Origin of the sequence: Dolichospermum sp. UHCC 0406, from assembly GCF_009712025.1 — a bacterium.
Taxonomy (GTDB): Bacteria; Cyanobacteriota; Cyanobacteriia; order Cyanobacteriales; family Nostocaceae; genus Dolichospermum; species Dolichospermum lemmermannii.
In genome coordinates this window covers 311,079-368,749 of the sequence record NZ_VILA01000014.1, presented here as the reverse complement: position 1 = coordinate 368,749, position 57,671 = coordinate 311,079, and the positions used below count along the sequence as shown (strand labels likewise).

The 57,671-nt window shown below is 37.2% G+C and carries 58 protein-coding genes, 4 pseudogenes and 1 riboswitch (1 of these 63 only partly in view); of the genes and pseudogenes, 21 read left to right on the top strand and 41 right to left on the bottom strand.

From position 1 onward, the window contains the following. The 3 genes from FJR09_RS12840 to FJR09_RS12830 all read right to left on the bottom strand — a co-directional run. On the bottom strand, window positions 1-1,050 hold the 5' portion of the coding sequence (locus FJR09_RS12840) for an Hsp70 family protein (protein WP_015083512.1). 549 nt of this gene lie to the left of the window's left edge; the window shows 1,050 of its 1,599 coding nt (coding positions 1-1,050); its start codon is at window positions 1,048-1,050; its stop codon lies beyond the left edge, outside the window. Between the two features lie 394 nt (window positions 1,051-1,444). Beyond that, window positions 1,445-2,050 carry an exopolysaccharide biosynthesis protein gene (locus FJR09_RS12835; RefSeq protein ID WP_148765598.1) on the bottom strand — a complete coding sequence of 202 codons (606 nt, stop codon included), beginning with the start codon at window positions 2,048-2,050 and terminating at the stop codon, window positions 1,445-1,447. A 577-nt stretch (window positions 2,051-2,627) separates the two neighbouring features. Continuing rightward, entirely contained in the window at window positions 2,628-3,497 is an 870-nt protein-coding gene (locus tag FJR09_RS12830; RefSeq protein ID WP_168633492.1) for a lipid kinase, read from the bottom strand. Between the two features lie 416 nt (window positions 3,498-3,913). Between FJR09_RS12830 and FJR09_RS12825 the strand changes: the two genes are divergently transcribed. Further along, window positions 3,914-5,047, top strand: coding sequence for a cyclopropane-fatty-acyl-phospholipid synthase family protein (locus tag FJR09_RS12825; protein WP_041458597.1), 1,134 nt, complete (start codon window positions 3,914-3,916; stop codon window positions 5,045-5,047). 107 nt (window positions 5,048-5,154) lie between these two features. On the opposite strand, the gene FJR09_RS12820 is transcribed toward FJR09_RS12825, so the two are convergent. The 12 genes from FJR09_RS12820 to FJR09_RS12760 form a co-directional block, all read right to left on the bottom strand. Then, entirely contained in the window at window positions 5,155-5,997 is an 843-nt protein-coding gene (locus FJR09_RS12820) for a nitrate ABC transporter ATP-binding protein (RefSeq protein WP_015083516.1), read from the bottom strand. Window positions 5,998-6,069: 72 nt separating this feature from the next. Next, complete coding sequence (locus tag FJR09_RS12815; RefSeq protein ID WP_015083517.1) at window positions 6,070-8,073, bottom strand: nitrate ABC transporter ATP-binding protein; 2,004 nt, start codon at window positions 8,071-8,073, stop codon at window positions 6,070-6,072. A 178-nt stretch (window positions 8,074-8,251) separates the two neighbouring features. After that, a complete protein-coding gene (ntrB, locus tag FJR09_RS12805) occupies window positions 8,252-9,091 on the bottom strand; it encodes a nitrate ABC transporter permease (RefSeq protein WP_015083518.1) in 840 nt (279 codons plus the stop codon). A 101-nt stretch (window positions 9,092-9,192) separates the two neighbouring features. Next, window positions 9,193-10,554 carry a CmpA/NrtA family ABC transporter substrate-binding protein gene (locus FJR09_RS12800; protein ID WP_015083519.1) on the bottom strand — a complete coding sequence of 454 codons (1,362 nt, stop codon included), beginning with the start codon at window positions 10,552-10,554 and terminating at the stop codon, window positions 9,193-9,195. Between the two features lie 659 nt (window positions 10,555-11,213). Next, window positions 11,214-12,050, bottom strand: coding sequence for a carbohydrate ABC transporter permease (locus FJR09_RS12795; protein WP_015083520.1), 837 nt, complete (start codon window positions 12,048-12,050; stop codon window positions 11,214-11,216). After that, the gene (locus tag FJR09_RS12790) at window positions 12,047-12,949 is read right to left on the bottom strand and encodes a carbohydrate ABC transporter permease (RefSeq protein WP_015083521.1); all 903 of its coding nucleotides are present in this window, start codon (window positions 12,947-12,949) and stop codon (window positions 12,047-12,049) included. Before FJR09_RS12790 ends, FJR09_RS12795 begins: the two co-directional genes overlap by 4 nt. A 106-nt stretch (window positions 12,950-13,055) precedes the next feature. Continuing rightward, complete coding sequence (locus FJR09_RS12785) at window positions 13,056-14,306, bottom strand: ABC transporter substrate-binding protein (RefSeq protein WP_168653049.1); 1,251 nt, start codon at window positions 14,304-14,306, stop codon at window positions 13,056-13,058. A 502-nt stretch (window positions 14,307-14,808) separates the two neighbouring features. Further along, window positions 14,809-15,831 (bottom strand): hypothetical protein, encoded by a 1,023-nt coding sequence (locus FJR09_RS12780; RefSeq protein ID WP_168653048.1) that lies wholly within the window; start codon window positions 15,829-15,831, stop codon window positions 14,809-14,811. After that, on the bottom strand, window positions 15,821-15,982 hold the full coding sequence (locus tag FJR09_RS12775; RefSeq protein WP_168633488.1) for a hypothetical protein: 162 nt from the start codon (window positions 15,980-15,982) through the stop codon (window positions 15,821-15,823). Before FJR09_RS12775 ends, FJR09_RS12780 begins: the two co-directional genes overlap by 11 nt. Before the next feature lie 382 nt (window positions 15,983-16,364). Further along, entirely contained in the window at window positions 16,365-19,232 is a 2,868-nt protein-coding gene (locus FJR09_RS12770) for a glycerol-3-phosphate acyltransferase (protein WP_168650278.1), read from the bottom strand. 133 nt (window positions 19,233-19,365) lie between these two features. Continuing rightward, complete coding sequence (locus tag FJR09_RS12765) at window positions 19,366-19,506, bottom strand: hypothetical protein (protein ID WP_015083525.1); 141 nt, start codon at window positions 19,504-19,506, stop codon at window positions 19,366-19,368. 304 nt (window positions 19,507-19,810) lie between these two features. Beyond that, window positions 19,811-20,428: a hypothetical protein gene (locus FJR09_RS12760; protein WP_168633502.1), complete on the bottom strand. Its 618-nt coding sequence runs from the start codon at window positions 20,426-20,428 to the stop codon at window positions 19,811-19,813. Window positions 20,429-20,625: 197 nt separating this feature from the next. Between FJR09_RS12760 and FJR09_RS12755 the strand changes: the two genes are divergently transcribed. Both FJR09_RS12755 and FJR09_RS12750 read left to right on the top strand, forming a co-directional pair. Next, the gene (locus tag FJR09_RS12755; protein WP_015083527.1) at window positions 20,626-21,174 is read left to right on the top strand and encodes a pentapeptide repeat-containing protein; all 549 of its coding nucleotides are present in this window, start codon (window positions 20,626-20,628) and stop codon (window positions 21,172-21,174) included. A gap of 405 nt (window positions 21,175-21,579) precedes the next feature. Then, the gene (locus FJR09_RS12750; protein ID WP_015083528.1) at window positions 21,580-21,801 is read left to right on the top strand and encodes a hypothetical protein; all 222 of its coding nucleotides are present in this window, start codon (window positions 21,580-21,582) and stop codon (window positions 21,799-21,801) included. Window positions 21,802-21,807: 6 nt separating this feature from the next. Here the strand turns inward: FJR09_RS12750 and cobJ are convergent, their stop codons facing one another. The 9 genes from cobJ to FJR09_RS12705 all read right to left on the bottom strand — a co-directional run bounded on the left by cobJ (window position 21,808) and on the right by FJR09_RS12705 (window position 29,109). Then, window positions 21,808-23,250 (bottom strand): precorrin-3B C(17)-methyltransferase, encoded by a 1,443-nt coding sequence (gene cobJ, locus FJR09_RS12745; RefSeq protein WP_168650280.1) that lies wholly within the window; start codon window positions 23,248-23,250, stop codon window positions 21,808-21,810. Between the two features lie 81 nt (window positions 23,251-23,331). After that, a complete protein-coding gene (locus FJR09_RS12740; protein WP_168653047.1) occupies window positions 23,332-24,039 on the bottom strand; it encodes a precorrin-2 C(20)-methyltransferase in 708 nt (235 codons plus the stop codon). Further along, the gene (locus FJR09_RS12735) at window positions 24,039-24,665 is read right to left on the bottom strand and encodes a precorrin-8X methylmutase (protein ID WP_015083531.1); all 627 of its coding nucleotides are present in this window, start codon (window positions 24,663-24,665) and stop codon (window positions 24,039-24,041) included. The genes FJR09_RS12740 and FJR09_RS12735 overlap by 1 nt, the downstream gene beginning before the upstream one ends. Window positions 24,666-24,828: 163 nt before the next feature. Further along, window positions 24,829-26,244, bottom strand: a complete 1,416-nt coding sequence (gene cobG / locus FJR09_RS12730) for a precorrin-3B synthase (protein WP_254433103.1) — start codon at window positions 26,242-26,244, stop codon at window positions 24,829-24,831. A gap of 211 nt (window positions 26,245-26,455) precedes the next feature. Then, entirely contained in the window at window positions 26,456-26,881 is a 426-nt protein-coding gene (locus FJR09_RS12725; RefSeq protein ID WP_168653046.1) for an HNH endonuclease, read from the bottom strand. Between the two features lie 15 nt (window positions 26,882-26,896). After that, a complete protein-coding gene (locus tag FJR09_RS12720; protein WP_168653045.1) occupies window positions 26,897-27,301 on the bottom strand; it encodes a hypothetical protein in 405 nt (134 codons plus the stop codon). A gap of 52 nt (window positions 27,302-27,353) precedes the next feature. Then, on the bottom strand, window positions 27,354-27,593 hold the full coding sequence (locus tag FJR09_RS12715) for a hypothetical protein (RefSeq protein ID WP_015083535.1): 240 nt from the start codon (window positions 27,591-27,593) through the stop codon (window positions 27,354-27,356). A 71-nt stretch (window positions 27,594-27,664) separates the two neighbouring features. Next, complete coding sequence (locus tag FJR09_RS12710; RefSeq protein WP_015083536.1) at window positions 27,665-28,072, bottom strand: DUF6575 domain-containing protein; 408 nt, start codon at window positions 28,070-28,072, stop codon at window positions 27,665-27,667. 566 nt (window positions 28,073-28,638) lie between these two features. Beyond that, the gene (locus tag FJR09_RS12705) at window positions 28,639-29,109 is read right to left on the bottom strand and encodes a hypothetical protein (RefSeq protein ID WP_168653044.1); all 471 of its coding nucleotides are present in this window, start codon (window positions 29,107-29,109) and stop codon (window positions 28,639-28,641) included. Window positions 29,110-29,410: 301 nt separating this feature from the next. Here FJR09_RS12705 and cbiE point away from each other — a divergent pair, with 301 nt between their 5' ends. The 6 genes from cbiE (at window position 29,411) to FJR09_RS12675 (ending at window position 36,306) form a co-directional block, all read left to right on the top strand. Continuing rightward, window positions 29,411-30,619, top strand: a complete 1,209-nt coding sequence (cbiE, locus tag FJR09_RS12700) for a precorrin-6y C5,15-methyltransferase (decarboxylating) subunit CbiE (RefSeq protein WP_168653043.1) — start codon at window positions 29,411-29,413, stop codon at window positions 30,617-30,619. A 532-nt stretch (window positions 30,620-31,151) separates the two neighbouring features. Then, entirely contained in the window at window positions 31,152-32,135 is a 984-nt protein-coding gene (locus FJR09_RS12695; protein WP_015083539.1) for an alpha-ketoacid dehydrogenase subunit beta, read from the top strand. A 600-nt stretch (window positions 32,136-32,735) separates the two neighbouring features. Then, window positions 32,736-34,148, top strand: a complete 1,413-nt coding sequence (gene secD, locus FJR09_RS12690; protein WP_168653050.1) for a protein translocase subunit SecD — start codon at window positions 32,736-32,738, stop codon at window positions 34,146-34,148. Then, window positions 34,145-35,113: a protein translocase subunit SecF gene (gene secF, locus FJR09_RS12685; protein ID WP_168653042.1), complete on the top strand. Its 969-nt coding sequence runs from the start codon at window positions 34,145-34,147 to the stop codon at window positions 35,111-35,113. The genes secD and secF overlap by 4 nt, the downstream gene beginning before the upstream one ends. Before the next feature lie 166 nt (window positions 35,114-35,279). Beyond that, a complete protein-coding gene (locus FJR09_RS12680; RefSeq protein ID WP_168653041.1) occupies window positions 35,280-35,690 on the top strand; it encodes a hypothetical protein in 411 nt (136 codons plus the stop codon). Between the two features lie 148 nt (window positions 35,691-35,838). Continuing rightward, a complete protein-coding gene (locus FJR09_RS12675) occupies window positions 35,839-36,306 on the top strand; it encodes a GNAT family N-acetyltransferase (RefSeq protein ID WP_015083543.1) in 468 nt (155 codons plus the stop codon). Here FJR09_RS12675 and FJR09_RS12670 read toward each other — a convergent pair. Both FJR09_RS12670 and FJR09_RS12665 read right to left on the bottom strand, forming a co-directional pair. Then, window positions 36,251-37,174 (bottom strand): sensor histidine kinase KdpD, encoded by a 924-nt coding sequence (locus tag FJR09_RS12670; RefSeq protein WP_015083544.1) that lies wholly within the window; start codon window positions 37,172-37,174, stop codon window positions 36,251-36,253. The two genes, FJR09_RS12675 and FJR09_RS12670, sit on opposite strands and share 56 nt — an antisense overlap. Next, window positions 37,164-37,748, bottom strand: coding sequence for an L-threonylcarbamoyladenylate synthase (locus tag FJR09_RS12665; protein WP_015083545.1), 585 nt, complete (start codon window positions 37,746-37,748; stop codon window positions 37,164-37,166). Before FJR09_RS12665 ends, FJR09_RS12670 begins: the two co-directional genes overlap by 11 nt. 85 nt (window positions 37,749-37,833) lie before the next feature. Here FJR09_RS12665 and FJR09_RS12660 point away from each other — a divergent pair, with 85 nt between their 5' ends. After that, window positions 37,834-38,151 carry a hypothetical protein gene (locus FJR09_RS12660; RefSeq protein ID WP_168653040.1) on the top strand — a complete coding sequence of 106 codons (318 nt, stop codon included), beginning with the start codon at window positions 37,834-37,836 and terminating at the stop codon, window positions 38,149-38,151. A gap of 72 nt (window positions 38,152-38,223) precedes the next feature. Here the strand turns inward: FJR09_RS12660 and FJR09_RS12655 are convergent. After that, a pseudogene (locus tag FJR09_RS12655) lies at window positions 38,224-38,415 on the bottom strand (B12-binding domain-containing radical SAM protein); the annotation flags it as partial. Window positions 38,416-38,736: 321 nt separating this feature from the next. Between FJR09_RS12655 and FJR09_RS12650 the strand changes: the two are divergent. From FJR09_RS12650 to FJR09_RS12635, 4 genes are all read left to right on the top strand, one after another. Then, a complete protein-coding gene (locus FJR09_RS12650) occupies window positions 38,737-39,054 on the top strand; it encodes an RNA-binding protein (protein ID WP_168653039.1) in 318 nt (105 codons plus the stop codon). A 78-nt stretch (window positions 39,055-39,132) separates the two neighbouring features. Beyond that, window positions 39,133-39,366 carry a DUF433 domain-containing protein gene (locus FJR09_RS12645; protein ID WP_148766122.1) on the top strand — a complete coding sequence of 78 codons (234 nt, stop codon included), beginning with the start codon at window positions 39,133-39,135 and terminating at the stop codon, window positions 39,364-39,366. Continuing rightward, window positions 39,363-39,737 carry a DUF5615 family PIN-like protein gene (locus FJR09_RS12640; protein ID WP_148766124.1) on the top strand — a complete coding sequence of 125 codons (375 nt, stop codon included), beginning with the start codon at window positions 39,363-39,365 and terminating at the stop codon, window positions 39,735-39,737. Before FJR09_RS12645 ends, FJR09_RS12640 begins: the two co-directional genes overlap by 4 nt. A gap of 68 nt (window positions 39,738-39,805) precedes the next feature. Further along, the gene (locus FJR09_RS12635) at window positions 39,806-40,396 is read left to right on the top strand and encodes a hypothetical protein (protein ID WP_168653038.1); all 591 of its coding nucleotides are present in this window, start codon (window positions 39,806-39,808) and stop codon (window positions 40,394-40,396) included. Between the two features lie 394 nt (window positions 40,397-40,790). Here the strand turns inward: FJR09_RS12635 and FJR09_RS12630 are convergent, their stop codons facing one another. From FJR09_RS12630 to FJR09_RS12620, 3 genes are all read right to left on the bottom strand, one after another. Beyond that, window positions 40,791-41,063, bottom strand: a complete 273-nt coding sequence (locus tag FJR09_RS12630) for a DUF2281 domain-containing protein (protein WP_168653037.1) — start codon at window positions 41,061-41,063, stop codon at window positions 40,791-40,793. A 19-nt stretch (window positions 41,064-41,082) separates the two neighbouring features. Then, complete coding sequence (locus FJR09_RS12625; protein ID WP_137908816.1) at window positions 41,083-41,328, bottom strand: toxin-antitoxin system protein; 246 nt, start codon at window positions 41,326-41,328, stop codon at window positions 41,083-41,085. A gap of 63 nt (window positions 41,329-41,391) precedes the next feature. Continuing rightward, a complete protein-coding gene (locus FJR09_RS12620; RefSeq protein WP_168653036.1) occupies window positions 41,392-42,348 on the bottom strand; it encodes an NAD(P)-dependent oxidoreductase in 957 nt (318 codons plus the stop codon). Window positions 42,349-42,589: 241 nt separating this feature from the next. Between FJR09_RS12620 and FJR09_RS12615 the strand changes: the two genes are divergently transcribed. Next, window positions 42,590-43,996 (top strand): serine/threonine-protein kinase, encoded by a 1,407-nt coding sequence (locus FJR09_RS12615; RefSeq protein ID WP_168653035.1) that lies wholly within the window; start codon window positions 42,590-42,592, stop codon window positions 43,994-43,996. 205 nt (window positions 43,997-44,201) lie between these two features. Here FJR09_RS12615 and hemE read toward each other — a convergent pair whose 3' ends face one another. Further along, window positions 44,202-45,254: a uroporphyrinogen decarboxylase gene (gene hemE, locus FJR09_RS12610; RefSeq protein ID WP_168653034.1), complete on the bottom strand. Its 1,053-nt coding sequence runs from the start codon at window positions 45,252-45,254 to the stop codon at window positions 44,202-44,204. Window positions 45,255-46,174: 920 nt separating this feature from the next. After that, a riboswitch (cyclic di-AMP (ydaO/yuaA leader) is annotated at window positions 46,175-46,288 on the top strand. A 157-nt stretch (window positions 46,289-46,445) separates the two neighbouring features. Here hemE and FJR09_RS12605 point away from each other — a divergent pair. Then, window positions 46,446-47,090, top strand: coding sequence for a universal stress protein (locus FJR09_RS12605; RefSeq protein ID WP_015083553.1), 645 nt, complete (start codon window positions 46,446-46,448; stop codon window positions 47,088-47,090). Between the two features lie 554 nt (window positions 47,091-47,644). On the opposite strand, the gene corA is transcribed toward FJR09_RS12605, so the two are convergent. Beyond that, window positions 47,645-48,796: a magnesium/cobalt transporter CorA gene (corA, locus tag FJR09_RS12600; RefSeq protein WP_015083555.1), complete on the bottom strand. Its 1,152-nt coding sequence runs from the start codon at window positions 48,794-48,796 to the stop codon at window positions 47,645-47,647. 375 nt (window positions 48,797-49,171) lie between these two features. Between corA and FJR09_RS12595 the strand changes: the two are divergent. Both FJR09_RS12595 and FJR09_RS12590 read left to right on the top strand, forming a co-directional pair. Then, a pseudogene (locus FJR09_RS12595) lies at window positions 49,172-49,627 on the top strand (NAD(P)H-binding protein); the annotation flags it as partial. A 154-nt stretch (window positions 49,628-49,781) separates the two neighbouring features. Continuing rightward, window positions 49,782-50,012 (top strand): annotated as a pseudogene (locus FJR09_RS12590) (SDR family NAD(P)-dependent oxidoreductase); the annotation flags it as partial. Between the two features lie 55 nt (window positions 50,013-50,067). Here the strand turns inward: FJR09_RS12590 and FJR09_RS25230 are convergent. The 3 genes and pseudogenes from FJR09_RS25230 to FJR09_RS12575 all read right to left on the bottom strand — a co-directional run. After that, window positions 50,068-50,193 (bottom strand): annotated as a pseudogene (locus FJR09_RS25230) (cupin domain-containing protein); the annotation flags it as partial. A gap of 165 nt (window positions 50,194-50,358) precedes the next feature. Then, entirely contained in the window at window positions 50,359-50,802 is a 444-nt protein-coding gene (locus FJR09_RS12580) for a BON domain-containing protein (RefSeq protein WP_015083556.1), read from the bottom strand. A gap of 253 nt (window positions 50,803-51,055) precedes the next feature. After that, window positions 51,056-51,241 (bottom strand): hypothetical protein, encoded by a 186-nt coding sequence (locus FJR09_RS12575; protein ID WP_168654092.1) that lies wholly within the window; start codon window positions 51,239-51,241, stop codon window positions 51,056-51,058. Window positions 51,242-51,364: 123 nt separating this feature from the next. On the opposite strand from FJR09_RS12575, the gene FJR09_RS12570 reads away from it, so the two are divergent. Further along, entirely contained in the window at window positions 51,365-52,861 is a 1,497-nt protein-coding gene (locus FJR09_RS12570) for a HAMP domain-containing sensor histidine kinase (protein ID WP_168653033.1), read from the top strand. Between the two features lie 11 nt (window positions 52,862-52,872). Here FJR09_RS12570 and FJR09_RS12565 read toward each other — a convergent pair whose 3' ends face one another. Further along, window positions 52,873-54,369, bottom strand: a complete 1,497-nt coding sequence (locus tag FJR09_RS12565; RefSeq protein WP_168653032.1) for a UDP-N-acetylmuramoyl-L-alanyl-D-glutamate--2,6-diaminopimelate ligase — start codon at window positions 54,367-54,369, stop codon at window positions 52,873-52,875. Between the two features lie 54 nt (window positions 54,370-54,423). Beyond that, window positions 54,424-54,687, bottom strand: a complete 264-nt coding sequence (locus tag FJR09_RS12560; RefSeq protein WP_015083559.1) for a glutaredoxin family protein — start codon at window positions 54,685-54,687, stop codon at window positions 54,424-54,426. 322 nt (window positions 54,688-55,009) lie between these two features. On the opposite strand from FJR09_RS12560, the gene FJR09_RS12555 reads away from it, so the two are divergent. Further along, entirely contained in the window at window positions 55,010-55,384 is a 375-nt protein-coding gene (locus tag FJR09_RS12555; RefSeq protein ID WP_168653031.1) for a hypothetical protein, read from the top strand. Next, a complete protein-coding gene (locus tag FJR09_RS12550; RefSeq protein WP_168653030.1) occupies window positions 55,381-55,803 on the top strand; it encodes a type II toxin-antitoxin system VapC family toxin in 423 nt (140 codons plus the stop codon). The genes FJR09_RS12555 and FJR09_RS12550 overlap by 4 nt, the downstream gene beginning before the upstream one ends. Before the next feature lie 110 nt (window positions 55,804-55,913). Here FJR09_RS12550 and FJR09_RS12545 read toward each other — a convergent pair whose 3' ends face one another. The 4 genes from FJR09_RS12545 to FJR09_RS12530 all read right to left on the bottom strand — a co-directional run bounded on the left by FJR09_RS12545 (window position 55,914) and on the right by FJR09_RS12530 (window position 57,656). After that, entirely contained in the window at window positions 55,914-56,333 is a 420-nt protein-coding gene (locus FJR09_RS12545) for a type II toxin-antitoxin system VapC family toxin (RefSeq protein ID WP_168651331.1), read from the bottom strand. Further along, window positions 56,323-56,616, bottom strand: a complete 294-nt coding sequence (locus tag FJR09_RS12540; protein WP_148762326.1) for a hypothetical protein — start codon at window positions 56,614-56,616, stop codon at window positions 56,323-56,325. Before FJR09_RS12540 ends, FJR09_RS12545 begins: the two co-directional genes overlap by 11 nt. A 629-nt stretch (window positions 56,617-57,245) precedes the next feature. Then, the gene (locus FJR09_RS12535; RefSeq protein ID WP_168653029.1) at window positions 57,246-57,422 is read right to left on the bottom strand and encodes a barstar family protein; all 177 of its coding nucleotides are present in this window, start codon (window positions 57,420-57,422) and stop codon (window positions 57,246-57,248) included. 111 nt (window positions 57,423-57,533) lie between these two features. Then, window positions 57,534-57,656 carry a WD40 repeat domain-containing protein gene (locus tag FJR09_RS12530; protein ID WP_256370254.1) on the bottom strand — a complete coding sequence of 41 codons (123 nt, stop codon included), beginning with the start codon at window positions 57,654-57,656 and terminating at the stop codon, window positions 57,534-57,536. Window positions 57,657-57,671 lie beyond the last annotated feature (15 nt).

Here is a 57,671-nt window from a genome sequence, read left to right as displayed (position 1 = left end):
TTGCACTACGGGCAACTGTACAGTTCCCCCAACTAATAATACTGCATTAATATCATCAATTTCTATACCGTAGCGTCGCGCTTGCTGTAATAGCGTCATCATTACATCATGCAGTTTATCAAAAAATCCGTTTTCCTGCAAAATATTTTCAAAGGTGTAACGATCAAGATCCATTTCATAACTTTCAAAAGTTTGATCATGAAAATAAACTTCACTAGCTTTATCTTGGTGAGATAGCTGAATTTTCAACTGTTCCGCTAGTCGCGCTGTAAGAGAACTAACTGGCAATCCTTGGGTTTTAGCAAAGTAATCTACTATCCAATTATCAATATCAGTTCCGCCTAGATTTTGCCCTGCTTTTGCTAATACACGGGCTGTTTTAGTCTTTTGTTGAGAATTTTCACCCAGATTTTTATCACCCCATTTGAGAAGAAATCCTAAAGGTTTAGTCTTGGCTTGTGTACCTTGATCTAAACTCACTAAAGATAAATCTAAAGTTCCACCACCAAAGTCAACGACTAAGAGAGTTCCTTGATCTGTTAAACCATACCCCAAAGCCGCAGCAGTGGGTTCATCCAACATCCGCACCTGTTCGACGGCTAATGATTGACAAACTTTCCCTAACCAGTGACGATAGGCTTCAAAACTATCTACTGGTACGGTTAAAACCAAGGAATCTATTCCCCCTTCTAAAGGTGCTAATTCTGCAATTACTTTGCTTAAAAACCATGTTCCTATTTGTTCAAAGCTAATGTTTTGTCCATCAAGTTCCGGTAAAAAACCCTGGATATCTGCACCAATTCCCCGTTTAAAGTTCCGGAAGAATCTGGTGTCAGTTTTCAGATCCAAACCGCGATCGCGTACCTGTTGTCCAGCTATAATTTTACCAAGGCTGGCATTTTCTACATAAACTAAGCTGGGAATCAGTGGAGGATTAAGAAATTGTTGCGTTGATAATCTGGGTAGATTCAGGGTTTCTGCTTGTTGGGTGACAGAATTCCAACGAGTGATAACTGTGTTACTTGTACCGAAATCAATAGCGATCGCCATATTCTTTGATTATTTAAGTCAGGTATCCAAATAAATATCTAACATACCTCTAAGATACAAGGTTGGGTTGAGGTACGTTCACGAAGTGTGGCGAGGCCATAACCCAACATGAGCGTCGGGTTGCGCTGTTGCTTAACCCGACCTACAAAAAATGGACAAGGTATTGATATTGGATATTAAGTTTTTTATAGTTTGTGACAAAACATACTTTCTCGAAAGGATGAGAATACAAAATTGAAAGTTATACAGAAATTATCCGGACATAACAGAATCAGCCGTGGATACTCAAATAGTAGATGCACCTTAATTAAACCATTACCCTTGGCTTGTGCCTAAGGGTTTTTTTCTTTGGGATTTATATCTTAACAAATTTTGATCAGGAATGCCAAAAATTTTATTTGAAAATAGCAGGCAGTAAGTTGGGGGCTAACCATAATGCATAACCAATAAAACCAAATAGCATAGTAATCAAGAGAGTAGCGACATAACTAATACACATTAATAAACCATCAGATTCAATAGTAGCAACTGCCAAAAGTAAAATCCCCACAGTCGGAATGGGATTGGTAAAGGGAATGGGGGAAATTAGTAGTATTGTTAACCAAGAGATGCACAGCCCGTTAAACCGCCAAATTAAAGGATGATTGGCGACTTTTTGTAGTCGGGGACGGGCAATTTTTTCTAATACCCTAGTCACGCGACGCAGATTTTGTAAGATGATTTTAGCGAAGGCGTTGGGAAATTTATAGTTAGCGATTTTCTTGGGTAGCCAAGGTGTTCTCCTCCCTAAAACCATTTGCAATGATAATAATAGACAAGCACCACCTAAAGGACTGGTTAAGCCTGGAGGCATGGGAAATAGAAAAGGTAATACTAGTAATGTGATTACTAAGCTAAAACCCCGTTCGGAAGTTTCCGCTAGGATATCACCTAAAGTTAGTGGCTGTTCACTTAAACGTTCTAGAAGGGATTTAATTTCTTGAGAAAAGCGCAAATTCATAACTATGATTTTAATGATTTTTCTGATTCTTATGATACAGCAAAATTCAGGAGTGAAACCCGTTGGATGCTTCCTTGTTGACAGATAGGAGTTTTGATTTTCATTTTTTACCTTGTTTAGTGACCATCTCCTGTTTAATTACATAAATAATAGTTAAGATATCATTAAATAAATCATATCAATCAGTTAAGATATCATCAAATAAATCATATCAATCAGGTAAATCATAGTTGAATTTTCATTTTTTACCTCGTTTAGTGACCATCTCCTGTTTAATTACATAAATAATAGTTAAGATATCATCAAATAAATCATATCAATCAGGTAAATCATAGTTGAATTTTCATTTTTTACCTCCTTTACTGACAATCTCCTGTTTAATTACATAAATAATAGTTAAGATATCATTAAATAAATCATATCAATCAGTTAAGATATCATCAAATAAATCATATCAATCAGGTAAATCATAGTTGAATTTTCATTTTTTACCTCGTTTAGTGACCATCTCCTGTTTAATTACATATCCCATCAAATAAATCATATCAATCAGGTAAATCATAGTTGAAGATGATAGTCATAGGGCTAAAACTGCGATCGCTTGAGGAATCACCCGAAACACAGCGGGAGTATGGGTTGTAATTTCTCCATCTGTGTTAATAGCATGGGGTTTTCTAGTATATATTGTAAATTCCTGACCTTCAAGGGCGCGGACATTCGGCCAATCAATATGTCTACCTTGACGCATAGCCGGAAGTAGGGGAAGAATTTGCCACCAATGATCGATTTCTAAACTATAAAGATCCAGTCTTTGATCGTCTATCGCTGCGTCGTGAACTACAGCCATACCACCACCATAATAGCGACCATTACCCACAGCAATTTGCACAGTTTTCACATGAATTGATTCGTTATTCACACGAATTTCTGCACTAAAAGGGCGAGATTTCCAAACTACTTGAAATGCAATTGCTGCATAGGCAAATATACCCCAACGCCGTTTAATTTCTTTAGTTAATTGTTGAGTAATTTTTACACTTAAACCCAGACTAGCAACATTAAAAAAATATTTCCCATTTACAGAACCTAAATCAATTCTTCGCAAGTTTCCAGAGGCAATAATTTGACACGCTTCCGGTAAAGAGTTGGGAATTGCTAAAGTCCTGGCTAAGTCGTTAGCAGTTCCTAATGGTAAAATACCCAAAGGTAATTGAGTCTCAATTATTGCCTCTATAGTAGCATTAAGTGTACCATCACCACCACCGACAATTACCAAATCTATTTGCTGTTGGTAACGCCGAATCACAGTCCCTAGTTGAGTTGGATGTTCTGTAGATTCTGTAATTATTTCCAAACCCAATTTATTTAAACAATTTATTGCTTCTTGGTAACGTTCTTGCCCTTGACGAGAATTACTATTTATTAACAGTAGTGCGCGAAGACTCATTGCGTCCACCTTTTGTAGTTTATATATCGAATTATCTACATCTATTTTCTGAGAATATCAGCGGCAGATGATCAGAAGGTTGAAACATAACTTGTCATAGAAGAGAATACAGTAATATGGTTTCAGCATCAATACCTTGTCCATTTTTTGCTTTGTTGGGTTAAGCGACAGCGCAACACAACCTTATATCTTAGAGGTATGTTAGAATAAGTTTTCAGCGATTTTACATTTCTTTACACAGTTTGGTTTTATTGTGTTGACTTACTTAATTATCAGCCGTAGTGAATATATATATATATACTTATTATTCCTCTTTTTTTCATTCTATCTATCCAAAGAAATATCTATTCTTTAATATTATTTTGACTTGGCTTTATTGATATAAAATAGCGGCATCTTTAAAATCCAATATAAACATGAGTTCATCAACAATTTTACAAAACATTGAGAAACATCTTCCCATCGTGGGAGATGTACATACTAAAAGTCCCATTGCTTACAAAGCAACCCGTCTTGCAGTTAGTACAGTTAACGCAGTGCAAATGGCAATAGCCGAGTCTTATATCAACGGATTAGAAGTACCGGATGCTGTGTTGCGATCGCTTTTTGATAGTTGTATGCCTGTCTTTTTTAAGTATTTTCCATCCCTGCTTGTACCCTACGAATGGGTATTAACAGAAACAGACAATACCGCCGAAGGTGCGCGGGATTTAATGAAGATTCAGTACGATTTGCCTCAAGCTATGTTGAATCTCATGTTAGGTGATGGAAAACTTATTTATCCCAAATATAGCATGGGATTGTGGGAAAAAGGAGCAGCAAATCTCGAACAATCACAAATGCAAATGATTGATGATGTAATTGACAAATTAGAAATAAAAGATGGTGATCATATTTTAGATTTTGGCTGTGGTTGGGGCTGCGTAGCAAATTATATTCTTGCCAAATTTCCCAATGTTAAATTCACAGGAATTAACTTGAGTCATAACCAATGTGAATATATGCGTCAGAAAATGCAAGATCCTGAAAGTTACCTCAGTTCCGGTCGTTTTACTCTCTATGAAGGAGATATAAACGATGCCCAATTTGAGACAAAGTTTGACAAAATTCTCTCAATTGGCGTTTTTTGTCATGTGGGTAATTTAACAAAGGCTTTTCAAAAGCTGGCATCTTTTCTCAAGGATAACGGCAAGGTTTTTATTCACATTATCACAGTCCGTACCCCTAATAATATCTCCAGTGTTTTCACTCACAAATACATTTTCCCTCATGGTCGTTACTGGAAATATGACGCGATTCCCAGTCATAATCAAGACCTGAAAACTATTGATAGATGGTATCTTAATGGCTCTAATTACTCTAAAACTCTTACTAGTTGGCTAAAAAACTTTGATGATTCTCAAGCAATAGTCAAAGATTTAGACTACGGGATGGACTATGCCAAATTTCGCCGCATCTGGAGGTTTTATTTAATTTGGTTTGTTGCTAATTTCGCCAGTTGCAATGGTGAATACAACGGTAATGGCCAATATTTAATGGTTCATGCCTAATCTTTGATTTTAGTAGGTTGGGTTGACGTATGTTACCCAACATTATTAAACCTGATGATTAAAGCTGTTGTTGGGTTGCGCTGTTGCTTAACCCAACCTACTAACTACTAACCAACATCATCATGAGCGAAACGATTAAACAAGAAATCTAACGCATAGTTCCGCAATTGATAATATTGAGGATCTTCCATAATTCTCGCTCTATCTCTAGGTCGAGAAAAAGGAATTTCCATCACTTCCCCAATTTTGGCATGAGGTCCATTGGTCATCATTACCAACTTATCAGCCAAAAATAAAGCCTCATCAATATCATGGGTAATCATCAAAACTGTACAACGGTTATCATTCCAAATTTTCAACAATTCCTCTTGTAATTCTTCCTTAGTAATTGCGTCCAACGCCCCAAAAGGTTCATCTAAAATCAACACTTTCGGACGAATAGCTAAAGCCCGCGCAATAGAAACCCGCTGTCTCATCCCCCCAGACATTTGCATGGGTTTCTTTTCCATGGCATCAGCTAAACCCACCATTGCTAAATGATCTCTCACAATAGCCCGTTTTTCGGCTTCTGGCTTAGTGGGATAAACTGCATTTACAGCTAAATAAATATTGTCAAAAGCTGTTATCCAAGGTAATAACGCATAGTTTTGAAATACTACCATGCGATCTGGACCTGGTTTTGTAATTGGTTCTCCTTCTAATAAAACTTGTCCAGTGGTGGGGAAGTTAAAACCAGAAACCATGTTTAATAAAGTTGATTTACCGCAACCAGAGTGGCCGATAACGCAAAGAAATTCACCTTTCTCCACGTTGAGGTTAACACCATCAAGAACGGTAAATGGTCCATTTTTGGTGGGATAAACTTTGCAAACGTCTTTAATTTCTAGGAAAGGCTGACGGCTGATTGTGGTTGTAGCTGTGTTGGTAGATTTCAAGTTACGGTTTTGCATTGTTTAGTAATTGGTAGGAGGTTTCGCGCAAAGGTGCAAAGGAGCAAAGACGCAAAGGAAGAAAGGGTTTTTTTAAGCTGCGGTTCTTCTGGGGGCATCTAGAATGACTTCGGCTATGGAGAAGTCGCGTTTGATTTCTAGGTCGTTAAGATAGGCAATTGGATCATCGGCGTTGAAGGGTTTACCATCAAATAATTGAATGGGTTGACGGGTGTAACTGATATCTAAGCCTAGTTCTCTGGCTGCGGTACTGAAAACGCGGACTCGACAAACTCTTTCAACGATTTCTACCCAGTTTCTGGGGAAGGGAGTGTCACCCCACCGCGCTAATTGAGTCATAATCCAAATTTGTTCGGTGCGACTGGGGCGATTAATGGCAGACTCGGAATAAAATTGGTGATGGGCATATTCCCGCATGGGATGATTTAAGTCACAGGTAGCGTTATTCGGGTTTTCCAGTTGGATATATTCAATATCTGTGCTGACATATTCCTGACTTGCTAAAATTTGGCGAATTTCTTGGGCGTTGGCAAGATCTGCACAATATTGGCAAGCTTCTAATAAGGCTTTGGTTAAGGCAATATGGGTATTTGGATAAGTTTCTGCCCAATCTTCTCGTACTCCTAGAACTTTACCAGGGTGTCCTAACCAAACTTCTAAATCTGTGGCTATGGTAAAGCCTGAACCTTCAACTGCTGCCCGATAATTCCAAGGTTCACCTACAGAATAACCGTCAATAGTTCCACCTTTTAAATCTACTACCATTTGAGCAGGAGGGATATTTTTCATAACCACATCACTGTCGGGGTCAATTCCACCTGCTGCTAACCAATAACGAAGGAGTAAATTGTGCATGGATGCGGGATGAACTACTCCCATTCTGTGTGTTTGTTCGCGGGTTTTTAGGAGATAATTTTTGAAGTCGGATAAGCTATGTACACCTTCGTCATAAAAACGTTTGGCTAAGGTGATGGCGTTACCATTGCGGGTCATTGTCAGGGCGGTGACAACTGGTAAAGGTTGGTTTTTATTTCCTCCTAAACTTAACCACATGGGCATACCTGAGGGCATTTGTGCCGCATCTAAATATCCCCCTGTCATCCCGTCTACAATTCCTCTCCAACTGCTTTCCCGGACTAAATTAACCTCATCCAGACCATGTTTGATGAAAAAGCCTTTTTCTTTGGCGATCGCCAGGGGGGCGCAAGCTGTAATGGGTAAGAAGCCAATTTCTAAATTAACTTTTTCTAAACCATGACGAACCACCGCAGCAGTTTTTCTCGCCCGAATTTTTTTGATGCGTTTTTGTTGGTTGAGGAAGTAAATCATTTCACTTCGCAAGCTGTAGTAACTGGGATGTTTTACTACTTCCATGCGTTTGCGAGGACGAGGAATATCTACTTCTAAAATGTCGCCAATTTTCGATTCTGGTCCGTTGGTTAACATGACAATTCTGTCAGATAACAAAACCGCTTCGTCTACGTCGTGTGTCACCATGACTGCGGTAACTTGATTCTCTTCACAAATTTGCATTAATTGTTCTTGCAAATTCCCGCGAGTTAGGGCATCTAAAGCACCGAAGGGTTCATCTAATAGTAATAGTTTAGGACGAATTGCCAAGGCACGAGCGATCGCAACTCGTTGTTTTTGTCCACCTGATAACATCCCTGGTTGTTTATCAGCATGGGGACGTAAACCGACCATATCTATATGTCTGTCAATAATCGCTTTGCGTTCCGCTGCGGGCATTCCATGTAATACTGAATCTACTGCTAAAGCAATATTTTCTCTCACTGTTCGCCAAGGTAAAAGCGAATAGTTTTGAAATACTACCATTCTATCAGGTCCAGGTTTTTTAATTCTTTGTCCTTCTAAAGTGACTAAACCTTCTGTTGGTAAATCCAAACCGGCAATCATGTTTAGAAGGGTAGATTTTCCACAACCTGAGTGACCAATAAGAGAAACAAATTCGCCTTTTTTAATTTGAAGATCAATACCTTTGAGGGCGATATATTGTCCACCACCGGTTAATTCAAAAATTTTATCAACTTGGTCAACGCCAACAAATATAGACATATTATTTGGTAATGGGTAATGGGTTATTTGTCAGTTGTCAGTTGTCAGTAGGGGCGAAGCATTTGGAAGATAAATTATCGGTCATTGCCAAAAATAGTTCTCCAAATGCTTCGCCCGTACAGTTATCAGTTGTTCGTTGTTATTTCTTTGCTATTAACTAATGACCAATGACTTTTGACTATTTTTGTTCTGCTGGTAAAATCCAGTTTTGTAATGCAGCCATCATTTTATCTAGGATAAGACCGACAACACCAATATAAACTAGTGCTAAAATAACTTCACTAACCTTGTTAGCTTGATAAGCATCCCAAATAAAAAAGCCGATACCCACAATACCAGACATGACGATTTCTGCCGCAATAATCGCTAACCAAGCTAAACCAATGGAAATTCTTAACCCAGTGAAAATATAAGGTAAAGCCGCAGGAATTAAGATGTTCAAGAAATACTCTTTTTGAGAAAGTTGTAAGACTTTAGCAACGTTATTATAATCATTAGGAATCTCTTTTACTCCCACAGCAGTGTTAATTAAAATTGGCCACAGAGAAGTAATGAAAATTACAAATAATGCGGCTGGTTCATTTTGTCTTAAAGCTGCTAAGGAAATAGGAACCCAAGCTAAAGGAGGTACAGTTCTTAATAGTTGAAATAAGGGATCTAAGGCTTTAGACATGGTTTGATTCACACCAATTAAAATCCCTAAACCAATACCCACAATTGCGGCTAAAGTATAACTAATAGCTACCCGTTGTAAACTAGCGAAAATTTGCCAAAATAACCCTTTATCAATTCCTCCCCGATCATAAAATGGATAAAGAATTAACTCCCAAGTTTCTTGAACTACTTGAATAGGTCCGGGTAATGTTCCAGCAATTAAAGAAAATACTTGCCAAATCACCAGGAAAACCACAATAGCAATTGTTGGTGGTATAATTTCCGGTAATTGTTTACTAATAAATACAGATATAGCACTATCAGAATTGTTACTATTACGACGTTTGGCGGTAAATGTAGTCATGATTTTCTCCTAATTTTGTTGATTTTTTGTTTTGTGATTAATCAATTAAATATTGTTGTTGATTGATTTTCTATTTTTGATTTCAGCAAATATTCTCAGTCCTAAATATTGACTTTCTTGATTTTTAAACTCTTTAAATAGGCTGTGGGATTTTCTGGATCAAAAGTTACACCATCAAAGAATGTTTCTAGTCCACGAGATGTATTATTAGGAATATCTGCCTCCATAATTCCTGCTTCTTTAGCAGCTTCGCGCCAAATATTTTCTTTGTTAACTCTGTCTATTAAATCTTTGGCTTTGTTTAAATATTCTGGTGGTAAAAATCCCCAACGAATGCTTTCAGTTAAAAACCATAAATCATGACTTTTATAGGGATAAGACACACTACCTCGTTCATCTTTCCAATACAATACTGCCATTGATTTATCATTAATCACACGACCATTACCCATATCATAATTACCTTGTAGGGAATCTTTCAGGAAGGTTGGTGTTAAATTAAAGTAGTTTCTTCGTCCTAAAATTGCCGCCGCCGCTTCACGGTTTTCAAAGTTATCTAACCATTGTTGTGCTTCCATAATAGCTTTCAAAATGGCTTTGGTTGCTTGGGGATGAGTGTCTACCCATTCCGCTTTCATGGCAAAGTATTCTTCAGGATGATTTTTCCACATTTCTGAGGTTAATACGGCTAAAAAACCAATTTTGTCTTTCACAATTCGATAAGGCCAAGGATCTCCGGTACTGAACGCATCCATTGTTCCTGTTCTCATGTTGGCTACAGTTTGGGCAGCAGATACAGGAATTAATTTCACATCTGTATCAGGATTAATTCCACCTGCTGCTAACCAATAACGTAGCCAAAATTCTTGATTAACTTTGCCAAAAGTAAAGGCGGCTGTAAAGGGATTTTTTGTACTTTTTAATTGATCAAAAACTATTTTTCCACCTTTAGCTAAATCTAGTCCAATTTCTTTACCTGCGTGTTTATTAGCGATCGCAATTCCATTACCTTGAGTATTTAATTGGGCTAATACATACATAGGAATTTTGGTATTTCCTTTAGTAATTAACCCTTCTGTCATTAAATGCGGCATGGGCATTTGATATTGTCCACCATCTACACCTCCACCAGCAGAACCAATTTCGGTATTATCTCGCATTGAACCCCAAGATGCTTGTTTAGCAAGTTGTACATTTGTCATTCCCCATCTTTTAAAAAAGCCTAATTCTTGGGCAATAATTAATGGCGCAGCTTCTACAATAGGAATATATCCTAATTTAACAGTAGTGGTTTCTGGTGTAATTTCTGGTGTTAATTTAACTGCTTCGGCTTGTTTCGCTTGGGCTATACCTCCTGGTTCTGGCGGATTTCCTAAACAACCTTTAAGTAATACTGCACTGGCTGAAACTCCAGCCGTGACGATGAACTTACGGCGAGAAATTTGGTTAAAAAATTCAGACATGAAACATCTCCCTGGTGAAAGAATTTATTTTTTAAACATGAAAATTTAGACAAAGAAATAAATTCTTGGCTTTACTATTGAAATTCCTAGTTATATCTAGGCATTCAAAATTAGCTTTTTATGTAAAAAAGTTAGTTTGTATACTTTGTGATAAACATGGTTTAGTTTCTTAACCTAGTATGAACAAGAGGCATCACTCAGCTAGTAAAATCTAGTTTACAGTGTTTCTGATCAAAGTGATCAATTCTCAACTCGAATTATTAAATAAATATTATATTGGATACATAAGTAAAAACTTATAGTTTGGGCTTAATTTTGTGGAAAGTTTCTAATATATATTGTTTAATTAATGATAATGATTATTTCTAATCTATGGTTTTCGTAATCTTGGGTTTAGTTAATTACAGAAAAAGGACATGAATAGATAATTTTGATGTTAACTATTAAATAAACTCTTCATTCATAGATGAATTTGATGATAACCATTTTTTATAAATTAGGGTTGATACAGCAGACTTCAAGAATAATTGTAGCTTGCTTCCCGCAGCTTGCGTGGCGAAGCCATAGGGTACGCAGATAAACGCAGATAAACGCAGATAGGAAGGGATGAATTAATGGAGTTCATAATTCTGTGCAGTCTCTTGAATTCTGCTGTATTTTCAGCCTTTACCACCGGTAAAGGTAACACCTTGAATTAAGTAGCGGTTAAAGAAAGCATAAATAGCTAAACCTGGCAGAGTAAACACCATTGAAGCTGCCATAATGTAGTTCCAATAGCTGATATATTGACCTTTAAATGTATTTAGTCCTAAAGGTAAAGTAAACATTTCTGGGTCAAAGAGAATCACTACAGGGAGTAAAAAATTATTCCAACTACCCATAAAGACAAAAACCGCTTGTGCGGCTAATGCTGGTTTAGCTAAAGGTAAAACTATATACCTAAAAATTCCCCAGGCATTTAAACCATCCAATTGTCCAGCTTCTTCTAGTTCTCTAGGGAAATTGACAAAAAACTGCCGCATCATAAAAATGAAAGTAGCATTGACCATACTCGGAACAATCATCCCTGGGTATGAATTTAGCCAACCGATGACTTTTAAAATTAAAAATGTGGGAATTAGGGTAATTTGCGCTGGCACTACTAACACGGTCAAAATCAGGAAAAACCAGCACTGTTTACCCCGAAAATGCAATCTTGCGAGGGCATAACCTGCCATTGAGTTAAATAGCAAGTTTAAAATTGTGACAGTAACACCAATAATCACACTATTAAATAACCACCGCCAAAATAAAGGTTCTTGCAGAAATATTTGTTTGTAATTATCGAGAGTAAAATGTTTGGGGATAAAATTAAATTCACCGCTAATAATCTCGGATAGAGGCTTAAATGATGCAGAAAATGCCCAGAGAAAAGGAATTACGGTAATAATTCCATAAACTGTGAGGAAGATATATAACAGCACTTTCAACCAGAAACTACCAAAGATTTTATTCAAATTTTATAACCTCCGAAAAATTGCCTCTGAATTAATGTGAGGATAATAATTACAAATGCTAGTAAAAAGGCAATTGCTGCACCATATCCCATTTGTAAATTCCGAAATACGGTTTGATAAATCAGCAGGACTAAGGTGAGAGTAGCGTTATTTGGTCCACCTGTCCCTCCAGAAAATATATAAGACTGATCAAATAATTGAAAAGTCCCAATTATTCCCATAGCCATGACAAAGAAAGTCACAGGTTGCAATAAAGGCAAAGTAATATAAATAAACTGTTCCCAATTATTAGCACCATCAAGTTCTGCTGCTTCATAAAGAGTTTGGGGAATATCCTGTAAAGCTGCTAAATAAATCACCATAAAAAACGGTGCTGTTGACCAAATATTCATGATCATAATCCCTTTCAAGGCAACAGATGGATCTCCCAACCAATTATAAATAGGCAGGTTGAGAAAAGCCAAAAAATTGTTTAATAGTCCATTTGTGTTATAAATCCACATAAAAATTAGTGTCAAAACTGCTGAAGATGTAACTGTCGGTAAAAAGTAAAGAATCCGCCACCAATTTTTACCATGAATGCCAGAATTGAGTGTCACAGCTAAACCTAAAGCCAAAATAGTTTGGGTGGGAACAACAATAGCCACATATTCTGCGGTATTTTTTAAAGCAATTCCCACTCTTTCATCTGTTAGCAATCTTTGGAAATTACCCAAACCAATAAAACGATAGTTAATACCTCCCAACATTTGAACTTTGTGTAAGGAAAGAAATACAGCATAGAGAATAGGCAAAATTACAAATGTGCCTAAAACTAAAATACTGGGAGTTATGAATAAATAAGCTGTAAAATTTTCTCGAATCTGTCTATTACAGTGATTTTCTCGGAAATGAAACACATTTTTATATCTCACGCAGAGGCGCAAAGTCGCAAAGGAAGAAAGGAATAGAAAAATTAGAGTATGGTCTTTGCAATTAAAGGGGTTTACTGCTGACTGCTAAACTCTACATATCTGCCTTAATTTGTTTGTTTGCTGCATCTTGTGCCTTTAACATTGCCTGTTTTAATGGTTGTTGTCCTAGTAAAACACTAATAAATTGATTATCAAAATTGTTGATAATTGCGGCAGGATTTTTACCTAATTGCCAGGGTGTCGCATAATTAACTCCTGCTACTAATGATGATCTCAGACGGTCTTGATCATAACCTAACTGTTGTGCCACTGATTTACGGGCTGGTAATGCAAATCCTTTAGCTGTCCATTTTTTCATGCCTTCTTTACCTGTTAGAAAAGAAATGAGTTCCCAAGCTTCTTTTTTATGGGGTGCTTGTTTATTCATGACATAAGCAACAGTAAAAACCATTGTGGATTTTTGATTATTAATTTCTGGTATTTCTGCTGTGGCAAATTCTAGTTTGGGAAAGGTTTCTTGTAAATAGGGAATTGCCCAATTCCCTTCAATTACCATTGCTACTTTATTTTGTCCAAACATTTCACTCCCGGAATTTGTGCCGACATCAGATTTTTGGGCGGAAGATCGATCTTTTTGATATTGGTTAATTACTAATTCCAAACCTTGTAATCCTGGATTATTTGCAAAGGTAGCATAACCATTTTTATCAATAATTTCCCCTCCAAAAGCTGTAATTTTGTATGCTTGACGGGCTAATTCAGGAATTTCACCAAAGCCATATTTATTGAGTTTGCCTGTTAATTGTTTTGAATAGCTGCGGAGTTGTTCCCAGGTAGTGGGAGGACTGGTTAAACCCACTTGATTAAATGCTTGTTTGTTATAAAATAGGGCTAAGGTGGAATAGTCTTTAGGTAAACCATAAATACGATTTTGGTAGGTAAAATTCTTGAGTAAGTTGGGTTCTATATCTGTGAGGTCAAATTTGGGTTTAATGTATTTATCAAGGGGTTCTAGGACATTCTGACCCATTAAGAAAGGGGCTTCTAGTGCGTCGAGATAAAATACATCTGGTGCAGCTTCTCCTACTAAGCGGGTTTTAATTACATCCATATATTGATCAGAAATCGCTTCATATTTGACTTTGATCTGGGGATGCTGCTTTTCAAAGTCTTCAATTACCTCTTTTAAAAGTCTTTGTTCTAGAGGATTTCCTGTCCAACCGCTGAGTTTAACGGTAATGAATGGGGGTGGTTTTGGTAATGGCCAATTGTGATAACTAATAATAGCGATCGCTATTATTATTACCAATCCTAAAAAGTTAAATAATCTCTTTTTTCTCACAATTTAATTGAGATGAATTCAGAATTGATGTCAATACTGTTCGGTTAAGAGACAACCCAACAAAAGTCCGTAAATGTTGGGTTTCCTAACTTCAAACCAACCTACCAGATTTAAATACAAAAACCCCACCTCCCCGCAAGCGACGAGGGGATTTAAGATGTATGTTATTTGAGTACATACGATTATAATTTATTTCAAATGCTGGTATGGATCATCTCTCTATGGGATGGGTTTGAGTTCTATATTTTGTTAATGAAATCACGGAAACTAAAATGATAGAAGCTGTAGTAAGTATTTTCTGATCTATTTTCTTAGACTAAAAATTCTACCCAATTTTCTAATAATTCCTCAACATCATATTCATCAGTATTTAGGAAATTGGCAATATCTGTAACTGATATGGGTTGTGTTGTCTGGGCTAAAACTCCTTCATTAAATCAAAACCTGTTGGATAAGTTTTATACTTAAGGTCGCTTATTGGCGGACTTTTGTAATAAAATTTTTATCCGACCATTTTTAACTCTCCAAAGACATCATTCATCTCTTGCTCAATTCTCTTCAGTTTTAGCTGTATTTTATTTTTAAATTCAGCATCTAGTGTTTCATTCAATTGGTTATAAACTGCTTCATAATCAATTTCTAAAATTGCGAAACGTTTTTCCAATTCCCTGACTTTAATTTCTTGTACTCGATTAAAAGAACGAGAAGAATTTATTGGTTTTTGCTGCATGGCTTGATTTGAAAAATCCCCAGTTTCCACTAACACAGTTATAGGCATCCTAAATGCCGCTTTGACTCCCTTTCGCTTTTTCTCTGCGGGTACAGCCATACCCACAACTTCCTGTAATGGTTTATCCCACACAGGAGAACCACTAAAACCAAGCTCAATCTGATATCCAGGAACTTTAATGGCTTCTATCTGGATCGAGCGAGTAGCTTGGGCATCAAGCAGTTCACTATTTAACACAGTTGTAGGCATCCCAAATGCCGCTTTGACTCCTTCTCGCTTTTTCTCTGCGGGTACAGCCATACCCACAACTCCCTGTAATGGTTTATCCCACACAGCATAACCACTAAAACCAAGCTCAATCTGATATCCAGGAACTTTAATGGCTTCTATCTGGATCGAGCGAGTAGCTTGGTCTTCAAACAGTTCACTATTTAACACAGTTGTAGTCCTCCTAAATGCCGCTTTGACTCCCTTTCGCTTTTTCTCTGCGGCTACAGCCATACCCACAACTCCATGTAATGATTTATCCCACATAGGAGAATCACTAAAACCAAGCTCAATCTGATATCTAGGAACTTTAATGGCTTCTATCTGGATCGAGTGAGTAGCTTGGGCATCAATCAGTTCATCATTAGCCCAGACACCAAGATCATATCCTTGGGGAAAGCCAAAGAGCCGGAAGGTAAGAAGATGGTACTGATTCACTAAAAAATCAGCGCCAACAACTTTACAGTTTTTATTATAAATGCGAGCAAGCGCACTTCTAAAGGTTTGAAAGTAATTTTCAGTTGACATACAATCTATAAATCCTGGTACACTGCGTTTCTCGCCCAGATGGTAAAGCGACTCTCTCCGTAGCAAGAGATGTATCTTCTGATTCCTCAATTTCCACTAGAAATTTACCGCCATTTTCTAGCTCAAATTCAACCAATTGCTTTTCTAGCATATATATAATGTTAAATAGACTATGTATTGTCAAGTATACAATATTGTCTGCTTATTGGAAAAGCAAAAACTACCACTAGCAATCAATACTGTTCGTATACTAAAAACGGGTTAAAATTGTCATTCTGAACGAAGTGAAGAATCTCCGAGATATGGCACTGCATTACGTTATCCTCCTTATAACATCAGTTCATGTTTCATCAGTTTTCCGGTATCATTTGGTGCTTTACGCTACCACTAACGCACTCTAAGTATTTGCTCTTTGAACTTATGTTGGCAGGTATAATGACAACTCTGAACTAAATTACCTGATATTCCATGACCAACCCTCGTCAAGTTGCCTTTATCGCCCTCAAAGAAGCTTATGCTGGTGTTGCTTTAGACTATTGTATTTCCACCGTCCCCTTATAGCCATCAATGCGAACTTCCTGACCATCTTGCAGCAAATACGTCGCACCACGCACATCCATAACAGCAGGAATACCGTATTCACGGGCGATAATTGCCCCGTGAGAAAGTTTACCCCCAGCTTCAGCAATTAAACCCCCAGCTTGCACGAGGATAGGGGCCCAACCGGAATCTGTGTAAGGAACTACAAGGATGGTGTTTTTATCAATATCATGGGCTTCTTGCAAAGTTCGGACTACTTTCACCCGTCCTTGAATTTGTCCTTGACTAGCAGGAATACCTAATAAAATGTTGTCAGAGGGATCAATTACCGGGGCAATGGGGTGAGGAGGATTATAACCGTAAACTACGGCGGGAATTTGCGTAATTTGGCTATCTTGGAGAAATTGCGATCGCCTTTTTTCGACTAATGCCAATAAATGATTCCTAAAAGCTACATCTGAATTAATCACTAAATCACGAATTTCATCTAACTGGAGAAAGAAAATATCTCCTAATTGTGTTAATACCCTAGACTCAAGCCAAATCTGTTCCAAAGCCAAAAATGTCCATCGTAATTCAGCTAACAAGCGAGAATAAACTTCCGTTACCCGTCCTTTCAGATCAACTCGTTTTTGCACTAAATTTGCCTGTTCGGGACGGGAATCATCTAAATTTGGCAATTCAGGTGCTTGTAACAACTGGATAAATAATTGTCTAACTATTTGGGGATTTTCTCGCCAAGTGGGAACAGAAATATCTGTACCGACTTCACTTAAATAACCATAATCCTCAATCAATTCGTCAATTTCATCTAAAATTCTTTCCCCTGCGGGCGTTTCTGCCAATTGTGCAAATACTTGTTCTGGTTTAAAATCATAGTTACCAGCTATTAAGATTTGTTTAGCATCCGCAACCAGAAGACGCATAGCTCTTAATGATGCTACCTCTGGGGTGACACTATTATCAATTTCCTCTGTCTTTGCCCCCAAAACCGCTTGGCGAATAGCTGCACTCAAAGGGGCTAAAATACTGTAGTAAGTTCCCCGATGTAATAAGTTGAGAATTAAATCTATTCTAGTTAATAATTGATCTAGTGATAATTCGGCAATGACGACATTTGATAATTGGGTTAATCCCGGAATGAAAACTTGGCGATAATCCGATTTAAAATCTTTGTCTAAATCAATTTCCCGCTTGAGTAACTTTGTTAGTCCTGGTAAATTAGCTAAAGTGGAATTTAGAGCAGGTTTACTCATACTTGCACCTCTAGTCAGAAATTCCAAACTTTCTGGAGGTAATCCCATTTCCAAAAAGATTTCTCCTAACAAGGAAGCATTAAAATAGGCTCTAGAATAATGCAATGTTGCTGTTGTGGCAAAATCTAAGCGTTTAGCACGATCACCCAAAACTATACTAAAAATTTCTCCCCACACACCACAGGTTAAAGGAGAATTAATAGACCAAGTTAAGGGGTGAATAACTCCCGGAATTACCTCAGCGGCGATTTTCCTTGTCCATAAGGGTAAAAGCGTAGTGATTGGTCTTGCCTGTAATACCCACAGATTTTGACCATCATAACTCCATTCAATGTCTTGGGGAATACCCAAATAACGTCTTTCTAAACGACGGGCTAGGTATGCAACTTGCTTAATTAATGCTTGGGGAACTTTCCCATTGCCTTCAAATTGCAGACAAGACAATTTTTCATCACCAGCAACCACGACTAGATATTGTTCTGGTGTCACTTTTCCCGATACGATTTGCGTAGGACTACCAGATACAGCTTCGATAACTACACCCTCACCCTGTTGAGAAATGGGATCTCGGCTAAAAGCTACGCCAGAGAATACGCTTTGAACTTGTTGCTGAATGAGTACCCCCATTGCTGCATCTTCTGATCTGCTGCGACGGCGATATTCGACGGCACTGGGATGATTATAGGAGGCTTGGACTTGAGCGATCGCTTGTCGCAGTTCTGCCTTACTGATCACATTTAAAATTGTTTCATACTGTCCCGCGGCTGATGCCTGTTGTGAGTCTTCCCCAATGGCAGAAGAACGCACTACTAAAGGTGAAAGTTGTGATGGTTGCAGAAAATCAATTAAAGGTGTGGGATCATCATCAGGAGATAATACCCAACCTTTCGGAACTGCATAACCCCAACGTTTAAGTTGCGATAATGTTGCAGATTTAGCTCCTACGACTTCCCCATCTAAGTCATCATCTAAAGTAATAATCTTCTCCTCATGATTTAAATATGCCATCATTGGTTGAGATTCTGGATTTGCTTCCTCAACTGGGAGATTTAAATCATCAGGAATTTGGTTATAAATCCAGTAAATTAATGCCGACAAGGCAAAAGCAGCGATAATTCTGGCTATATCCTGGGAATGGACAATCCCCACAAATAGGGGAAATATGACTAATACCCCTAATTTAATTGTTTCTTTAGAGCGAGTAATCAAAAAGCCAATAGCTGCAAGTAAGCTAACAAAGGCAGCTACCAAAGGATCATGTGCCAGCAATCCCCAAGCGACGTTTGTTGTTCCTGCCCCTTTAGTAGCCACGTATCTACCGATAACCAAGGCAATTAAAGCAATAATTTCGGAGAATGGTTGTGAAGGAAAACAATATTGGGCAATTGTGACAACAGCAACGCCCTTGACGGCTTCAGAGACGACACAGATGCTTCCTGCTAATTTACCACCGTGATAAAATGCCGCTGCAACGCTAATATTTCCTGTCCCCATATTGGCTAATTTTTTACCACTCAGGGCATAAGTAATCCAGGAAATGAGCGGTATTGCCCCTAACAGTGGACAAAAAATTAAAATAATTAAGATCCCAAAAAAATTAATCATTATTTTATAATCTAAAATTTTAGAGCGGAAATTTCTCAGTTTGTTGTTAACAAAAATAACTATTTACTATATAGGACACTAGAGAGCAATGGTAGTCTTACTTGCTAGTGTCCTGAATTGTTATTCTCGGAATCTATCCTAGTGCATAAGCACCAGTAAGCGCCCATAGAATCAGTCCAGCAATTGATCCTAAAAGTACCACAGTGGAGATGGTAATTAGTTTAGGTGAATCTGCACCTTCAAATTTCATAATTCCGCGATTTAAATCGGACATTGTTTTCTAAGCCTCCTTGATTACAGGGCTAATCTGTCCGTTCTGATTTTAATCCTTCTGTTGCCAGATGGTGTTAAATTCTCATTACGATTTTTTTTCAGCTTGGCTACAGCAGGTAATAGCGGATTTATTTTTTAATTGTTTGTGCTGTGACCATGAGAATTAGTGTTTATTTCTTTCTCTATAGAGAAATTGAGAAGTTGCATAAATTAAAATTTGATTTATCTACTTTTTACCGAATTTAATAAACTAAATCATAGCCCCCTCCTCGCAAGCGGGGAGGGGTTCTTTATTGCCGAAAAGATTAATTATCCTTAATCCAAAGTGCTAAACCACCACCACGACCACGGGCAGCAATCAAGTTTTCGGTAATTAGAAAGAAAGCAAAAAAAGGTAATTTAGCTATAGGTTGGTTATCAAAGTTCCCACTTTCAACTTTACCAGAGCGAATTTGTTTATTGACAAACATCCAATTAAATAAACTAATTTGCATTTGGGTAAAATCAAAAGCCAATAAATTCTTTTTTCCTAAATATTTTATTGGTCCTGTGAGTTTCAATAAAATCCCTCCCAATTGGACCTGATTAGCAATTTCCCCCTTTCCTAAAGTCTGTTCTTCTGTGCTACTAAAACAAAGATGAATTTTCGTAAATTTCGGGACATACCAACCCTTACCTAAAATAATTCCGCCCCGGTTTCTAACTTTTTTAGTCCCAGTAGCAAAACAAAGTCGCCATTTACCACCCAGAGATTCAAAAGGGTAATTTAACTTTTGTAGCTTTGCGGTTTTTTCCGCTTCCAGCAACGCATTTACTATTACTTCAGCCGAGGGAACTTGATTTCCTTCCCGGTACGCAGTAGCAGCACGGGATAAGGAGGTGATAAAGTCAGAAGGGGAATGAGATATTAAATTAGCTGTCATAAAAGTATTATTGATGTAAGTATTGCTATGTTTTTTTATAACCTAACTAAATTCTAACGTTTATTTAATTAGCTTCTTAATTAGAGTATAATGAATATACGATTTTTAGCTAATAATTTTAGTCGCTAGAAACTCAAGTAATTGTTTGTGGTTTGGGAAGTGTAATAACTCACCTGTAGATATAAAGAGGTGGAATAATGGACACTAGAAAACTCCTGAAGTCATATAAATCAGGAGAAAGGAATTTCTCTGGCATAAATCTGCACCAAGCTAAGTTAAATCATGTTGATTTGAGAGGAATAAATTTAGAAGCAGCAGATTTAAGCGGTGCTGATCTTAGTAGGGCAAATTTAAGCGATTGTAATCTTAGTAGAGCAAATTTAACTAATGCTGATTTAAGTAGAGCAAATTTAGAAAATGCAAACTTAAGTGAAGTCAACTTAATTGGTGCTGATTTAACCAGAGTCAGCCTCAAAAAAACTAACCTGAGTCGTGCTGATTTGCGAACTGCAAATTTAACTTCAGCAAACTTGGTAGGTGCAAACCTTAGTCAAGCAGAAATGAGTGGTGCTGACTTTACCGGTGCAAATCTCCATAAAGCCAATTTAATTGATAGTAATATCAATGAAGCCGAATTAATGGGCGTTGATTTAACAACAACTATCATAACTGAACTTGAGATAACTGGAGAAATTTTGCATATAGGTTTATCCCATAAATGGATAACTTGGGCTGGTAGTTATTGATATTTTGACAACCTGGCAAAATCAATATAACACCAATTTGAAAAAAGCATGAAATAAATAGATTAACATAGGCGGGGTTACTCGCCTTTTATGTGATCATAATTTGTATTATTTGAGATTTTTAATTTATTTAAATAACACTTCAATTTTTGTCTTACCTTCTTCCTATCTCCTTTCTGCCTCCGCGCCTCTGCGTGAGATCTAAAAATGTGATTCATTTATCTAAAAATGCCTGTAAAAAGCTGACAAGAATTTTTAATAAGTAAAATGTCCGCGAGGGCGGACATTATTAGGGCTTCTGTCACTTTTATTGGCTACAATCATGTCTGGAACATGATGTTTTTATTGTTGATGATCAGAATAAAAAAATCAAGTCTTTTTCCGATATAAACTAGACATAATTAAGTGGATTATATCTTAGAGGAGTCAGGAGTCAGGAGTCAGGAGTCAGGAGAAAGAAAGAAGAAGGAAGGAGAAGGAAGGAGAAAGAAGGAGAAAGGAAAAAGGACAAAAGAGAAAGAAAGAAGAAGGAAGGAGAAAGGAGAAAGGACAAAAGAGAAAGAAAGAAGAAGGAAGGAGAAAGGAGAAAAGAAGGAGAAAGGAAGAAGGATATTATTATTCAGATAAAAAACATCATTCTTCAGAGTTATATCTGCGGGAAGTATAAACCCAAATATGATTATCCTGCTGAATTTGTCGCGTGTGGGAAGAACCGATAATAATGACAGTTCGCATATCTGCTAATGCTGGTTCTAACTCTTCCAGGGTAATTACCTTAACTTCTTCTCCCTTCCTCCCTAGATTTCGTCCTAAGACGACTGGGGTATGAGGTTTGCGGTGTTCCATTAAAATCTTTTTCGCGGCTGCTAGTTGCCAAGTGCGTTCTTTTGATACAGGATTATAAAAAGCAATCACAAAATCACTTATAGCCGCAGCGGTAATGCGTTGAGCGATAATTTCCCAAGGTTTTAAAATGTCAGAGAGAGAAATCACACAAAAATCATGCCCCAAAGGCGCACCAATCCTGGCTGCTGCGGCTTGCATAGCAGAAATACCAGGAGCGACTTGAATATCAATTGTTTGCCATTCTGGTTGATGATATTGCTCTAAAACCTCAAAAACAGCCGCTGCCATTGCGTAAATACCGGGGTCGCCGGAAGATACAACTACTACATATTTTCCCTCTGCGGCTAACTCTAAGGCCTGATATGCCCTTTCTGCTTCTACTCGATTATCTGATTCATGAACGCGCTTACCATCGGCAAGATGTCCAATTAAATTAATATAGGTTTTATAACCAACTAAATCCGTTGCTGCTTCTAGAATTTCTTTTACTTGCGGTGACATCCATTGAGATGCACCTGGACCTGTACCAATAATAGCTAATTTTCCCTGGGGTTGTCCTGTGGTGGGGTTAATAATTTTAGTTGAGATGGCGATCGCTATCTTGGCAGGATGATACACTAAACAATTAGAGCTAGGATTGCCCAAATTTTCGGTAACTTGAATAATTAACTCACCATTTTCATCAATAGGTAAATTACTCTCACTCAACCAAGGTGCTGTTCCCTCTAACCTAACTTTTCCCCCCGCTAATAAATCAGCAATAAATTTTTTCCCATGTTCTGGGTTAGCTAAATGATATCCAGAGGGAGGAGACAACAAAGCAGTATGAAAGCGGATATCTCCTGTAGTGGTAATTGCTGGTTTTATATTAAGTGCTTCCCCGACTTGACGCGCTAAATCATTAACACCATTTAAACCACCCAAAAGTGGAACTACAGCACTACCATCTTCCGCTACAGCTAAAACTGGCGGTTCTTGTCCTTTGTCAGTCAATAAAGGTGCAATTGTTCTAATAAGAATACCAGCCGCACAAATACCAATTATGGGTGTACCAGCGGCGAATAATTCTCGCACAGTTTCGCCAAAATTGCTAAAGCTAATATCAACATCATGAGTACGATTAACTAAACCATATAGTTTCGCACCTGGTAAGACATTGGTAATTTTTCGCCCCACCATAACGCTATTCTGACTCAAAACCACAACCGCAGGGGCTACCCTTGTATTCATAGAAAATCCTAATCCTGTAAACCCTTAAACCTTTGCGCCTTTGCTTCTTTGTACCTTTGCGCGAAACATAATTTGTGACAACTACAACTTACTTTTAGTAGGAATCACAATCATAGAAAAATAAGGTACATCTTCTGGATTAACTTCATCAAGGGGCAATATCCGCTGTTGTGTGCTTGTAGCCCGTTCAATGTATCTAGCCCGTGAAGCTAGTCCTAATTCATGGAGAAGATTCCTAATTTTCGGAAAATGACGACCAAGTTTCATAATCGCCGCAGCATCAGTAGATAAAAGCTGATTAGTGAGAAATTCTACTGGTAATGGTGCAGGTAAAACCGTCAGGACATCATTGTAATAGGTGAATGGTAAACCCAAAGCCACGGGACAGGCCATAAGTGAGGAAACTCCGGGGACGACTTCCGTTTTATATTTATCAGCTAACCGAGTAAAAAGGTACATAAATGAACCGTAGAAAAACGGATCTCCTTCACAGATAACCACCACATCCCGACCTGCTGCTAAATGGTCAGCAATAGGTTGAGTTTCTTGGTCATAGATAGATTTAGCCTTTTCTGGTTCTAAGGCGCGAGGCAGATGAAATGCTACCTCAATCTGACTATTATCCAAGTATGAAGAAACGATTTTTCTGGCAATACTTTCTTTATCTGTAGCTGATTGATAAGCGATAACTGGGGCAGAACGGAGGAGACGCAAGGCTTTTAAGGTGATGAGTTCAGGGTCTCCAGGTCCCACACCAATTCCATAAAGACGACCTCCAGAGTTAGTCATTACTCTTCCTCACTTGCTAAAGCGTTAACAGCAGCCGCAGCGATCGCACTTCCGCCCCGTCTACCATGTAAAGTCATAAATGGGACATTGCGGCTATCTGCGGCCAATGCGACTTTTGACTCGACTGCACCCACGAAACCAACAGGAAAGCCCAATATTAACGCCGGTCTGGGGATACCTTCGTCCAGCATTTCCAATAGCCTAAATAGGGCTGTGGGGGCATTCCCAATCACCACAATTGCCCCTTCTATATGGAAACGCCAAAATTCTAAAGCCGCTGCTGACCTGGTATTTCTTAATCTTTTGGCTAATTGTGGCACTTCTGGATCATTGAGTGTACAGAGAACTTTATTATTCTTGGGTAATCTTTTTCTGGTAACACCTTCCGCTACCATGTAAGAATCACACAAAATCAGTGAACCGCCAATTAGGGCTTTTTTTCCGGCTTCTACCGCTGTAGATGAATATTCTAAGTCATTGACAATATCCGTCATTCCACAGGCGTGAATCATGCGGACAGCAACTTTCGCTACATCTTCAGGGAATCTTTCCAGATTGGACTCTGACCGAATAATTGCAAAGGAATTACGATATATTTCGTTACCATCACGGATGTAATCAAACATGAGATTTTTAGGTTGTAAAGGTTAAATTGGACTGTGATTTTTGTGATTTATTTGATTAAGATGATTGGATAAGTACCTGTGCAATATTAATTTCCTATTTTTTTATTCTGTATCCTTGATTGGATAAAGCATACAGACAAATGAAATGTGAAATATATTTGGCTTAATACTTAAATAATTGATTTAATTGGTGGCTGTGACGCTGAATAAATTGTCCAAAGGTTTCTTGTAAATTTAGACGTTGTTTTTGATACACTGCCAACATTTCTGGAATCAAAATCGGAATTTTCGCTATAGTCACATATTCATAAAGTAAATGACCCAAAACATAAACTTGATAGCCAGGGGTTTCTGTGGTAATACCAAGTAAAGTAATATCAGCTTGTGTGTGTTGAGCGCAAGATTTGCCACAACCACTAAAGTGGATATTGACTGAAGAATCTAGAATCATCAGACTGTCCAGGTATTTTACCAAATTTAAGGCATCATCTTTAGTTTCTGTGGCCGCAGCAGCACAACCCCGTTTCCCGGAACAAGCTACTAAAAAACTTTTGATGTCGGTTGGTGATGAGTTTAAACCTAAATTGGTAATTTCTTGCTCAACTTCGCTAATTTGGTTTTGGGGAATATCGGTTAATAGTAAGTTTTGCCAAGGTGTTAACCTGATATTACTATCACCATACCTTTTGGCAATATTTGCTAAACCTCTAATTTGCGAAGTTTCTAATCTTCCCAAGGGTAAGACTATGCCAATATAATATAATCCGGTTTGGCGTTGGGAATGAACGCCAATATGAGTTTTTTCTCGCAGAGGCGCAAAGGCACGGGGAGGAGTTTTTGTAATTTTCAGTATAGCTGGTTTGAGGTTTTCTTGGACTTGGTGAAGATATTCTTTAACTGTGATGTTATTGATTATTTCTCGTAACCGTAATTTGCGACGGTTTTTGGTGTCTATGTGTTTGAGGTAAGTTTCTGCTAATGCTGCTAAGACTTGTATTGCCTCTGCTGGTTTGCATAAAATTCCTGTGTCTTTTGCTGGTTCTCCTTTTTCTCCATGACTGAGATATAACCGTAAATATACATTGCTGTTATTTAATTCGGCTGCCAATATAATATCATTGGGTTGATATCTTACGGAAACTTTGCCTCCACTATCGAAGCAAACGCTAAATTTTGCAGATAATTCACCAAGCTGAGAATGTGCGGTAATATATTCTTCCCAAGCTTTCACTAAGAAACGAGTATCTATTAATTCTTCTATATCAATACCCGCTGTGGGATTGGTCATGATGTTGCGGATATGATCTATCTTGGCATTGGTAGAAGCTAAACCTAATGCTTGGAATTTTTTCAGAACTTCAATATTTATGCTTTGTTGAATTTCTCTAATTTGAATATTAGCGCGGTTAGTAATATCAATATAGCCACTACCATGATTATCAGCAATATCTGCAATAGTCTGAAATTGTTGATAATTGATGATTCCCCCTGGTATTCTTAGCCGATAAAGAAGACCGTCTTGGGCTGGTGTGCTGTAAAATAATCCCGGACAAGCGGTAAATGGAATTTGCAAAATCATGACTCCTTCTCTGTGTGACGCAGAGACAGAATGGAAGTGAATACTTGAGAGTTAGCATTCTGACTTACTCAATGTGAGATTTTTAATTAAACTTCAATCACCTCAAATTGCTTTACAGTTGCGGCACAGTCTCGGAATTGAACCGAAGTTTCCTAACTCTCAGATTTAGTAGTTTACCATAAGATGGTATTTTTGGCTATTGTCAATTTTTTTAATCATTAGGAGGATGCCAACCACTCATTACCCAACGTTTACGAGCAACTATAATAACAGGGTTATTCATACGTAACCTAATTATTGTAGCGCGACCTATAGCAGTAATACCCTCAACTTTTGTACCGTCAGCACTCCAGATAAAATGTTCTGACCAAATTTGTTTACGAGGATTAAAAAGTGATATTGTTTCACCACTTAAAGGATCTATAGACTCAGTTAAATTACTTTTATATTCATTACAAGAACGACAAGCTAAACACAAATTTTCAAAAGTTGTATCTCCTCTTTGTGAAACTGGTTGAATATGATCATAGGTCATAGGAATCCCGCTATTTACTTCGGATGTTAAGCAATAACAGCAACGTGATTTATCATTATCAATGATTTGTTTTCTTAAATTTTCAGAAATATAAGTAGACACAACAATTTCAATATTTTAAAGATTTGGTAAACTATATCCACGCCAACGAAGTAAAACTGCGGATTGGGCTTTACGTAACATGAAAAGATCAGCTTTATATCGCAAAGATGTTAAATTTAATCTTTCTGTTTCTGTTAGTGTACCATGAGAATTTTTCTCTAGTAAGCTATTGTATTCTTCCATATCTGTTACTGTTTTATGACTATGGAAAATTTGCCAAAGAGCATTATCATTTAACTTATCTAAAGCTGCTAGTTCGGCTTGAAATTCCTCTGGTACATCATCCCATGCTGGTGGACTACCCACTTGTAAAGCATGAAGTATAACCTCCTCTAAAGGGCGCTGGGTAGCATGGGCGGTATTAACTAACCGTTGATAGATAATTTCGGGTATTTGTAGTGTAATAGTTTCAGTAGGCATATTAAATTACTGCGTTAATTTTTACTAAGACTATTGATATTTTTATTATATCCTAAAAAATGGTTTTTAATTGAGTTTTGTAAGTGCTAGACAAATCAGGATCACTTTTTCCACAAGCAATAAAGTCACTTTGTTTAAATAAAGCAAGAGGATCATTTTCTGGCTGTTGAATTTTTTGATAATCAAGACCAATTGCGGTTTGAATAATTTGTTTGATATCTTGGCTAGTTTGTTGTTGAATGATGTTATTCTTATCAAGAATGATTTGATCTAAAGATGTATTAATGTTCATAATTTCTCCTTATAAATAGCTACAATAATTACAACAGTAATAAAATTTTTATATATACTGGTATTTTTAAATCAAATCTTGATTTTTTCCTTATTTTCTAGAGGAAAAACTGCATCAGAGAAATCAATAGTTTCACCAGCTATGGGTAAATATTCATCATTGAGATTTTCACAAAATATAATTTCTACAACATCCAAATTATCATTTTCGGAAATTATAGCTTGATAAATAAAACCATCTTCTGATTTTTTAAAAGCATCATATAAATCAAGATTACCAGAACGAATATTTTTTAATCTTCCTTTTGACATGGGAGAATAAAGCCAAGTTTTATGATCTGGTATTTCATCTATCCAAACAGCTAAAAAAATCTGTCCTGAAGCATTTTGACAACTAAATAAACAGGGAAAATCATAATATTCATAGATTTCAATAATTTCTAGGTTTACTAGCGGTGGGTATTGTGGTATTAATTTCATAGATAAACCTCATTTTTATTATGTTAATCCATTTACTAAATGATATCACCACCGCCAAGAAATTCATTTCTTGGCTAATAGCAAAATTCAGCTAAAGCTGAATGAAGATTGATATTTATGCAGTCTGTTTTAACAGACTTTTGCTATGAGACTGAGAATTCATTCTCAGGCGGTTTGGTAGGATCATGTAAGATGTATATTAACAGCAAAAAAATATCAATCAACCCAACATGGTATTCATCCCTGGGTTAAATCTCAAAAACCAGAATTTCAATTTATTAAATTTTCAATAATTAAAAGGATATTAAGTAGGTGAACGGAAAAAAACCGAAATATGTAACGAAAAGTAAAATCGCCCAAACCCTCTTCACTCTTGCCTCTTGCCTCTTGCCTAGTGCCATAACGACGATTTTCAATGCTAACCTAAGTAAAACGGCTTGAATAATTCAAAGTTTGTAGTGAGGAATTTATTCCTCATTTGAGGGCTGAAGCCCTTACTACGAAATCATCTCCAGATTTTTTACATTACTTAATCTACTTTGATTTATTTTCGTCTACTTACTTACTTATTTAGATTCAAGATATGAAATATCTTCCATATTAACAATAGTAAATAACCCAGAATTTTGATTTTTCCCTAAAATTACACCCATTCTTTTTTCTGTCCCAAAACCTTGGGAAAATAAATTTATTATTCCTAATAAATGAACATTTAAAATAGGTCTAATAACTAAAAAAACTTGCTTTTGACTTCTAAATTCTGGAATTTTACAAATTTCTACCTCTAAAGAAGGACTAGTCAAAAATGGTAAAGATTTGAAAACAGATTCAAAATAGAATATTAGTTGATTCTTATTAGTCTGAGGGTAAGATTCACTATAATATTTATCAGATATTAATTCATTTAGTTTATCTAAATTCTTTGTATCTATTGATTTTTTTAAATCTCTAAAAAATAGTAAAATATTTCCTTCTAAACCAGTAGGATTTAACTTAGATTTATGTGCTTCTTGAAATAAGTATATTCCTTCTTTCAATAGGATAAATATGGGGTACATAAAACTCCAATAATATAAATAGACATCTATTCTAAATATTTAACATATTTTTTACCATCTACCTCTGTAAATTTATCAAATAAGTAAATTTAATTATGACAAATTGTATTAATGAGGTTTATAAATATGTTGTAAAAACAATACATTACGCGCTCTTCTTTGCGCCTCTGCGTCTCTGCGAGAAAAAATACTCTTATTCAACTCAAAGCACCAACTTTACATCCCCTCACGGTAAGGTAATAAAAGCGATATTCCAGCAAAACAAACAACCTCACGAATTATGCAAAAATGGTTATCAATTATCGGTATCGGTGAAGATGGTTTAGCAGGGTTAAGTCCCATTGCTGTTTCCTGCTTAGACAAAGCTCAGATTATCTTTGGTGGTGAACGTCATCTTTCTATGTTACCACCTGACGACAACCGGGAAAAAATTCCCTGGAAATCACCTTTTACAACTTCCATAACCGAAATTATCAGTCGTCGTGGTCAAGCAGTTTGTATTTTAGCTAGTGGCGACCCTTTATGTTATGGTGTGGGTGCAACTATTCTGAAAGATATTCCTATTTCGGAAATTACAATTATTCCTGCACCTTCCGCTTTTAGTCTGGCTTGTTCTCGATTAGGATGGTCATTAACAGACGTGGAAACTTTAAGTTTATGTGGTCGTCCGGTTTCTTTACTGCAATCTTACATTTATCCCGGTGCAAAATTATTAATTTTAAGTGAGGGAAAAAATACTCCTGCTCATGTGGCAGAAATTTTAATAAATCGCGGTTATGGTAATAGTCAAATTACCGTTTTAGAAAAAATGGGTAATATTGAAGAAACCATTATAACAGATATCGCTACTAATTGGCAAGAAGAAAATATCGCTCTTTTAAATACTATTGCGGTGGAATGTATTGCTGATAGGGGAATTGTTGGTTTATCCAGATTTCCCGGTTTACCTGACAATGCTTTTCATCATGATGGACAATTGACGAAAAGGGAAGTCCGCGCGGTGACATTATCAAGTTTAGCACCTTTACCGGGGGAATTGCTTTGGGATGTGGGGGCTGGTTGTGGTTCTATTTCTATAGAATGGTTGCGAAGTGATAGAAGATGTCGAGCGATCGCTATTGAACAAAATTCCACTAGACTAAATTATATTGCTGATAATGCGGCTGCTTTGGGAACACCAAATTTACAAATTATGGCAGGTAAAGCCTTAGAAGTCATCCCAAATTTACCAGCACCAAACGCAATTTTTATTGGTGGTGGTGTGACAGCATCAGAAATATTAGAAAATTGTTGGAATGTCTTGCTTCCTGGAGGTAGAATGGTGGTTAATGTTGTCACTTTGGCAGGTGAACAAAGATTATATCAATGGTATGAAAAAGTGGGAGGAAACTTTACCCGGATTGCTATTCAACGAGCCGAACCTATTGGTAAATTTCTAGGTTGGAAATCCATGTCTCCTGTGACTCAATGGGTAGGAGTGAAAAATTGATAATTAGAGATTTAGACAAAAGTACAAACAAAACTAGTACCGCAGGGCGGAATTAAAAATTAACAATTAAAAATTAAAAAAGCAGATTGTATAAGCTTTTTAGGGATTTTTAATGGTTATCTTACTTACGCCGCAGTGTACTAGTAGTTTGTCAAGATAAAAATGATGGACTGTAGTGTGAGCGTCTCGCTCACGCGGGTAAGATGCTTGCACTACCAAAAACCCGTCAAAATAAATTTAACAGACTACTAGATAGAAGTAATAACGCATTTCCCCAATCAGTCTTTGTTGGTAAGTGTCTATATTCAGCTAGATAAAGATGTTGTTTGTATTTTACTCCACTTTAACCAACTTTTGTGATTTTTTCGTGCAATTATTCTTCAAGTCAGATATCATGAATTTTCTACCGCTACGTGCAAAAAGTGGATTATAAAGAATTATCTGATGTTCTCAACAACAGTGCTAGGCTTGACTGTATTCGGGACAATGGCACGATAAAATTCTATAACGATAAATTGCGATAAAGGTCTAAATGGCAGAAACACTATTTTTCAACGCCCTGCGGGAAGCTATTGACGAAGAAATGTCCCGCGATTCTAGCGTATTCATTCTGGGTGAAGACGTAGGACACTACGGCGGTTCTTATAAAGTTACTAAAGACTTACACCAAAAATATGGTGATTTGCGAGTTTTAGATACCCCCATTGCGGAAAATAGCTTTACTGGGATAGCTGTAGGGGCGGCTATGACTGGATTAAGACCGATTATTGAAGGCATGAATATGGGCTTTCTGCTCCTGGCCTTCAACCAAATTTCTAATAATGCGGGGATGTTACGTTACACTTCCGGTGGTAACTTTAAAATCCCGATGGTGATTCGTGGACCTGGGGGTGTGGGTAGACAGCTTGGTGCGGAACATTCCCAACGTCTTGAAGCTTATTTCCAAGCTGTTCCTGGTTTAAAAATTGTGGCTTGTTCCACACCTTATAACGCTAAAGGATTACTGAAAGCAGCTATCCGCGATGATAACCCTGTGTTATTTTTTGAACACGTTTTACTTTATAACTTAAAAGAAGACCTGCCAGAAACAGAATATGTGCTACCGCTAGATAAAGCTGAAGTTGTTCGTCAAGGTAAGGATGTGACAATTCTCACTTATTCGCGGATGCGGTATCATGTGCTGCAAGCTGTGAAAGTTTTGGAAAAACAAGGTTATGATCCAGAAGTTATTGACTTAATTTCCTTGAAACCTCTTGATTTTGAAACTATTGGCGCATCAATTCGCAAGACTCACCGGGTGATTGTTGTGGAAGAGTGCATGAGAACTGGGGGTATTGGTGCAGAATTAGTTGCTTCTATTAATGACCGCTTATTTGATGAATTAGATGCACCTGTGTTGCGGCTTTCTTCTCAAGATATCCCCACACCTTACAATGGTAATCTTGAGCGTCTAACTATTATCCAACCAGAGCAAATCGTCGAAGCAGTCCAGAAAATGGTGGCTTTGCGAATTTAGGAAGTTGTCAGTTGTCAGTGGTCAGTTGTTCTTTGTCCGTTGCTATGAACCACTGACTACTGACTACTGACCACATCAAACTTCTACTCACAACTGGCAAAAAGAACGTTATTTTGACACTCCCCGGTCTAAAGACACGGGGATTCTTGGTTCAACGAGACCACTTAAACTAGACTCCTTGGGTTATCTAGCTCAGAGGTGGGACTCTCCCCAAGCGTTAGCTTTCGGTCTGCCCGACCGTAGTTGCATTGCTGCAAGTCCTGTTTAACTTGAAACGAGAAAGTTTCAAAATTCTGAGTCGTCTAGTTCCTATAAATCTTTTACCTACTGCTAGGAGGAAACTAGAACAATGCAGTAAAACCGCATAGATTTAATTGTCAAGGACCAGAAAAGCCGTTAGGCAGTTAGGTTTTTAGACAGGTTGATTACCTTTCCTGTTACAAGTAGTATAACATAAATCGCTGGGGGATAAATCCCCCACACGGCTTTCAGTCCCGGCTTAAAAGACATTGACACCTAAAAACTTTTTGGATTTTTAGGTGTCAATTCCGAGGTTTTTAGCCTATTTTCTTATAATCTTTGTCAGTTGTGAGTGATGGTATGCAAAAACAGCGATCGCTATTAGCGTTAATTATAGTGTTGGTCATCGCCGCTATTACGGTGATTGTGACAATTCCTGTCCCCTTGGGACTAGACTTACGAGGTGGGTCACAGCTTACAATTCAGGTGAAACCAACGGCGGAAATTCCCCAAATCACCGAAAGAGAATTGGAAGCTGTAAAAAAAGTAGTGGAAGGGCGGATTAATGGTCTTGGTGTTTCTGAGCCATTAATTCAAACTATCGGTACAGATAAGATTTCCGTACAACTACCTGGTGTCAATGATCCAGAACAAGCAGAACGGGTATTAGGCGGTACAGCGCAGTTAGAGTTCCGTGTCCAAAAACCGAATACAGAAACTCAACTTTTTGCTCTTCAGGTAACAAAAAATGACCTGAAAACCAAGCGCGAAGACTTGAAAAAGAGTAAAGATCAAGCAGCAATTGATCAAAATAAGCAAGAGTTTGATCAAAGTAATCAAGCAGTTGCGGAATTGTTTGAAAGTACCAATCCACCCCTAACAGGTAAATATCTCCAGGATGCCTACGGTCAGCCCACTCAAGGCAATAACTGGGATGTGGCTATCCGTTTTGATCAAAAGGGTGGTGAACTCTTTGCTGGACTCACAAAAGACCTCGCTGGCACTGGTCGTGGTATCGGTATTTTCCTTGATAATGAACTGATCAGTTCACCTAGTGTAGGTGTAGAATTTGCTGCTACTGGGATTACTGGCGGTTCTGCGGTAATTACAGGTCGTTTTCAAGCCCAAGAAGCCAATGATTTAGGCGTACAATTACGCGGTGGTGCATTACCTGTTCCTGTGGAAATTGCGGAGAGAAGAACGGTAGGAGCTACTTTAGGAAAAGATAGTATTCAAAGAAGTATCTACGCTGGTATTGGTGGTCTGACTTTAGTATTAATATTTATGGTGTGGTACTATAGATTACCAGGAATGATAGCGAATATATCACTATTGATTTACTCCCTACTGACTTGGGCTACCTTTTGTTTATTGAGTGTCACCCTCACTTTACCAGGAATTGCGGGTTTTATTCTCAGTATCGGTATGGCAGTTGATGCTAACGTTTTGATTTTTGAACGCACCAGGGAAGAACTACAAGCAGGTAAATCTTTGTATCGTTCTGTAGAATCCGGTTTTTACCGCGCCTTTTCTAGTATTTTGGATAGTAACGTTACTACCTGGATTGCTTGTGCTGCATTGTTTTGGTTAGGTTCAGGACTAGTCAAAGGCTTTGCTCTTACCTTAGCTTTAGGCGTAGGGGTGAGTATGTTTACCGCAATTACTTGTAGTCGCACATTGATGTTTTTAGTTATTTCCATTCCCTCTTTGCGGAAAACAGAATTTTATGCTCCTAATGTGCCAGTAACAAATAAGACAGGAGTGGCACGATGAGATTAGATATTAACAAAGCCCGGGGTACTTGGTGGACTATTTCCGCTGTGATTATTTTGATCGGTATCATTTCCATGGTGATATCCACACTCAATCCCAGTATCAAAGCACCTCTGCGTCCCAGCTTGGACTTTATCGGCGGAACAAGGTTGCAATTTGTCCGGGACTGTGACAAACCTGGTAACTGTGACCAGCCAATAGATATTAATCTGGTGCGAGAAGTGGCTAAATCCCAGGGACTTGGAGATAGTAGTATTCAGTTAATCTCGGAAAATGGCCAAGAAAATGGTATTACTATTCGCACCAAAAATCTGGAAACAGAACAGCGGAGTAATTTGCAAAATGCGTTAACTGAAAAAATCGGCGTTTTCGACCCGCAAAAAAACCAAATTGATTCCGTTGGTGCGACTTTAGGAAAGGAGTTATTTACTTCGGGAATTTTAGCTTTGATAGTTTCCTTTGTGGGGATTACTATCTACATGGCTTTCCGGTTTCAGTTGGACTATGCCTTATTAGCTATTGTGGCATTGTTTCACGATATTCTCGTCACAACTGGAGTTTTCTCAATTTTAGGCTTAGTTTTCGGTGTTGAGGTAGATAGTCTTTTCATTGTTGCTTTGTTAACTATCACAGGGTTTTCAGTCAATGATACTGTGGTAATTTATGACCGCATTCGGGAAACTATTAAACTTCATCCTGAACAACCAATTGCTGAGGTTGTTGATGATGCTGTTAACCAAACTTTATCTCGGTCAATCAACACGACTTTAACCACCTTACTGACATTAACTGCTATTTTCCTATTTGGTGGAGAAACGCTCCATTATTTCTCTCTAGCTTTAATTGTCGGCTTTATAATGGGGGCTTATTCTAGTATTTTCATTGCCAGTACACTCCTGATTTGGTGGCGAGAACGCAGTCAAAATTACCAAGTTGAACCCCCTGTGACTTCTCCAGAAAGCTAAATTCAGTCATGGAAAATACCTCGTTCCTAGCCTCTGGCTGGGAATGCCTAATTTGAGGCTGGAGCCTCCTTGTCACTAGCGGCAGAGCCGCAATAATAAACATTCCCAGTCGGAGACTGGGAACGAGATTTTAGAGTTTTTTGTAGGCGCAAGCTATACTCTTCCTATGGATAAACCCGAAGAACCACAAATTGAGGTAGAAGAATTCGGAGTAGATTCTGCTTTTACTCAACAAATCCAAAAGCTACATCAGCTTACAGTATACGGCAGATGGTTATTTGCCGGCTGTTTGTGGCTAATAATAGCCCCTGTTTGTCTGTGGGATTTACGGGTGGAAATTTCCTTGTTACAACAATATTTTACCTGGGTAGGATTACGGTACGCACTAATTTTTCATCCTCTATCTGCCCTGGGTTTAAGTTTTTGCATAAGTGTGACAACTTCTGTTTTAGTTTGGCAAAGTCGCAATATTCTGTGGGGATTACCATTGGCAGAACAGGAAAAATTAAAAAAGCAAGTTTATCGTATTCGTCAACAAGGATCTTCTCACCCTCTATGGAAGTGGGTTTGTCAATGAACAGGGAAGAGTGAATAAAAAAGAGTTTTTTAATTCTTAATTCTTAATTTTTAATTGAACTGTTGCATATACATATACAGGTTTAGTAATTTCCAGGAAAATATGCCATAACAGAAACAAATATCTTAGGATAAGTGGGTGTTTATAGATGAAATATTCTCAGATTCAATTTAGCCACAGTCATGCGGATATTGATCTTTACCAACTCCAAGAACTGTTTAATCTGTCCGCTTTTTGGGCAAAAGGACGAAGTATTAAGGATTGGGGTATAGCTATTGCTAATAGTGAACCTGTGATTTCTGTCTGGGAGAAGGAATTATTAATTGGCTTTGCAAGAGCGACTTCTGATGGTATCTATCGCGCTACAATTTGGGATGTTGTGATTCATCCAGAATATCAAGGTAATGGACTAGGTAGCAAGTTGGTAGAAACTGTTTTAAGTCATCCGCGAATGCAAAAAGTAGAGCGTGTGTATTTGATGACAACTCACCAGCAGGAATTTTATGAGAAGATTGGTTTTCAAGCAAATAACACAACAACAATGGTGCTATACAATCAATCTAATTTTGATTTTGTTCCTGGAGAGATTCAACTTCAGGAGTCGTTAGAGGCATAGATATTTGCCATCTTGTTAACTGTGATTTTTCTTCCTGATTGGTGGGGAAAGGCAAAATTTCTAACTTTCCTCCCATCAATTCTACTAAACTTTGATGAAGTGAAAGTTTCATTCCTGGTGACAGAACTATATTTTTCTGAGTTGTCTGATTTTCAGCTATCATCAAATCTATAGATTCACTTGTAACTACAGTTTCAGTTGGTACATCTAAGCAGATATTTACATAATTATCTGTAGGTTGTAGATGACTAGAAAGATAAATATTCCCTGCTTCCATTTGAGCAATTGTTGTATCTATCAAGTTTATTAATACTTGTTTGAGCCAACGAGAATCTGCTAAAATGTAAATTTTTGGATCTGGTGGTGATAAAGTAAAAGGATAATTACGATTGACTGCTAATAGATAAGTTAAGTTATAAATTTCTTGTAAAAATTCAGATAATTGCAAAGTTTCAATATCTAATTTATTTCTACCAGATTCAATTTTGGAAACATTGAGAATTTCATCAATTAGTTTTAATAACTTGAGAGATTTTTCGTGAGCTTGTCCGACAAATTCCCGTTCTTCTTCGGGATTGTCACATAAATCTGTCAAAATCAATTGATGTAAGCCAATTATACTCCCTAATGGCGATCGCAATTCATGGCTAATTCGGGCTAAAAAACCTGCTTGAAACTGACTCATTTCTTTGGACTGATAATAGGCTAATTGAGTTTGTTTCAATTCTTGTAAAAGTTGGTTTTCTTGCTGTTGTGGAGCATTTTGAATGGGAATGGATGCAGATTTTGTAGGCTGAAGGAATAATCTACAAATACCTATTCCTAATCCTATTCCTGCTCCTAAATATAGCCAGTTACTAAAATTCATAATTATCTAATTTAATACTACCTTGTCGTAAAATCTGCCAATTGTTCCCTGTCCATTTAGCAACGGTGGAAGGTATTCCCAAACCTTGGTATTCTGTTGATTCTAATGTTAAAACCTCTGGAAATTGAGCTTCTATGGCTGCTTTGGTTTCTAAAGCTGGTTGTCCTGATAAATTAGCGCTAGTTGTCGCCATTGGCCCAGTTTGCGCCAAAATAGTTTGAGCAACTGGATGATTTGGGACTCTAATCCCAATGGTAGTTGGTTCAACAGGGTTCATGACGGTGGGAATTTTGTCACTAGCTGGTAAAACTAAAGTTAATGCACCTGGCCAATGTTGATTAACAATTTTTTGCCAGATTTGATATTCTCTTTGGCTACCTTGAACATAATCCCATAAATCTTCAGCTTTAGCAGCCATTAAAATTAAAGGTTTATCGAAACTGCGTTGTTTCGCTGCATAAATTAATTCTGCTTGTACTGGTATGGTGGCTAATGCGGGGACGGTATCTGTGGGGAAACTAATTAGTTTTCCAGCTTTTGCAGATTCTATCAGGACTGATAATGAAAGGTTCATAAAGATGGTTTTTCTGCTGGTGTTTTGAGTTGGGGATGATTTTTTTGATATTATTATTATCATAGTAGAAATGGAGTTTAAAAACATGACTCAACTAACACCAAAACAACCAGCGAGAAGAGGAATAATTTTTCCAGAACTGACTTTATCACCGGAAGAATTAGCTAGACGTAAGGCTGAAAATGAGGCAGAGTATCAACGTTATCGGACAATTTTTGAGCGTGTACGTCCTGAATTGATCAAAGAACATTATGGCTGGTATATTGCTATTGAGTTAAATAGTGGTGATTACTTAATTGATCAAGATAAAGAAATTGCACATCAAAAAGCCCGCGATAAATACCCAAATGCTGATCATTGCGTTTTTTGTTTGAATGAATCTGGAGCAACTGGGAGAATATGATAGAGGGTACATTTGGTGAAAAGAAGCAGCTATTTCTTGAAATTGAGTTGCTTGCTAATGATGGTTTAATTTTGCCCATTCTGCTTCTGTGGCGGCGCGAATGTTACGATCTACAAGCTTAAATTCCCATTCTTGGGGCAAAATTGCCGCTACCGTTACTAAACCCAATGGTGGTAACAACACCTTTCTGTCAACTAGCGCCAGAATTTTCTCATAAGACCAAAATGTGCTTGGAAATATTGGATAAACTAGCAAAACACGCATAGTATCACCCCTCACGATTTATTTGTTATCTAACTGTAACTAAAATTAAGACTAATTGACTTTTTTATCAAGCTTGTTGTATGTGAGAATGTCTGAATCAGGATGACCAGGATTTAAGGATTTACAGGATGAAGACTGGGATTTTCTCACTAATTACGTATCATCACTTGTACAAACCTCGACTTGATACTTCCTTCCCATTCCAAAATTACTCATGTTTTTTCTCTGTGTTCTCTGTGCCTCTGTGGTTCGTTATTAAAAATTTAGGTAATTTAAGAGTAGGATAAGAGTAACTAGCAACTTGGGTGAAGATAATTTTTTATGGATAGTACAAGTTGGGAAAATATTAAATCTAAATATAAGCTAGGTCAGTTTGTTCTGGGAAAAGTTGAGTTTCATGCACCCTTTGGCGTTTTTGTCAATATTGATGATTCTTCAGTTAAGGGGTTGATCAAAATCCCTGACTTTTTAGATGAAGGGGGGATAAGTCCAGAAATGTATCCAGAAATTGGTACAACTATAGGCGCGGTTGTGGTTGGATACAATGAGAGTAATTGCCGGGAAGTATATTTAAGTGCAAAACCTAGTGTACTGCATAAAGCTCTTGTACCTTTAAAGATTCCTGCTTTAGCTAGTTAAAGCTAATTGACTTTTTTATCAATTTGCCTGTTGTATGTGAAAATAGAGAAAGAATTTTTATATTTCAGGAGTCCCACAGTGCTGGCTCAATTAGATCGCATTACTATTAATCCTAATGTTTGCCTTGGACAACCAACAATTCGAGGTATGCGGATTACTGTGGGCTTTGTGTTGAAATTACTGGCTAGTAACCTTTCGGTTCAGGAAGTTTTAGCAGCTTATCCAGAATTAGAAGATGAAGATATTCGACAGGCGCTTAACTACGCGGCTTGGACTGTTTCAGATAAAATTGTAGGTATTCCTTCGGCATGAATAACCTTCGCTTTCTTGCTGATGTACATATTTCCCCTCTAACAGTAGCAGCATTAAAATTGCAGGGCTATGACATTTTGCGGAGTACAGATTTGCTCCCTGCAACTGCGGCTGATATAGATATTTTGGAACTTGCAAGAGTTGAAGGTCGAATTATTATCACCCAAGATTTAGATTTTTCGATGTTGATAGCTGTTGGCAAGTATAACCAACCAAGTTTGGTGACATTGCGGTTATCTTCTGCAAAACCTGATGCGATCGCACAAAGATTGTTGGAAGTTTTACCCCAGTTAGAGGAAGAACTTACTCAAGGTTCAGCCCTGACAATTGATGATAATTCTGTACGTATTCGTAAGCTGCCAATTCGTTGACAATTTAAAACTAATGCCTGTAATATCATGTATGTTATAATGGTCATATCTTTACTTTGCTAAATACTATGAGTGACATAAAAAGAATAGATACAAATGCTTATGTTACAGTACAGGGAGATTATGCTGTAGTTAATGAAGGTTCTAGCTATGGAATCATTAATATCCATACAAAGCAGGTAATTGCTCGCAATATCATATCTTTTCTGGATTGTGTTAAAACATTAGAATATATCCTTGGTAATGCTGAATCTCAAAATTCAGAACCTTTGCGAACCTCCGCGTTTATTTCTGAACCAGAAGTTCCTCCTAAGTCAAGTCAGCAAGATATTAATACTGAAACTAAAAAACTAGATGAGCTAGATTTAGCCCTGGTAAGAAGTCTAGCGTCCTATTTTGAAGAAATGGATGGTAAGATCCACAAATATCATCGAGATCATCATGCATCGCGGGAAGAAGCACATGTGATAGCAAGCTATTACTTAAAGACTGCTCATGTCCTTAGAGATGTTAAAACTATACAAGATGTCCAACACCTGATCAAATCTATAGAAACTCTCAAAGAAAAGGTTAGTCGCTACAAACACGATGGCGAAAAATACCGTTGGTCCACAGGTTTAGAAAAAGAAGTGCTAGTGAAGTTAAGGAAAATAATATAAACCTATTTCCAGAATCAACTAATCGCTCTCATTGTAAAGTTACATGATTAGAAATTACGCAAAATACCTTTAAAACTCTCTTCCCTTCGCTTCCTTCGTTCCTTCGTGGTTCATTCTTTCATGACTTCTGCCTTTTTTATTTGCATGGAAGCGATACCTTCAGCGAGTCAAGCGATCGCATGAGATAAACTAGAGGAGTGCGTTAGCGTAGCTTACTGAATGTATCGCCCTTATAACCATGAATATTAACCTCAAACCTATTCTTACTCACCTTAAACAAGAACTCACTGACCTGTATGGCGAACTGACAAGTCATCCCTATTTTCATCCTGTTAATCCTTTAATCCTGGACATCCTGATTCAGACAATTATTAATTAGTATCTAGCAAATAAATCATGCAGCTTCTTCTCTTTGGGCAAAATTATCCTCATTATCAATAACAATAGGATCATCTTGACAACTACCATAAGTTTGTTCAAAAAAACCAGAAGGCCAGCCTAATTCCTCTGGTGATTTTTGCTGAGATTTACCTTTTGTGAATACATCATGTTTTTGTGACTTGAACTGTAAAAATTCAATAAAATTTAAAACCTCCTCCTGTTGTTGAGGGGTTAGATTTTGGACTATTTCTAAAATAGATTTTTGCCTTTCTACTGCTTGAGTCATAATTAACAATCCTCCTCTTCTAACCTTCAACCCCGTCCGCTATAGTTTGCTCCCATAACTGTCTCTCAGAAACCTCCTCTTGCCACAGTGTTTCATTCTGCCTTAAAACAGTAAAAGCTTCATTGGCTCGTGTGAGAAACAAAGACCTGCGATAATTCTCAATAGCTCGATCTAAAACTGATTGAATTGTCTCACCAGAGTCCTCCACCATCGTTAGCAGAGTTTTGTGTGTAGTTTCACTGATACTAACTTTTAGCTCAGGCATGACTTGTTCTCATAGCTCACTAACATCATTATAGTAGTTGCAAGGGCTAATGTCTGAAATAGCTTAATTCCCAGCTTTCACGCCGCTAATTTTCAAAACATCACTCATCGTTGCACAGTAATTTGGTAAATTGAAACTGCTAGGATTAATAGCATTAGCATAGCTAAAATGACGATAATTCATACAGAATCGATCCCAAGCCGCCATTTGAATGCGGAATAAAACAATAATCACATTGGCTAAACCTAAAGATAGAGGAATGCGGAAATAAATCTTTTTATTTAAATAAGCACAAACTTCTTCAATGGCTTGATTAGCAGTTAATGCTGATTGTCCTAAAACAAATCGGCGTGGATCTCCCTGTTGTGGGGGATAATCAATTAAATATTGGATAACTGTGGCAATATCTTTACCATGAATAAAGTGAAAACTACTATCTGCTTGTAAAAAACGAATGAGATTAATATAGTTAGTAACTTCAGGAATACCCGATGTGAGATGAGAATAAGGTTTTTTATCATCACCACCTAATACTAAGGTAGGAAAAACCGTGGTAATTTTGGGAAAAATTGCTAATTTTTCAATTTGATGTAAACAATCATATTTAGAACGGATATAATCTGTCCCAATTTCTCCCGCTTCTTTAAGTGGTTTATTATCGTTGTTCAAAACACTCGCAGTGGAAAAATAAATTACCTGTTCACATTTTTCAGGATTTAACAAACTCATTAATTCTAGAGTTTTGAAGACATTGATATCAAAAATGCCCTCACCACCCCAAGAAGTGGCTGTTAATACGGCAATATCAATAGTTTTAAGTAAATCAGAGAATTTACCAATCTCTTTCATATCACCTTGGAGAATAGTAATACCGGGACGGGCTGTAGTATCAACTTGGAGTTTATTTGGGTTTCTAACTAGTAGATACAATTCGTGATTGGTGTTTTGAATTAAGGCTTCACTGATATAGTGACCGACACAGCCACTTGCACCTGTAACTAAAATGCGTTTTTTGGTCATGAAATTGGATGTTGGGGTTTTTGGGGATGGTTGAGGTCAGTGCGTAATTGTAGCATGATTTGAGAAGATAGATCCCCGATTTCTTAAAGAAATCGGGGATCTGGGTGTTAGTTAACTGAATATATTTTTTGGAAACGAACCGCAGAGACACAGAGGACGCAGAGAAATGAGGTTTTGAGAGATTTTGCGTAAACCTTGATTAATTAGGGTAAAATTACAAAAAAGCCTTGGTGGTGAGTCTATGCGTCAATGTCTTAATCCTGACTGTCTTTTTCCTAACCCTGATAATTTTCAATATTGTCAAAAGTGCGGTAATAAGTTACTTTTGCGTGAAAGATATATACCTGAATCAATTTTAGGTCAGGGTGGTTTTGGTAGAACATTTTTAGCTATTGATGAGGATAAACCATCAAAACCTTATTGTGTAATTAAACAATTTTTACCCCAAGCACAGGGAACAGATAGTATTGAAAAAGCATCCCAGTTATTTGCACAGGAAGCACAACGTTTAGAGGAGTTAGGTAAGCATCCTCAAATACCTGAGTTAATGGCTTATTTTACATCTGATAATCGTCAATATTTAGTACAGGAATTTGTGAAAGGGGAAACTCTACAAACTGAGTTAGATAAAAATGGCGTTTTTTCTGAACAGCAAATTAGAGGATTATTAAGAGAACTGTTACAGATATTGGAGTTTGTTCATAGTCAACAGGTAATTCACCGAGATATTAAACCAGAAAATATTATTCGCAGTAGTGACAATCAGTTATTTTTAGTAGATTTTGGTGCGGCGAAAATAGTCAAACCACAGCAACGCACAGCTACAGGGACAATTATTGGATCCGCTGAATATTGCGCTCCTGAACAGTCAATGGGTAAACCATTATTTATTAGTGATTTATATAGTTTAGGGGTAACTTGTTTGCATTTATTAACAGGAATGAGTCCGTTTGATTTATATAGTCCAATGGAAGGGGAATGGGTATGGAGAGATTATTTGAATGGGAATGGGGTAAGTAATAAATTAGGGAAGATTTTGGAAAAATTAGCAAGTCCTATTGCGAAATATCGTTATCAATCTGTAAAAAAAGTTATTCAGGAGTTATATTTTGTAGATCAAAAACCTAATTCTCAACCACCTTTTGACAAACCTGAAATATCTGTTATCAAAGTACCCAGTCAGTATCAAAAACTAGAGAAATTGTTAGCAGATGGTAAATGGAAAAAAGCAGATGACGAAACAAGACGGATAATATTGACACTTGCTAACCGGGGAATACCAGGTTATTTAACCATAGACAATGTTCTTGATATTCCCAGTGAAGACATTAGCATTATAGACAATTTATGGGTAAAGAATAGTAATGGACGCTTTGGTTTTTCTGTACAAAAGCAGATTTATGAAAGTGTGGGGGGAACAACAACTTACAACCACCAAATCTGGAATAAATTTATAGATAAGGTAGGATGGAGAAAAGGAGAAAATTTACTCTCTGATAATGAAATTACCTTTGACATAAAAGCACCAAAAGCGCATCTTCCCTTTTTTCCCGTAGGTTCGATATGGTGGTGGAAAGTAGTTATTAGTTTGTATTCTCAAGATGATTACTGGAAAGCGGTTATAATAGTTCTGATCTTGCGTTCATAATAGTAAACTGTAAAATCTGAATATTATAGAAAAAAAACTAATTCTGAATCAGGATGTCCAGGATTTAAGGATGTACAGGATGTTACTGTTAACCTATTCAAAAATAACAGAAATTTCTCTCTGTGTCCTCTGTGCCTGGAGTGGTTCGTTATTTCCTCATTTCCGTTTAATAAAAATCAGGTGGGCAAAAAGCCCACCCAAAAAACTACACCAAAGCGTTGAGGTTTTTCGCAGTTTCAAAGAAAAAAGCCACATTTTCTTCTGGTGTTTCTGGTAATACACCATGACCGAGATTGAGGATATGTCCCCAGTTGCCGGCTTTGCGAACGGTGTCAATAACCCGCTCGCGGATAAACTCCTTAGAACCAAATAACACACCTGGATCAAGATTACCCTGTACCTTCATCTGCTTCCCTAATCTGGCTCTAGCATCTGCCATATCTACTGTCCAATCTACAGTAATAATATCAGCACCAGAGGTAGCCATTCTTTCTAAAAGTCCCGCACTACCTGTCACCAACAAAATTAATGGTGTGTCAGGATGAGTGGCTTTAACTTTCTCAAACACCATTTTTTGATAAGGTAGCGCAAAGGTATCATAATCTTGAGGGCTTAATTGTCCTGCCCAAGAATCGAACATTTGTACTACTTGAGCGCCACAATCAATTTGATAGCGGACATAATCAGCAATAGAATCTGCTAATTTTGTGAGTAGCTGATGGAGAATTGTCGGATCTGAGAAGGCCATGTTTTTGATGATGGAATAGGTTTTAGAACCCTTACCTTCCACCGCATAAGCTGCTAAAGTCCAAGGTGCGCCAACAAAGCCTAACACCGTTGATTGATTGCCTACTTCCTGCCGTAATGCTTGCAAAATCGTTCTGATAAACGGCAGTGCTGCTTCTGGTTCTAGAGGACGCAGTTGTTCAATTTGTTCTTGGGTGCGTATGGGCGAATAAATAATCGGTCCCTTCCCTTCCGCAATATCCATGTCAATCCCCATTCCTGGTAAGGGGGTGACAATATCGGAAAACAAAATTACTCCGTCGGGTTGGAAAGCTCTCCAGGGTTGGAGGGAAACTTCGATTGCTACTTCGGGAATTTCCGAGCGATCGCGGAATGAAGGATATTTGTCCCGCAAATCCCGGTATGCTTGCATATAGCGTCCCGCTTGTCGCATCATCCATACAGGGGGACGATCTACTTGTTCACCACGAGCGGCCCTAAGGAGGAGAGGAGCCGTTAAGGAAACACCCATTTAACACTTCGTCCTAAGTCACTTTTATATTTCACCATATAGCTTACCATCCTCCGATTCCCCTTGATCTGCCTATCTATACAGGTCTTAAGGTTGCTTGACTTAACTTAACAAAACGTTACGATGTTCTTTTCATATCTGGAATCTGGAATTGTAGATTTGAAAATTTTTACAACTAGGGAACTGGATTATGATTCTAACACACAAGCGTTGGTTATTATCTTATTGGTTGGGTATCTTAGCTGCTCTTTTATTCAATTCATAAATGAGATAAACATAAAATGCACAATTTTTTAAATTTCAAAAAAGAAAAATTACTGCGTCAATAACTCCCCCACCGTTCTGATGTTATTGATGATTATTGATTTCAAACAAAGATGTAAAATTATTCTTAGCGTCTTTACGCGAAATTAAATCAGCATATATCAAGTTATTAGTAAACGAAGTGCTAAAAAATGCTAATGACTCTGCAAAAATTAGCATTGTTAACAAACACTAGTAGTTTGTCAAGATAAAAATGATGGACTGTAGTGTGAGCGTCTCGCTCACGCGGGCTTTTCGGTCCGCACTACCAAAAACCCGTCAAAATAAATTTGACAGACTACTAGCTAATGATAAGCTTAACAGTAACAACCAATAAGTATGATGAACACAGTAGCAGAGGGATAAAACCAGAAGTTAATTTTTCCTAAACTTTGGTAAATAGCCATTAAACATAGTTTAACAATGAATTATGGCTAAATTCTGACTTCTAAATTTTTGCTAAGTTGAAGTAGTTTAAATCATTAAATATTAGAGAAAACAGGGTAAATCAGTAATTAAGCTGCTCACTACAAGCATATCCTCAATATTCTTAAACTTGACTTTATCTAAACCTAGTGTAATAGTATTACTATATTTTTAGTGGGTAGCCTAATCCAAATTCATGAAAGCTGAATTTGAAGCGGAGGAACCAAGTATTTGGGGCTAATCTTATGAGAGACACCTTCCAGTCTTAGCCCGTCAGCTAACTCCGTCGGCAATGGAAGGAACCTCCAAAACTTTGGCTGTAACAGCAGTTATGATTGGGGCTTCCTTAATCAATTGCGGATTTTGGATTTAAGATAAATCTAATATCTAAAATTGTTATCCCTGCTTCTCGTTGGTTAATCGTTTCAAGGGAGAGAAGTTAAAACTGTGAAAATCAAAACAATGTTGGCACGTTTGCAAAGTGCGATAGGTCGTGATGACTTAATTGAACAAATGGTGCTATTACCAGAGACTCAAAAATCATTTGCTAAAAGAGGTTCGCAGACAAAATCAGCTAACTTAATTGTCGGCTATAATGGTTCACCTCAAAGTCATACAGCCCTAGATATTGCCTGTTGGATTGCCTACCAAACGAGTTTAGCAACTAACTCGCAAGTTACAGTTCAAGCTGTTTATGTAGTAGAAGAAAACTGCAATTATCAGTATGTTGATATATTCAATGTTGCTGATAATAAAGCTCAATTAGAATGCCAATTAAGTAATATATCAAAGCCAGTCACGTTGCGATTAAATCAACCCAAAAGAACAGCAATTTTACCGCAGTTAGAAAGAGAATCGAGAACTTATCTCCAGGAAGCAGATAGAATTCTTTGGCAAGCAAAAACTTTAGCCGAAGAATGGCAGGGTTCATTTAAATCTCATTTACGGTTTGGTAACATTGTTAAAGAACTTAATCAGGTTGTAGAATTAGAAACTGCTGATATTCTATTTTTAGGCTGCAAATCTATCAATCATCCGCTGATTGAAACACTAGGTCATAATTTTCCTTGTGCAGTTTTAGGTATTCCTAATTGTATTGATGAATAATCTCGGTTTTCAATTACAGTAATTTGAAATTCCATTCTTACAGAGGAAACAAAGAACTGGCAAGAGGGTGGGGTCTAAATCTTCACCCAAAACTTGCTACTTACAGCACTTTCCGGCGCACAAATATTTGTACTGAGTTTTTTCATAATTAAAAATACTTAAAAAGCCTGTATCGTCTCCTTTTTAATTATTAATTTTTAATTCTGCCCTGCGGTACTAGCCAATTTTTAAGCGACAATAGGAACATAAGAAAATGGAGTTAATAAATAATACCTTCACCAAATTGGAAAAAGCCTTGATTCGTAACAAAAATGCCAAAGGTATTGAGGAAAATACTCCTTGTGTTAAATAATAACTAGTTAAGCACTAGTAGGTAGAGGTGGAATATGACAACCCAAAATTTGCTGATCCCTCATGCTTATACGTATCTGCTTGTGAAAATTGGTGTTTTAGTTCTAGCATTGTTGCTGTGGTTTATATTTACAGCAGCCCCTGTTATTTAATTGCATTCACCACTTAGAGATGTTTAATCAAGCGTCTCTATTTTATCGAATTTAGCGATGAATATCTTTTTGAAAATTAACAGAATTAGTCAACCAACCCCGTCGCCAAAAAAAGTATAGTAAACTGATTGCCACTAACGCCATTACTCCTAAACATAGCGGGTAGCCCCAATACCAATTTAATTCCGGCATATTGTGGGGTGATTTTTCGGTATTGAAATTCATCCCATATACCCCAGCAATAAAAGTCAAAGGAATAAAAATAGAAGAAACCACCGTCAGCAGTTTCATGATTTCATTCATTTTATTGCTAATTGCTGATAAATAAACATCCATTAAACCAGCTACTAATTCTCGATAAGTTTCCACTATATCCATCACTTGGACTGCATGATCATAACAGTCTCTTAGATAAATTCTCACATCATCACTAATTAATTCACTACCATCTCTAATTAAAGAATTAATTGCATCTCTTTGTGGCCAAATTGCACGACGTAGTTGTAATAATTCCCGCCGAATTTGATATATTTTTTGCAATGTTTGTTGACTAGGATTAACGATTACTTCCTCCTCTAAATCATCAATTCTTTCCCCATACAGTTCTAAAACTGGGAAAAATCCATCAATAATTGCGTCTAATAAAGAATAAGCCAAGTAATCACTACCTTGTCTGCGGATAATACCTTTATTCTTATTAATTCTCATTCTCACCCCATCAAAACAATCATGTTCTGGTTCTTCTTGCACTGTCAAAACATAATATTTACCTAAAACTAAACTCACTTGTTCACTATAAAAACCGCCATTATTATGATTAGGTACAACCATGTGGGCAATAATCACTAATTGCTCTTCATAATCCTCGATTTTTGGTCGTTCTACCATGTTGACAATATCTTCTAAAATTAGAGTATGTAAATCAAAAGTTTGACCTAAACGATGCAAAATATCTTTACTACCTAAACCTTGAACATCTACCCAAGAAACGGATTCTGTATCCAAATAATTAAGACATTCTTCTGGATAACTTATTTGTTTCTGAATCAGTTGAGTTTGGTTATAGTCAATCAGAAAAATAATTGGTTGTTCAGCATTTTCATCAACAATGATTGTTCCTGGTGGAGTTCCTGCTTGGTGAAAAAATTCTTTATCGCGTGACTTGTGGATAACTTTGGAAACTCGGCGAATTTTCTTAACCATAAATTTTAAGTCTCTAGATATTACTGATTTAAATCTTAACGCATATCATATAATACTTCTAATTTATCCAGATATAAAAAGCAGAAAAATATGCTTATGCAACCAAATCAGCAAACATTTTGGTTAATTGAACCTGAAGCAAAACCATTGCAGCAGATTATAGGTGGTGGTTTTATTTTACCAGATGGACAAGTAGCGATTGCTAGAATTTTACCACATTCCAGTTATGCCACCAATGCATCTCTACCATCTTTTCAACAACTGCAAAATCAACGAGGGAGAAAATTAGTATTTGGGGAAAACTCACTCAATGATTATCATCTCCAAGATTTTAAACTAGTAAGGGATCAAGATGTAACAGGTATCAGCGGCACAAAAGCCGCAAAAATGTTTAATAACAAAGTAGAAATTGCAATTGGTGATATCTGTAAACCCAGCACATTGACAGCAGCAATGGCAAATATTACCGCCATTATTTGTTGTACAGGAACTACCGCTTTTCCCTCTGCAAGATGGGAATTTAATCAAACCCCCAATATAATCGAATTGGTAATAACTGCATTTAATCCCCAATTTCTAGAAGACAAAGCGAAAAATACCCCGACTAAAGTTGATACTCAAGGTGTAATTAATCTGATCTCCGCAGCACCAAAAAACTTAAACCGCTTCGTGTTTGTTTCTTCCTGCGGAATTCTCCGTAAACATCAATTTCCTTTTAATATTTTGAATCTTTTTGGTGTACTTGATGCTAAAGAAAAAGGAGAACAAGCCATTATTAATTCGGGAATCCCTTATACTATCATTCGTCCCGGACGTTTAACCGATGGCCCTTAGAGGATGTTTGAAAAGTATCAGAATTAATCGAGATCCCCCCAACCCCCCTTACAAAGGGGGGCTAAATTCCTCAAAGTCCCCCTTTTTAAGGGGGATTTAGGGGGATCTGCGGGTGTCAGATCCCACACGAGAAAGTTTTCAAACATCCTCTTATACATCCTATGATCTCAATACCCTACTCAAAGCCACAAGTGAAGGTAAATTAAACATCATTTTTGGAAAAGGAGATACAATTTCCGGTGATACTAGCCGAATTGATGTAGCTGCAACTTGTGTAGAAAGTTTATTTTATCAAAATTCTATTAACAAAGTTTTTGAAATAGTCAATCAAGGAGATAGACCAACTATAATTGATTGGCAAAATCTTTTTTCACAATTATAAAAAAGAGAGCAAAAAAACATGAATTATGAAACTCTTGTAGTGCGGGCATCTTGCCCGCTGTATTCGCACTGGCAGAATCAAAGATAATTGCTAATCGGTTAGAGTCACAGGGACTAATTCGGTATGCTTGATAATCTTTGGGAGATTTAATAATGGGAATTACACAACTATTATCGTACATATTTTTAATGGGTAATTAGTGATGAAGAAATGGGTAGAAAATACCCAAAAACAGGACTTACTAACTAAAGTAAGCCCTGATAGATTTTAATCTCAAGTTATACCCATTTGAAAAATAGATGATTGCAAAACCAATTCACTATCCCAATGGGATAAAATAGAATGACTAAAGTTTTTTCTCTGTCTTCACTTCAGCTTCTACTTTGACACTTTTCACACCAGCTACTTCCTTGATTAAAGTTTCAGCTTGTGTAATTTCTTGCTGAGAAGTTGCTGTTCCTTTAAGGATAATTGCCCCATTTTTGTTGACTACTTCCAACTTATTCTCAGGTAAACTGGCTTTTAGTTTTTTGCTAATTTCTGTTTTTAAGTCGGTTGTAGATGTAGAAGTTGCAGAAGGAGTTGCAGTAGAAGTTGCAGTAGGAGTTGCAGTAGGAGTTGCAGTAGAATTATCTATAATTCGCGTCGTATCAGAAGCGGGTTTGGCTGGTACAGCAGGAGTTTCACTGGTAGTACCAGTAGTTTCTGAACCTGTTTTTGGTGCTTCTTGACAACCAACCATACCAGCTAATAAAACGCTACTAACGAGAAAAGGAATGAGCTTTTTCATGTTGATTTCCAAAATTGAATACTTGAAGTGATGGATTTTACTGTGAGTGATGCCCAGGAGCAAATCTTAAAAAAGAATTAAATTGCTACACCCAAAAGTCATAAACCAAATACCTGAATAACTGACAATATGACAACTTTCCAATAACTAAATTAAAACGCTTTTATTGAAAAGAGCCAATTTAATTGTACTCATGGCTATAGAATATTGACGGTTTGATGCTCACTGATAGCCACTATCTCTATATTCTCTATCATAGAGACTCAGCCGCATCTTTTTTGGGATTGATAATTGGGGACTGGGGATTGGGGAAGTGGAGGAAGTGGAGGAAGTGGAGGAAGTGGGGGAAGTGGGGGAAGTGGGGGAAGTGGGGGAATATTTCTTCCCAATGACAACTGACAACCGACAACTGACAACTGACAAAGAGAGGATATTGCACCTGAATTGTTCGGTTATACCACTTTCTATCTTCACACTAATGACGATAATCTCGTAGATATAGTTTGCAAATGTCTAAATATAACCACCATTAGCTGCTGAAGCAATCAAGAGGTGAAAACCTGTGTACGAATGGATTTTGCCAAGTCTCAAGGAAGTTTTATCTGAAAATCAATCTCATCTTGCTGAGTGTTCCTCGGCTAAAGCAGAACAGCAATGGCGTGTCAGTCTCGCAGCCACGGAAAACTTGCTGTTGAAAACTTTAGCTGCAACTTCACCTGATACTACTCCAGGTTTGGTATTAGCCGCACCTGCACCTTTATTTAGTCACCCCCAACTAACACAACGGTTGCAAACGGTAACTTTTACAGCCAGACCTTTTAACCCTTTGGCGTTGATGCCATTCATTATGCCATCAGAAATGGCGCGGAATATAAATAATATAGAAACAAATACTTCCGATCATACTACTTTTCAAGAATCTATCTTACCTTTATTACCGGCTGATCCTTTGGGTGCGGAACAGTTTTGTTTGGTGTTTACAGATAAATTTAGATTAGTTTTGGTTTTGGGGGAACATCAAAATGGTAAAAAAGAGTTTTTGTTTTCCTTTGAACCGGAAATAGTCAAAAAAGCTTGGCAATCTTTAGGTGCTAGGGTAGTTTTAACTAATCCAGAATTGTTTGCTGATTTAGATATTCAGGTACAAAACTATCCTTTGGTTGCACCAGATTATCACACTATAATTCAATTTAGTCAGTTATTACTTCAAGAATTAACAATTACAGAAAATAATCCAGTTACACATACTTCATCACATTTTCATTCACCAACTCCACAGCCAAAATCTCCATCTCGTTCTGACATAGAATTACTCCAAGCCTTTGCCCATGAAGTTCGTACTCCATTGACAACTATTCGGATGATGACACGGTTACTATTAAAACGGCAGGATTTGCCGGGGAATGTGATCAGTCGTTTAGAAGTTATTGATCATGAATGTACTGAACAAATTGACCGAATGGAGTTATTATTTAAAGCAGCAGAATTAGAGAATTTATCACAACCTTTAAAATTGGCTAATTCACACTTGACCCCAATGTGTTTAGAGGATATTTTACTGCAAAGTATTCCCCGTTGGCAACAAGCAGCAACTCGGCGTAATTTAACTTTAAATGTGGTTTTACCGAAGCAATTCCCCACGGTGGTTAGTAATCCGGCGATGTTAGACCGGGTACTTACTGGTTTAATAGAGAATTTTACTCGCAGTTTACCTGCTGGTAGTTGTATTCAGGTGCAAGTAATGACTGCTGGTGATCAGCTAAAATTGCAATTATCTCCTCAGTTTGATTGTCAAGATAAAGGCTATACAACAACACCACCAATTCGTAAATCTTTAGGTCAATTATTAATGTTTCAGCCGGAAACAGGGGCAATTAGTTTAAATATGGCAGCAACTAAGCATTTATTTCAAGCAATTGGTGGAAAGTTGATTGTGCGTCAACGTCCTCAAAATGGGGAAGTATTAACAATTTTCTTACCTTTGGAAGTCGGTCATCAAGGTAAAATAGATTTTTTGCAACTTGGTGCGAAACAAGGGCGGGGAAACCCCACCCCTTGAAGATGGGTTAATTAATTTTGGCTATTTATTCTTTGCTGTAAAGCTTCCCGTGCTTGTTCTCTGTCGTCAAAATGAATTTTTTCAGTACCCAGAATTTGATAGTCTTCGTGACCCTTACCGGCTAATAATACACCGTCTCCAGGTTGAGCTTGCAAAATAGCCGTCCGAATTGCGGTAGCGCGATCGCTCACAACCATTACCATTGGTTGTACTATATCAGGAATACCTGCTAATACGTCCTGTAATATCTTTTCTGGGTTTTCCGTGCGGGGGTTGTCTGATGTCACTACTGCTAAATCTGCGAGTTCAGCCGCTATTTTACCCATTTTTGGACGTTTAGTGCGATCGCGGTCTCCTCCACAACCAAACACACAAATCATTTTACCAGGAATAAACGGCCGGGCAGCTTTCAGTAAGTTCTCCAAACTATCGGGAGTATGGGCATAATCTACAATCACGCTAATATCTTGCTGTGGGTGAATTTGCACCCGTTCCATGCGGCCAGGAACGCCGGGAAACCCAGGAATGGCATTTGCTACCAATTGCAAATCTAAACCCACATGGACAACCGCACCCACAGCAGCTAAAAGATTTTCTAAGTTATATTGACCAACTAAAGGACAACTAAAATCTACATTTCCTTGGGGAGTATGTAAAATTCCGCTCACACCATTTGGTTGATAATTTAAATCACTCATCCAAAAATCTGCGGTACTATCATTAACGCTATAACTCCAAACCTGTTCTGGACTCAAGGATGCAATTATCCGTTTACCATAAGCATCATCAGCGTTGATAATTGCCCGTCCGTGGAGATAATTAGGACTAAATAACAACGCTTTCGCGGCAAAATAGTCCTCCATATCCTTGTGATAGTCCAAATGGTCTTGGGTAAGGTTGGTAAATACCCCCACTTCAAAAGCACAATTCAAAACCCTACCCTGGTGCAAAGCATGAGAACTAACTTCCATTACCCCAGTTTCACAACCAGCATTCATGGCTTTAGCTAATTGTTGCTGCAAATCTACTGCAAAAGGAGTAGTATTCACAGCGGTTTCCTCAAAACCAGGCCAGCGGGTGTAAAGTGTGCCTATTAACGCCGTCGGTAAATTAGCGTGAGTTAGAAAATATTCAATCAGGTGAGTGGTGGTAGTTTTACCATTTGTCCCCGTCACACCCACCATTTTCAGTTTTTGTCCAGGATAACCATAAAAAGCTGCGGCTATTTGAGCGCAGGCTTTAGTCATATTATCGGCACTCATGACTACAGAGTTAGCTGTAGGCGGATTTTTCTGCATTGCTTCCGAAGAAATAATCGCCGCTACAGCACCAGCAGCTAAAGCACCTGGCCAAAACTCTCCACCGTCTACTCTAGTTCCTGGCATTCCGATAAACAAATCTCCCACCGTGCAAGCATGGGAATTAGTTTTAAGTCCCTGAATATCAATATCTGGTATATTTACAGAATTAATCCCATCTACAGTCGCTAATAATTCCCGTAATTTCATCTGGTGAACCTCGCCACAAGCTTGTCTTGCGCTTATTCTGCATCATTTTGTCATCTATTGGGAGACATATTGACCTAACATTTTTTCTAAACGTTCGATACTGAGACGGGGAGAAGGACGGGGTATCAGTTTTTCTGTGCCGTCCCTGGTGACTAAATGCAGTACCGGGATTTCGTATTGATATGCTGCAAACCAATCTTCACGGGTGGTAATATCTCGAATTTCTAGCTGGAAACTGAGATTTTTGATTTGTGCTAGTTTTTCCTGTAAGCCTTCACAAAGATGACAACCAGGTTTGCTGTAGAGAATTAATTGCATGGGTGGAGATTTAAACGATGAAAATGTATTTTATGATTATTTTAACTGAATATATAAAAAATGTCAGAATCAGGTGGTTATCGAGCGATAGCCTGCGTGGCGTAAGCCATAGTCGAGATAATACTCACCGATTAAAGGATTAACAGGATATTTTTTGTCAGAATCAGGATGTCCACCGATTAAAGGATTAACAGGATAATAAAATATAAAATGGACGATTGCTAATAAAATTCTATAAATCTTAAAATCATATAGATGATAATTTTAACTATTTTTAAGTATTATGTTATAATCAATTCAGAGTTAAAAGAGTAAAAATATCATGATTTTAGCTGTTAAAAATGCTCTTTCCACAATTGCACCCAAGTTAACTTATGATGTCTTGATTGAAAATCAAGAAGATGGCACGGTTAAAGCTACGCTGTTAAGTTTACCAGAATGTCAAGGTTTTGGTGCGACTAAAGAAGAAGCATTAAATAATCTGATTCAACTTGTTCAAGCCCGAAAACCAGAAATAGTAACTTTAGAAATTGAACCAGCTAAAACAGAACATCCTTGGCTGAAATTTGCGGGAATGTTTGAGGATGATCCACATTTTGATGAAGTGCAGGAATATATAGCAGAATATCGTCGTGAATTAGATGCAGAAATGGAGGAATATTACCAAGAAATTGAAAATCAGGAGCATATAAAATGAGTTTATGGGTACTTGATACAGATCATGTTTCTCTCTTTCAACACAGAAATCCATTGATTGTACAGTGTGTTAATAGTGTCAAATTTGAAGAAATTGCCATAACTATAATTACTGCTGAAGAACAATTGCGTGGTAGGTTTAATGTTATTAGAAATGCCTCATCATCGGATAAATTAGTATTAGCTTATGCAAATTTTCAGAATAATTTAGATTTTTTACAAAGTGTGAATTTACTGCAATTTAGCGAAGCTGCGGGTAATATTTACACTGAATTAGTTAAGCAAAAAATCCGCGTTGGTACTCAAGATTTACGCATTGCTGCAATTACATTATCAGTCAAGGGGATTTTAGTAACTCGTAATTTTAAAGATTTTGAAAAAGTGCCTAATTTGCGTTTGGAAGATTGGAGTATTAGTTAAAAATGTCTGAATCAGGATACCCAGGATTAGAGGATTAACAGGATGATAAAAAATAAAAATGTCATCTCCAAATAGTGAAAAGGTAACTTTATATAGCTTGTGCTACACTATCAGACAATTTCCCAATCTTCAATTTGTAACCCTTTAACTCGTTTAAATTCCCTGACATTGTGAGTAACTAAAATTAGATTATTCACTAAAGCAATAGAAGCAATTTGTATATCATTTGAACTAATAGGAGTTCCAGAATTTGCTAAATCAGCGCGAATTTTGCCATAATTTTCTGCACATTCATCATCAAAAGATAAAGAAACAAATTGTTCTATGAATATTTTTTGTACAGCTATAGCTTTTTGAGGATTATTACTACGCATAGAACCATAAAATAATTCAGCTTTGACTACAGAACAAACCGCAATTTTTTCAGGTTCTAAATTATCAAGATGATGATTAATGCTGAGAGATTTACCCTTGAGATACATGATACAAACATTCGTATCTAGTAAATAAATTAAAGAATCATTTTTCATTAATAACCTCAATTAAATCATCATCCGTTGCAAAATCAATATCAGCACAAGCACCATATAAATTAAGTAAACCTGCGGAATGGAGAATATTATTTTGGATTAAAAATTTTTTGAGTTCAGTGTCAGAAGGAAAGTTTAGTAAATCTTTTAGTTCATCAAAATCAATTAATCTTTCTCGAAAGGCTTCTAATACAAGATTATTCAGGATTTTTTGTGGTAAATTACCCCATTGATTTATGATTTTTGTTGTTAATTTATCTGGTAAATCAATCGTTACTTGCATAATTGGAAAATCTCCTAATGGTGCTTAGTTAATTATTCTAACATAAATTTGTTAAAAGTTTAATGTCGTAATCAGGATATCCAGGATTTAAGGATTCACAGGATGTTATTTGTCTGAATCAGGATACCCAGGATTAGAGGATTAACAGGATGTTTTTGATCACTTATGGTTTTTGTACGAGAGAGAATATATGTTTATTATTCAATAAATATCATCATTAAATATTCACAGAAAATCTATAAATAACAATCCTGTACATCCTTAAATCCTGGTTATCCTGATTCTGACAACCACAATAAACAATCTCCAAGGAAGCCAGGGAATTAATTCCCTGTCTAAAAGCTAAAGTCGGTTTAAACCGACTATTGGGAATGATGGAATATTACATTTATTTTCATCAGGTAAAAAGTCAATCAAATCCTGTACATCCTAAAATCCTAGAAATCCTGATTCAGACAACCACAACAAACAATCTCCAAATAGTGAAAATGTAATTTTACCTATTTGTTAATAACTAAAAAATTGAGAGGAATATTATTAGCTTCCCAGTATTCTTTGGCTGAATTTAAAATATCCAATGCTATTTGGTACTGTGTCGGTTCAGCTTGAGCAAAGATATCAGCATGATCTTATGATATGACATATCTTTGAGCCGGACACCATGTTAAATCGGTGATACATTCATCAAAAGCATCCCAGTTAGCGCCGAAGTATGCAGGAAATTCCATTGCTTCAGCAGCTTGTTTTAAAAATGTTTGTTTGCTATTGATTTTTTTACCATCAAGATAAAAAACTTTATGATTCATAGATTTATGGTGAGGAAATAGGTTAGCAAAATTGTCAGAATCAGGATGTCCAGGATTTAAGGATTTACAGGATGAAAAAATAGACCATTGCTAATAAAACCCTATCAATGACTACTTTAACCGCCAAATCTTGATAGTGTTGTCACTACTCGCACTCCCACTAGCCAGAGTTTGACCATCGGGACTGTATGCTACTGAAAAAACCAAGCTAGAATGAGCAGTGAAGGTTTGCAGTAGGTTTCCCGTTTT

Coding starts and splice junctions, on each gene's coding strand:
- cobG (WP_254433103.1), bottom strand. CDS start 26,244: ATGATTTTGCAAATTCCATTTACCGCTTGTCCGGGATTATTTTACAGC.
- hemE (WP_168653034.1), bottom strand. CDS start 45,254: ATGGGTGTTTCCTTAACGGCTCCTCTCCTCCTTAGGGCCGCTCGTGGT.
- FJR09_RS12780 (WP_168653048.1), bottom strand. CDS start 15,831: ATGTCAACTGAAAATTACTTTCAAACCTTTAGAAGTGCGCTTGCTCGC.
- FJR09_RS12800 (WP_015083519.1), bottom strand. CDS start 10,554: ATGTCTGAATTTTTTAACCAAATTTCTCGCCGTAAGTTCATCGTCACG.
- FJR09_RS12625 (WP_137908816.1), bottom strand. CDS start 41,328: ATGCCTGAGCTAAAAGTTAGTATCAGTGAAACTACACACAAAACTCTG.
- FJR09_RS12545 (WP_168651331.1), bottom strand. CDS start 56,333: ATGAAAAATGATTCTTTAATTTATTTACTAGATACGAATGTTTGTATC.
- cobJ (WP_168650280.1), bottom strand. CDS start 23,250: ATGAATACAAGGGTAGCCCCTGCGGTTGTGGTTTTGAGTCAGAATAGC.
- FJR09_RS12755 (WP_015083527.1), top strand. CDS start 20,626: ATGGACACTAGAAAACTCCTGAAGTCATATAAATCAGGAGAAAGGAAT.
- FJR09_RS12820 (WP_015083516.1), bottom strand. CDS start 5,997: ATGCAAAACCGTAACTTGAAATCTACCAACACAGCTACAACCACAATC.
- FJR09_RS12635 (WP_168653038.1), top strand. CDS start 39,806: ATGAGTGACATAAAAAGAATAGATACAAATGCTTATGTTACAGTACAG.
- FJR09_RS12760 (WP_168633502.1), bottom strand. CDS start 20,428: ATGACAGCTAATTTAATATCTCATTCCCCTTCTGACTTTATCACCTCC.
- secF (WP_168653042.1), top strand. CDS start 34,145: ATGAGATTAGATATTAACAAAGCCCGGGGTACTTGGTGGACTATTTCC.
- FJR09_RS12605 (WP_015083553.1), top strand. CDS start 46,446: ATGTTGGCACGTTTGCAAAGTGCGATAGGTCGTGATGACTTAATTGAA.
- FJR09_RS12775 (WP_168633488.1), bottom strand. CDS start 15,982: ATGCTAGAAAAGCAATTGGTTGAATTTGAGCTAGAAAATGGCGGTAAA.
- FJR09_RS12715 (WP_015083535.1), bottom strand. CDS start 27,593: ATGAACATTAATACATCTTTAGATCAAATCATTCTTGATAAGAATAAC.
- FJR09_RS12740 (WP_168653047.1), bottom strand. CDS start 24,039: ATGACTAACTCTGGAGGTCGTCTTTATGGAATTGGTGTGGGACCTGGA.
- FJR09_RS12620 (WP_168653036.1), bottom strand. CDS start 42,348: ATGACCAAAAAACGCATTTTAGTTACAGGTGCAAGTGGCTGTGTCGGT.
- FJR09_RS12665 (WP_015083545.1), bottom strand. CDS start 37,748: ATGAACCTTTCATTATCAGTCCTGATAGAATCTGCAAAAGCTGGAAAA.
- FJR09_RS12550 (WP_168653030.1), top strand. CDS start 55,381: ATGAGTTTATGGGTACTTGATACAGATCATGTTTCTCTCTTTCAACAC.
- FJR09_RS12560 (WP_015083559.1), bottom strand. CDS start 54,687: ATGCAATTAATTCTCTACAGCAAACCTGGTTGTCATCTTTGTGAAGGC.
- FJR09_RS12765 (WP_015083525.1), bottom strand. CDS start 19,506: ATGTCCGATTTAAATCGCGGAATTATGAAATTTGAAGGTGCAGATTCA.
- FJR09_RS12640 (WP_148766124.1), top strand. CDS start 39,363: ATGAATAACCTTCGCTTTCTTGCTGATGTACATATTTCCCCTCTAACA.
- FJR09_RS12565 (WP_168653032.1), bottom strand. CDS start 54,369: ATGAAATTACGGGAATTATTAGCGACTGTAGATGGGATTAATTCTGTA.
- FJR09_RS12555 (WP_168653031.1), top strand. CDS start 55,010: ATGATTTTAGCTGTTAAAAATGCTCTTTCCACAATTGCACCCAAGTTA.
- FJR09_RS12630 (WP_168653037.1), bottom strand. CDS start 41,063: ATGACTCAAGCAGTAGAAAGGCAAAAATCTATTTTAGAAATAGTCCAA.
- FJR09_RS12615 (WP_168653035.1), top strand. CDS start 42,590: ATGCGTCAATGTCTTAATCCTGACTGTCTTTTTCCTAACCCTGATAAT.
- secD (WP_168653050.1), top strand. CDS start 32,736: ATGCAAAAACAGCGATCGCTATTAGCGTTAATTATAGTGTTGGTCATC.
- FJR09_RS12540 (WP_148762326.1), bottom strand. CDS start 56,616: ATGCAAGTAACGATTGATTTACCAGATAAATTAACAACAAAAATCATA.
- FJR09_RS12650 (WP_168653039.1), top strand. CDS start 38,737: ATGGATAGTACAAGTTGGGAAAATATTAAATCTAAATATAAGCTAGGT.
- FJR09_RS12675 (WP_015083543.1), top strand. CDS start 35,839: ATGAAATATTCTCAGATTCAATTTAGCCACAGTCATGCGGATATTGAT.
- FJR09_RS12815 (WP_015083517.1), bottom strand. CDS start 8,073: ATGTCTATATTTGTTGGCGTTGACCAAGTTGATAAAATTTTTGAATTA.
- ntrB (WP_015083518.1), bottom strand. CDS start 9,091: ATGACTACATTTACCGCCAAACGTCGTAATAGTAACAATTCTGATAGT.
- FJR09_RS12680 (WP_168653041.1), top strand. CDS start 35,280: ATGGATAAACCCGAAGAACCACAAATTGAGGTAGAAGAATTCGGAGTA.
- corA (WP_015083555.1), bottom strand. CDS start 48,796: ATGGTTAAGAAAATTCGCCGAGTTTCCAAAGTTATCCACAAGTCACGC.
- FJR09_RS12770 (WP_168650278.1), bottom strand. CDS start 19,232: ATGATTAATTTTTTTGGGATCTTAATTATTTTAATTTTTTGTCCACTG.
- FJR09_RS12835 (WP_148765598.1), bottom strand. CDS start 2,050: ATGAATTTGCGCTTTTCTCAAGAAATTAAATCCCTTCTAGAACGTTTA.
- FJR09_RS12580 (WP_015083556.1), bottom strand. CDS start 50,802: ATGAAAAAGCTCATTCCTTTTCTCGTTAGTAGCGTTTTATTAGCTGGT.
- FJR09_RS12535 (WP_168653029.1), bottom strand. CDS start 57,422: ATGAATCATAAAGTTTTTTATCTTGATGGTAAAAAAATCAATAGCAAA.
- cbiE (WP_168653043.1), top strand. CDS start 29,411: ATGCAAAAATGGTTATCAATTATCGGTATCGGTGAAGATGGTTTAGCA.
- FJR09_RS12720 (WP_168653045.1), bottom strand. CDS start 27,301: ATGCCTACTGAAACTATTACACTACAAATACCCGAAATTATCTATCAA.
- FJR09_RS12670 (WP_015083544.1), bottom strand. CDS start 37,174: ATGAATTTTAGTAACTGGCTATATTTAGGAGCAGGAATAGGATTAGGA.
- FJR09_RS12825 (WP_041458597.1), top strand. CDS start 3,914: ATGAGTTCATCAACAATTTTACAAAACATTGAGAAACATCTTCCCATC.
- FJR09_RS12735 (WP_015083531.1), bottom strand. CDS start 24,665: ATGTTTGATTACATCCGTGATGGTAACGAAATATATCGTAATTCCTTT.
- FJR09_RS12830 (WP_168633492.1), bottom strand. CDS start 3,497: ATGAGTCTTCGCGCACTACTGTTAATAAATAGTAATTCTCGTCAAGGG.
- FJR09_RS12695 (WP_015083539.1), top strand. CDS start 31,152: ATGGCAGAAACACTATTTTTCAACGCCCTGCGGGAAGCTATTGACGAA.
- FJR09_RS12660 (WP_168653040.1), top strand. CDS start 37,834: ATGACTCAACTAACACCAAAACAACCAGCGAGAAGAGGAATAATTTTT.
- FJR09_RS12710 (WP_015083536.1), bottom strand. CDS start 28,072: ATGAAATTAATACCACAATACCCACCGCTAGTAAACCTAGAAATTATT.